Origin of the sequence: Photobacterium obscurum (genome assembly GCF_026191635.1) — a bacterium.
Classification (GTDB): Bacteria; Pseudomonadota; Gammaproteobacteria; order Enterobacterales; family Vibrionaceae; genus Photobacterium; species Photobacterium obscurum.
Genome location: NZ_JAKRRW010000006.1, coordinates 173015 through 230685 on the forward strand (window position 1 = coordinate 173015; position 57671 = coordinate 230685).

45 protein-coding genes (2 of these 45 running past the window's edge) are annotated in these 57671 nt (G+C 46.0%); 27 read left to right on the forward strand and 18 right to left on the reverse strand.

Annotated elements, in window-relative coordinates; all coding sequences use genetic code 11:
- Both nosR and MD588_RS10325 read right to left on the reverse strand, forming a co-directional pair.
- Positions 1-175: the start of a transcriptional regulator NosR gene (gene nosR, locus MD588_RS10320; RefSeq protein WP_265697108.1), read on the reverse strand. The gene continues 1958 nt to the left of window position 1, outside the view; 175 of the gene's 2133 nt are visible here — the first part of the coding sequence; it begins with the start codon at positions 173-175; its stop codon lies off the left edge, out of view.
- 330 nt (positions 176-505) lie between these two features.
- The gene (locus MD588_RS10325) at positions 506-1510 is read right to left on the reverse strand and encodes a hypothetical protein (RefSeq protein WP_265697109.1); all 1005 of its coding nucleotides are present in this window, start codon (positions 1508-1510) and stop codon (positions 506-508) included.
- A gap of 147 nt (positions 1511-1657) precedes the next feature.
- Between MD588_RS10325 and MD588_RS10330 the strand changes: the two genes are divergently transcribed.
- Both MD588_RS10330 and MD588_RS10335 read left to right on the forward strand, forming a co-directional pair.
- Complete coding sequence (locus MD588_RS10330; RefSeq protein ID WP_265697110.1) at positions 1658-2026, forward strand: DUF2784 domain-containing protein; 369 nt, start codon at positions 1658-1660, stop codon at positions 2024-2026.
- A gap of 24 nt (positions 2027-2050) precedes the next feature.
- Entirely contained in the window at positions 2051-2806 is a 756-nt protein-coding gene (locus MD588_RS10335) for an alpha/beta hydrolase (protein ID WP_265697111.1), read from the forward strand.
- 45 nt (positions 2807-2851) lie between these two features.
- Here the strand turns inward: MD588_RS10335 and MD588_RS10340 are convergent, their stop codons facing one another.
- The 3 genes from MD588_RS10340 to MD588_RS10350 all read right to left on the reverse strand — a co-directional run bounded on the left by MD588_RS10340 (position 2852) and on the right by MD588_RS10350 (position 7797).
- Positions 2852-4051 carry an iron-containing alcohol dehydrogenase gene (locus tag MD588_RS10340; protein ID WP_265697113.1) on the reverse strand — a complete coding sequence of 400 codons (1200 nt, stop codon included), beginning with the start codon at positions 4049-4051 and terminating at the stop codon, positions 2852-2854.
- An 87-nt stretch (positions 4052-4138) separates the two neighbouring features.
- On the reverse strand, positions 4139-5179 hold the full coding sequence (locus tag MD588_RS10345; protein ID WP_265697114.1) for a glycyl-radical enzyme activating protein: 1041 nt from the start codon (positions 5177-5179) through the stop codon (positions 4139-4141).
- 95 nt (positions 5180-5274) lie between these two features.
- The gene (locus MD588_RS10350) at positions 5275-7797 is read right to left on the reverse strand and encodes a glycyl radical protein (RefSeq protein WP_265697116.1); all 2523 of its coding nucleotides are present in this window, start codon (positions 7795-7797) and stop codon (positions 5275-5277) included.
- A 174-nt stretch (positions 7798-7971) separates the two neighbouring features.
- Here MD588_RS10350 and MD588_RS10355 point away from each other — a divergent pair, with 174 nt between their 5' ends.
- Complete coding sequence (locus MD588_RS10355; RefSeq protein ID WP_265697117.1) at positions 7972-8985, forward strand: AraC family transcriptional regulator; 1014 nt, start codon at positions 7972-7974, stop codon at positions 8983-8985.
- Between the two features lie 144 nt (positions 8986-9129).
- Here the strand turns inward: MD588_RS10355 and ptsP are convergent, their stop codons facing one another.
- Together ptsP and MD588_RS10365 are read right to left on the reverse strand one after the other, a co-directional pair.
- Positions 9130-11619 (reverse strand): phosphoenolpyruvate--protein phosphotransferase, encoded by a 2490-nt coding sequence (gene ptsP, locus MD588_RS10360; RefSeq protein WP_265697118.1) that lies wholly within the window; start codon positions 11617-11619, stop codon positions 9130-9132.
- 13 nt (positions 11620-11632) lie between these two features.
- Entirely contained in the window at positions 11633-11947 is a 315-nt protein-coding gene (locus MD588_RS10365; RefSeq protein WP_265697120.1) for a PTS fructose transporter subunit IIB, read from the reverse strand.
- A 272-nt stretch (positions 11948-12219) separates the two neighbouring features.
- Between MD588_RS10365 and ald the strand changes: the two genes are divergently transcribed.
- Positions 12220-13332, forward strand: a complete 1113-nt coding sequence (gene ald, locus MD588_RS10370; protein WP_265697122.1) for an alanine dehydrogenase — start codon at positions 12220-12222, stop codon at positions 13330-13332.
- Positions 13333-13468: 136 nt separating this feature from the next.
- On the opposite strand, the gene MD588_RS10375 is transcribed toward ald, so the two are convergent.
- Together MD588_RS10375 and MD588_RS10380 are read right to left on the reverse strand one after the other, a co-directional pair.
- Entirely contained in the window at positions 13469-14659 is a 1191-nt protein-coding gene (locus tag MD588_RS10375; protein WP_265697124.1) for an outer membrane protein transport protein, read from the reverse strand.
- A complete protein-coding gene (locus MD588_RS10380; protein ID WP_265697125.1) occupies positions 14656-16914 on the reverse strand; it encodes an alpha/beta fold hydrolase in 2259 nt (752 codons plus the stop codon). The genes MD588_RS10375 and MD588_RS10380 overlap by 4 nt, the downstream gene beginning before the upstream one ends.
- Positions 16915-17295: 381 nt before the next feature.
- On the opposite strand from MD588_RS10380, the gene MD588_RS10385 reads away from it, so the two are divergent.
- From MD588_RS10385 to MD588_RS10400, 4 genes are all read left to right on the forward strand, one after another.
- Positions 17296-17928 carry a winged helix-turn-helix domain-containing protein gene (locus MD588_RS10385; protein ID WP_265697126.1) on the forward strand — a complete coding sequence of 211 codons (633 nt, stop codon included), beginning with the start codon at positions 17296-17298 and terminating at the stop codon, positions 17926-17928.
- Positions 17921-18418 (forward strand): hypothetical protein, encoded by a 498-nt coding sequence (locus MD588_RS10390; RefSeq protein ID WP_265697127.1) that lies wholly within the window; start codon positions 17921-17923, stop codon positions 18416-18418. Before MD588_RS10385 ends, MD588_RS10390 begins: the two co-directional genes overlap by 8 nt.
- Positions 18419-18743: 325 nt before the next feature.
- Entirely contained in the window at positions 18744-21053 is a 2310-nt protein-coding gene (locus tag MD588_RS10395) for a GH92 family glycosyl hydrolase (protein WP_265697128.1), read from the forward strand.
- A 181-nt stretch (positions 21054-21234) separates the two neighbouring features.
- Positions 21235-23532 carry a GH92 family glycosyl hydrolase gene (locus MD588_RS10400; RefSeq protein ID WP_265697129.1) on the forward strand — a complete coding sequence of 766 codons (2298 nt, stop codon included), beginning with the start codon at positions 21235-21237 and terminating at the stop codon, positions 23530-23532.
- 93 nt (positions 23533-23625) lie between these two features.
- Here MD588_RS10400 and MD588_RS10405 read toward each other — a convergent pair whose 3' ends face one another.
- Positions 23626-24516, reverse strand: coding sequence for an AraC family transcriptional regulator (locus MD588_RS10405; protein ID WP_265697130.1), 891 nt, complete (start codon positions 24514-24516; stop codon positions 23626-23628).
- Between the two features lie 333 nt (positions 24517-24849).
- On the opposite strand from MD588_RS10405, the gene MD588_RS10410 reads away from it, so the two are divergent.
- Genes MD588_RS10410 through MD588_RS10420 form a run of 3 tightly spaced genes read left to right on the forward strand, consistent with a single transcriptional unit; the run spans position 24850 to position 29584 of the window.
- Positions 24850-26391 carry a PTS fructose transporter subunit IIC gene (locus MD588_RS10410; RefSeq protein WP_265697131.1) on the forward strand — a complete coding sequence of 514 codons (1542 nt, stop codon included), beginning with the start codon at positions 24850-24852 and terminating at the stop codon, positions 26389-26391.
- Between the two features lie 9 nt (positions 26392-26400).
- Positions 26401-26847: a PTS sugar transporter subunit IIA gene (locus MD588_RS10415; RefSeq protein ID WP_265697132.1), complete on the forward strand. Its 447-nt coding sequence runs from the start codon at positions 26401-26403 to the stop codon at positions 26845-26847.
- 28 nt (positions 26848-26875) lie between these two features.
- The gene (locus MD588_RS10420) at positions 26876-29584 is read left to right on the forward strand and encodes a glycoside hydrolase family 38 N-terminal domain-containing protein (RefSeq protein ID WP_265697133.1); all 2709 of its coding nucleotides are present in this window, start codon (positions 26876-26878) and stop codon (positions 29582-29584) included.
- Positions 29585-29967: 383 nt separating this feature from the next.
- Here MD588_RS10420 and MD588_RS10425 read toward each other — a convergent pair whose 3' ends face one another.
- Together MD588_RS10425 and MD588_RS10435 are read right to left on the reverse strand one after the other, a co-directional pair.
- Complete coding sequence (locus MD588_RS10425) at positions 29968-31983, reverse strand: DUF7151 family protein (protein ID WP_265697135.1); 2016 nt, start codon at positions 31981-31983, stop codon at positions 29968-29970.
- A 762-nt stretch (positions 31984-32745) separates the two neighbouring features.
- Complete coding sequence (locus MD588_RS10435) at positions 32746-35202, reverse strand: beta-mannosidase (RefSeq protein ID WP_265697138.1); 2457 nt, start codon at positions 35200-35202, stop codon at positions 32746-32748.
- Positions 35203-35726: 524 nt separating this feature from the next.
- On the opposite strand from MD588_RS10435, the gene MD588_RS10440 reads away from it, so the two are divergent.
- Both MD588_RS10440 and MD588_RS10445 read left to right on the forward strand, forming a co-directional pair.
- Positions 35727-36794, forward strand: a complete 1068-nt coding sequence (locus tag MD588_RS10440) for a porin (RefSeq protein ID WP_265697140.1) — start codon at positions 35727-35729, stop codon at positions 36792-36794.
- A gap of 251 nt (positions 36795-37045) precedes the next feature.
- Entirely contained in the window at positions 37046-37840 is a 795-nt protein-coding gene (locus tag MD588_RS10445) for a MurR/RpiR family transcriptional regulator (protein WP_265697141.1), read from the forward strand.
- A 128-nt stretch (positions 37841-37968) separates the two neighbouring features.
- Here the strand turns inward: MD588_RS10445 and MD588_RS10450 are convergent, their stop codons facing one another.
- The 3 genes from MD588_RS10450 to MD588_RS10460 all read right to left on the reverse strand — a co-directional run bounded on the left by MD588_RS10450 (position 37969) and on the right by MD588_RS10460 (position 40476).
- Positions 37969-38811, reverse strand: a complete 843-nt coding sequence (locus MD588_RS10450) for a helix-turn-helix transcriptional regulator (RefSeq protein ID WP_265697142.1) — start codon at positions 38809-38811, stop codon at positions 37969-37971.
- Between the two features lie 271 nt (positions 38812-39082).
- Entirely contained in the window at positions 39083-39397 is a 315-nt protein-coding gene (locus MD588_RS10455; RefSeq protein WP_265697143.1) for a PTS fructose-like transporter subunit IIB, read from the reverse strand.
- 23 nt (positions 39398-39420) lie between these two features.
- Positions 39421-40476, reverse strand: a complete 1056-nt coding sequence (locus MD588_RS10460) for a PTS fructose transporter subunit EIIC (protein ID WP_265697144.1) — start codon at positions 40474-40476, stop codon at positions 39421-39423.
- A gap of 395 nt (positions 40477-40871) precedes the next feature.
- Here MD588_RS10460 and MD588_RS10465 point away from each other — a divergent pair, with 395 nt between their 5' ends.
- From MD588_RS10465 to cspE, 5 genes are all read left to right on the forward strand, one after another.
- Entirely contained in the window at positions 40872-41588 is a 717-nt protein-coding gene (locus tag MD588_RS10465) for a SecDF P1 head subdomain-containing protein (protein WP_265697145.1), read from the forward strand.
- A gap of 285 nt (positions 41589-41873) precedes the next feature.
- On the forward strand, positions 41874-42404 hold the full coding sequence (locus tag MD588_RS26055) for a type II secretion system protein (protein WP_322784242.1): 531 nt from the start codon (positions 41874-41876) through the stop codon (positions 42402-42404).
- A gap of 203 nt (positions 42405-42607) precedes the next feature.
- A complete protein-coding gene (locus MD588_RS10475) occupies positions 42608-43273 on the forward strand; it encodes an SDR family NAD(P)-dependent oxidoreductase (protein ID WP_265697146.1) in 666 nt (221 codons plus the stop codon).
- A 58-nt stretch (positions 43274-43331) separates the two neighbouring features.
- Positions 43332-43874 carry an RNA polymerase sigma factor SigZ gene (sigZ, locus tag MD588_RS10480; RefSeq protein ID WP_265697147.1) on the forward strand — a complete coding sequence of 181 codons (543 nt, stop codon included), beginning with the start codon at positions 43332-43334 and terminating at the stop codon, positions 43872-43874.
- 400 nt (positions 43875-44274) lie between these two features.
- Complete coding sequence (gene cspE, locus MD588_RS10485; RefSeq protein WP_265697148.1) at positions 44275-44487, forward strand: transcription antiterminator/RNA stability regulator CspE; 213 nt, start codon at positions 44275-44277, stop codon at positions 44485-44487.
- 155 nt (positions 44488-44642) lie between these two features.
- Here cspE and MD588_RS10490 read toward each other — a convergent pair whose 3' ends face one another.
- A complete protein-coding gene (locus tag MD588_RS10490; RefSeq protein WP_265697149.1) occupies positions 44643-45503 on the reverse strand; it encodes a LysR family transcriptional regulator in 861 nt (286 codons plus the stop codon).
- 192 nt (positions 45504-45695) lie between these two features.
- Between MD588_RS10490 and MD588_RS10495 the strand changes: the two genes are divergently transcribed.
- From MD588_RS10495 to MD588_RS10505, 3 genes are read left to right on the forward strand one after another with little or no spacing between them, the layout of a single operon-like run.
- Positions 45696-46664, forward strand: coding sequence for a haloalkane dehalogenase (locus MD588_RS10495; RefSeq protein ID WP_265697150.1), 969 nt, complete (start codon positions 45696-45698; stop codon positions 46662-46664).
- Positions 46665-46679: 15 nt separating this feature from the next.
- Positions 46680-47306, forward strand: a complete 627-nt coding sequence (locus MD588_RS10500; RefSeq protein ID WP_265697151.1) for a short chain dehydrogenase — start codon at positions 46680-46682, stop codon at positions 47304-47306.
- The gene (locus MD588_RS10505; RefSeq protein WP_265697152.1) at positions 47293-47607 is read left to right on the forward strand and encodes a DUF1330 domain-containing protein; all 315 of its coding nucleotides are present in this window, start codon (positions 47293-47295) and stop codon (positions 47605-47607) included. Before MD588_RS10500 ends, MD588_RS10505 begins: the two co-directional genes overlap by 14 nt.
- Positions 47608-47711: 104 nt before the next feature.
- Here MD588_RS10505 and MD588_RS10510 read toward each other — a convergent pair whose 3' ends face one another.
- Entirely contained in the window at positions 47712-48899 is a 1188-nt protein-coding gene (locus tag MD588_RS10510; protein WP_265697153.1) for an MFS transporter, read from the reverse strand.
- A gap of 81 nt (positions 48900-48980) precedes the next feature.
- On the opposite strand from MD588_RS10510, the gene MD588_RS10515 reads away from it, so the two are divergent.
- The 3 genes from MD588_RS10515 to MD588_RS10525 all read left to right on the forward strand — a co-directional run bounded on the left by MD588_RS10515 (position 48981) and on the right by MD588_RS10525 (position 52664).
- On the forward strand, positions 48981-49790 hold the full coding sequence (locus MD588_RS10515; protein WP_265697154.1) for an AraC family transcriptional regulator: 810 nt from the start codon (positions 48981-48983) through the stop codon (positions 49788-49790).
- A 187-nt stretch (positions 49791-49977) separates the two neighbouring features.
- A complete protein-coding gene (locus MD588_RS10520) occupies positions 49978-51228 on the forward strand; it encodes a hypothetical protein (RefSeq protein WP_265697155.1) in 1251 nt (416 codons plus the stop codon).
- A 506-nt stretch (positions 51229-51734) separates the two neighbouring features.
- Positions 51735-52664 carry a carbamate kinase gene (locus tag MD588_RS10525; protein WP_265697156.1) on the forward strand — a complete coding sequence of 310 codons (930 nt, stop codon included), beginning with the start codon at positions 51735-51737 and terminating at the stop codon, positions 52662-52664.
- 119 nt (positions 52665-52783) lie between these two features.
- Here the strand turns inward: MD588_RS10525 and MD588_RS10530 are convergent, their stop codons facing one another.
- Complete coding sequence (locus MD588_RS10530; RefSeq protein ID WP_265697157.1) at positions 52784-53638, reverse strand: hypothetical protein; 855 nt, start codon at positions 53636-53638, stop codon at positions 52784-52786.
- A gap of 297 nt (positions 53639-53935) precedes the next feature.
- Here MD588_RS10530 and MD588_RS10535 point away from each other — a divergent pair, with 297 nt between their 5' ends.
- The 3 genes from MD588_RS10535 to MD588_RS10545 form a co-directional block, all read left to right on the forward strand.
- Positions 53936-54787, forward strand: coding sequence for a formate/nitrite transporter family protein (locus MD588_RS10535; RefSeq protein ID WP_265697158.1), 852 nt, complete (start codon positions 53936-53938; stop codon positions 54785-54787).
- Positions 54788-54987: 200 nt separating this feature from the next.
- The gene (fdhF, locus tag MD588_RS10540; protein ID WP_265697191.1) at positions 54988-57078 is read left to right on the forward strand and encodes a formate dehydrogenase subunit alpha; all 2091 of its coding nucleotides are present in this window, start codon (positions 54988-54990) and stop codon (positions 57076-57078) included.
- A gap of 1 nt (position 57079) precedes the next feature.
- Positions 57080-57671, forward strand: the 5' portion of a protein-coding gene (locus MD588_RS10545) for a 4Fe-4S dicluster domain-containing protein (protein ID WP_265697160.1). Its footprint extends 473 nt past the window's final position; only the first 592 of its 1065 coding nucleotides appear in the window; its start codon is at positions 57080-57082; its stop codon lies beyond the right edge, outside the window.

Sequence of the window (57671 nt, forward strand, 5' to 3'; positions counted from 1 at the left end):
CACCTTGTTTGTCGGCAATTTTAGTTGCGTCCGGGAAGGTTTCTCTGATCAGGGGGATAGGATCTTTGGGCGGACTGACAAACAAAGCACTTGCTGGTGCAACGCCTCCTACAAACAGCAAGGTAAATAGGATTACGCGAAACATCATTGTTTTGAGTAGGCTGAGAGTTTGCACCAATGAACTCCTAGGCAAGGCAATTACCTAATAACACATAATGAGGTATTTTAAATGCATCTTTATGGTTTTGAGCATGATTAAGATCAATTTATTTACATGTTGTAACATCTATCTTGTTGAAGTGAGACTTCAATAGTAGTTGAGTCATCACCTTTTAATAGAAATGCGTGAGCTAAATGAGTTGTGTATCAAATTATTGGCGTAGAAAGGGGGGATATTTAGAGGGAGCTTGGTAATTGGCTGATTGAATGGGAGAAATTAAGCCCGAAGCACATGCCGGGCTTAAGAATTACCTATATAGCTGCCCCAGTTGACAGCGATGCCATGTTAGCGGTTTTTCAGCCACTGATAGATAAGATCTTTGTAGTTAGACCTGAACTGATCATAGCTAGTGACTTCGCCTTGAGATTCGGCAGATTGGTTATCAAAATCTTCTTTAAACAGGGCGTAAGCTTGCTCCGGTGTGTTTGATAATACCATGTGGTCGTGGCCATCGGTATGTGGGGCGTCGTCCATGTGCCAGTGATCTTTTTTGATAAATTCCGTCATTGCACCATGGCCCCAACCTTGTTCGTCAAGATAGGTAGCAATAGTTGCAAACACATCATAATCGTCGAAGCTGCTGTCGCCACCATCTAGGATATTGTTGTTCATGCTACGGCTTTCCATTTCGGTAGCCTGCTTGTTCCATTCCTTTGCTGAAAGTGGGCGAGAGCCTACAGCGAACTCGGCTATCCCTTCGTTATACCAGCCTGGCAGTATACTAAGGTTGACTTGATTATTGTTATATTGGCTATTAACCAGATGCGTTATTTCATGTTTGATGAGATGGAAGAACTTGTCACTGCCATGATTGTGTTTTTTGACCGTCACAGACTCTGAACCATGCCCTGATGCCATGCTTCCCTTGGTGTTTCGAATACAGATCCCCAGCTTGTTCCGATAGGCATTGGTCAGTATTTCAGCTTTGGTCACGTTTAGTGCTTGGGCTATTTGTCCTAGGGCAACTTCATATAACTGAGTGACATAAAGCATTTCGTCATCACTCACACCTGACTCCCGGCTGACTTCGAACCATTCTGAGTCAAAAGCCGGTTGGCCGACACAATATGGTGTGCTCATATGGCCGCGTTTGTCGGTATACAGGCCGTTATCGACTTGCGGATTTTTTGCGACAAGTGTTGCGTATTGCTTCATATCGCGCTTCAAATCATCAGTGTCGTAACTGCCCCCCGTACCCCAGCCACTTATTGATTGTGCATCGTCTTCAGTTGCACCACACCCAGCCAAGGCAACAAGTACTGATAGTGCCGCGATAGATTTTAGCTTCATTGTAATTATCTCTATGATTATTAAAGCAAAGCTGGATTCTACATGGTGGTTTAGACTTAACTATTGATAATAATGTATGTTGTGACTCGCATCACTTATTCTAATGGTTTGGCATGGTTGTATAAATCTGAATGAGGAGTTAAGACGGTGGTTTACCGAGTTTTGGCTGACTCTGTCGTGATACTGCACTTGTTGTTTATCGTCTTTGCTTTGTTGGGCGGGCTGATGGTGTTATGGCGAAGCTATTGGGTTTTCATTCATTTACCTGCGGCTATTTGGAGCGCGTTGGTCAGCTTTAAAGGCTGGGTCTGCCCGTTGACGCCTTTGGAAGTTTATTTGAGGAAGAGGGCCGGTAGCGAGGGATATAGTGAAGGGTTTGTTGAGCACTATCTCATTCCGCTGATCTATCCGAATGGTTTGAGCTTCAATGTACAGGTTATTCTCGGTATCACTGCCGTGGTGATCAATCTCGCTATTTACTCTATCGTCTATTATTGGCGAAGAGGGCGGAAATAACAGGTGAGAAGGTGGGTGGTGGGGATGAAAAATATACTACTTGCGATATTGCTGTTTTACATGCTCTTCAGTCTGACCTTTTGTGCGTTACAGCGTAAATTATTGTATTTTCCGCAACCGGCGAGTGATATATACGGTGAGGCCAATATCCACTTTGATATTAATGGTGAGCTGCTGAATGGCTGGGTGTTGAACGAAGGTCAGGCGAAGGCACTTATCTATTACGGTGGAAATGCCGAAAATATTGAAGCTAACATTCCATTTTTTGAGGCGGTACTACCGGCTTACACCGTCTACTTAATTCCCTACCGAGGATATGGCGATAACGCCGGGGTACCTACCGAGCAGGCGCTTTATAGCGATGCCGTGCATATTTTTCAGCAGATAAAGGCTAGGCACGAGTCCATTTCTTTGATGGGGCGAAGCCTTGGTTCCGGCATCGCTACCTACGTTGCAGCCAATCGGAAAGTAGACAAACTGGTGCTGGTAACCCCTTTTGATAGTATTGAAAACGTAGCGAAAGATATTTATTGGATGCTTCCGGTTTCTCTGTTTATCAAAGACAAGTTTCGTTCTGCTGAACATGTGAAAGATATTACTGCGAAAACCTATATTTTTGTTGCAGAAAATGATCAGGTTATTCCTCGTGCGCGTACGGAACGACTCATTGCCCTGTTTAACGAACAGCTGGTAGAAGTGATTGTTGTTAGCGGAGCCGGTCATAATACGATTTCGCAATATTCAACGTATGTGGACGGGATCAGGCGGGCGTTGAATTAAGCCATCAGCAGGTGAAGCTCTCCACCTGCTGATGGCTGTAAAGTGTTAGGCCGCTGTGGCGTTGTCACTTTGTGGTGGCTCGACAAGGAATTGTCGCAACAAACTTTCACATTGCTTTTGATTCATATAGCCCGGTACTGGATAGGTGCCATGGGCCTCTGCTAATGCCCGCTTGGCTATCAGCGGAATATCGGCAGGCAGCAGTTCTGGGAAATTGGTTGGAATATTCAGCTGTCGGTTTAGCTCAATAACAGCATCAATAAATTCTTCACCGTCACGAAGGCCGAGAATTGCAGCCAGCTCATCCATACGTTTCATGCAGTAAGGTTGCAAGAAGCGTAAGACCATAGGAAGCAGAACTGCGTTCGCATGTCCATGCGGGATATGGTACATCCCCCCTAGCTGGTGAGCGATTGCATGGACATAACCCACGAATGCCCGGGTAAAGGCACAACCAGCCTCGTAGGAGGCGATGGACATTTGCTCGCGGGCTTCAAGATCCTGACCATCTTCGTAAGCCTTCGGCAGGTACTTGAATATTTTCTCTATGGCTTGTTTGGCATAACGATCGGTCAGTGGCGTGTTGAAAGTTCCGATATAGGCTTCAACGGCATGGGTTAAAGCATCCATGCCCGTTGCGGCTGTCATGGCTTTGGGCAGACCCGTCATCAGGCTGGGATCAATGATGGCAAAGTCAGGTAGCAGTACCGGATCCATAATGGCGAATTTTTGCCGAGCTGTTGGATCGGAAACCACGGCGGCAACGGTTGCTTCTGAGCCGGTACCTGCAGTGGTAGGGATAGCCATAAACGGGGGGAGTTTTTTGCGAATTTTAAGTTTACCGACAAGAGAGCGAACAGGGCGATCTTTAACCACCTTGGCTCCGATGATTTTGGCACAATCGATAGGCGAACCTCCGCCGAGCGCGACAATAGCATCACAATCGTGTTTTTTATAGAAATCAGCCCCTGTGGCGACAATAGCAACGGTCGGATCAGGTGTTACATGATCAAAGATAACGAATTCAATATTACTGGCGGTTAATGAGTCGCACAGTGAGTTGGTTAGCCCGAGCGAGTGCAACATCTTATCTGTCACAATAAGGACTTTCTTGGCGCCTGCCGACGACATCAGTGCGCCAGCCTCAGAAACGCTATTGATCCCTGTTTCTAACTGCGGGAAAGGGATCGTAATTAGTTTGTTGAGCTGCTTGTTAACGCTAATAATGGTTTTGTATAACAACATAGATAAATCCTTTTAAACAGACGTTTGAATTATAAACATTAAAAGACAATTTAGTATTAGACTTGGTTCATAGTTTTAAGGATGCTATCAAGGTATTGCACCTGGTTGCTGTTCGTTACTTATCTGGTTTCCGGTTCCTGCAACGGCCGGCACCCCCAGTTCACACATTTGTTGGGCAAAGTTACGGAGTGTTTGTTCCCATACTTTTCTGGCGGGTGGGGAGAAGCTGGCCATTGGGTAGGGGATCTGAAGCGCCTGATATTTATCTTCGCCAAGCTTACGGAACGGCAACAGCTGAACCTGCTTCACGCTTCCCTTCAGCTCCTGTTTGATAAATTGAGCGGTTTCCCTCAGGTTTTCTTTCGTCCCATTGTGTTCCGGCACGACAGGAATACGAATAACTATCGGGGTATCTGATTGTGCGATCCTCTTCAGGTTGTCTAATATCAGCTGGTTTGAAGCCCCAATGAACATTTTGTGTTTGTCGGCATGCATGTGTTTTAGGTCACAAAGCGCTAAGTCAATATAAGGCAGCGCCTTATCCAAGGTTGCCGTTGGGTAGTGCAAGGCTGTTTCGACACAGGTGTTGATCCCAAGCGAGTGCGCAGCTTTGAGTATGTCAGTCGCGAATTTATGTTGTAGAAGCGCTTCGCCGCCGGAGAGGGTAAGGCCGCCGCCAGATTCTTTGTAAAATTGCCGGTCTTTGAGCACTTCTTGGAGGACTTCACTGACGGTAACGATTTTCCCCCATACTTTGAGTGCATCGGACGGACAGGCGTTAGCCATCTCCAGCTGCTCGCCGAGCGGAATACCTTTGAGGCTGATCACTTTATGTTCACGGTTTGTTTTCAGCGTGCACCGGAGGCTGGCCTTGAGGCACGCATCGCATTTGTCAGTACCGATACAGCGGTTGGAATAAATCCCCACCTGTGGCCGTTTTTTTATGCTCTCAGGGTTGCTGCACCAGAGGCAGCGCAGGGAGCAGCCTTTTAGAAAAACTACGGTGCGGATCCCCGGGCCGTCATGGACGCTAAAACGCTGGATATTGATAATGACGCCTTTGGTTTCGGGAACGACTATGTTCAGGGGGCTCGCTGTGGCGTTATTTTTTAATTCTGGATATAGCATTAGTGGCTCCATCATGAAGTCATATCATGACGCTTTGTCGTGAAGTGGCCCTCAATCAGAGGGCCCTTCAGTATCAGTGATTAATAGAATCACCTTCAGTCAAAAGACATTTCGGTGCGGTTCATGATGTCCCGGCGCAGTTCATCGCTTAACTCAGACCACTGGGCGCTGTAACCAGCAACACGTACGGTCAAACCACGATATTTTTCTGGATGGTGGTAAGCATCTTCCAGCAGCTCTCGGCTCAGCACATTAAGCTGAAGGTGCATGCCTTGCTCAAAGTAGGTTTTGATAAGTGCAATCAGGTTAGAGACGCCACTGTCGCCAGATAGGCTTGATGGCGTAAACCTCAGATTCAGCAAGGTACCGTTGGACATTCTGACCTGATCGAGTTTTCCTGCCGAACGGATGACGGCGGTGGGACCTTTTCGGTCATGGGAGTTGATCTCGGTATGCACCGGCCCAATGCAGTCAGATAGCGGTTCGTGCGCTTTACGTCCGTCAGGCGTGGCGGCTTGGACCTGACCGAATGGTACGTTGGCTGAGACTGTATAAACACCGGGTTGGTAGACCCCGCCCCTTGGGTTAGGCCGGTTTTCTACGGCGGAACAGTAGACATTGGTAGCGTAGCGGGCAAGTTCATCGGCAAAGTCATTATCATTGCCGTATTGGTGAACCTTGTCGCTGTTAACCAGATGATAGAGCATCTCATAGCCATTCCAGTTGGCTTTGAGTGCGGCCAGTAACTGCGCGCCGCTGACTTTTTTCTCTTCGAATACCAGTTGCTTTATAACTGCCAGGCTGTCTGCAACCGTACCGACGCCGGTGGCCTGAGGCCCGGTGAAGTTATAGGGTGCCGCACCCTCGTTGATATCCATGCCTTTTTCGATACACCCTTCGACCAGTGATGATAGGTAGGGGAGTGGCTTCATGTCGCGGTGAGTGACATCCATAATATCGGTCCCCTGGGCATGTAGTTCCACCCAATATTCCATCTGAGCTTCATAGGCTTGTTGCAGCTCGGCAAACGACTTGAAATCCGCCAGGTTGCCTGTAGCGGGACCGAGTCGACCCAGGTGTTCCATGCCAAGCGGATAGCCATCATTGATTGCTAACTCAAAGACGCGTGCGATGCTGAAATAAGCTGAGTCATGCCAGCCATACTCTTTTCCGGGGACGCTGGGCTCGACACATCCGACAATTACGTAGTTCAGCGCATCGACAGGGTCTATCCCTCTGTTGATCATCGCCTTGGTGATCATGGTGTCGCTGAACATCTTGGGTTCACCGCTGCCCATACGCATCGCTTTGACCGCCTTCTGAAGGAACCAGTCTGGGCTCTGATCATGTACCCTGACTGCAATCCAGGGATTGACGAGACGAGTGTGGGCGACCATATCCAAAAACATTCCGGAAAGCTCGTTGGTGGCATCTTCCCCTTCACTGGTTTGTCCGCCCAGCGTAATGGTCGCCGTTCCCAGTCCCCGACCGCTATTTCCCTGGGTGGTTAGCCAGTCGCGCAATTTCATGAAGCTGCCATTTAGCGGGGCGTGACACTCGATAATTTCCTGAATGAACTCTCGGGAAGCGGTGCCGTTGGCGAGATCATTGTTGAAATAGGGCAACAGCAACTGATCCAGCCTTCCCAGTGATACCGAGTGGCCATTGGACTCAATCATAATGATGCTCCAGATAAAGTGGACAAGCTGGAAGGCCTGCCAGAAGGTACGTGGTGGATATTCTGCAATCCAGTCACAGTTTTCTGCCATTTGTAAGAGTTCATCGCGGCGTTGGCCAGATGCAGCCTCGGCTTTTTCTCGGGCGAGCGCCGCATAGCGCTTGATGTAATGGATAGAGGCGTCCAGAGTGATCAGCTGCGCGCGGTAAAAGTTCCTGCGCTCAGTAATGGCGGGATCCGCGTCGTTGCAACCGAGTAGGCTATCGAGTTGCTCTTGTACCTGTTGTTTTAGTCCTAGGTAACCTAAATCCAGTACACGCTGGTAATCAGGGACAAGGTGACCGATCCCGCCGACGTGATAGAGGCTGGTGGAGTAGAGCATGATGCCCATGAAGTCCCCTTTCATCTCGTCATCACTCATTTGCGACAGCATTTTGTCCGAAAGGGTATTTCCCTGCCAGTAATCCGCTAGCTCTAGCAGCGCTGCTTTGGTGTTGTCATCGTAGTCATAGCGGTTGTTCGGACGCTCGCGAATCGGTTGTTTTTCTAGTTCGTGAACTAGCCAGCTGTATGAGAATTCAGGGTAGATAGGGCATGACTTGGGGGGCGCTGCACAATCACCAACTAATAGCTGATTATCAACAAGGTGCAGGTCAACATTGTGGAGAATATTTGACAGGGCATGAGCCACCTTGATTGGCTGAGGCGCATCGGCATATTGCTGATAGGCTTTAGTGGCAAGTACCGCCCTCTGGGCATCAATTGTCCAGGGACTGTCGTCCAAGAACCAGTTTCGTAATTGGTTCACTCGAGAAAAGGGAGAGGGGGCGTCGACAACGCCTGAAACGCCGACTCCCCAGCTGTCTTCATCGTAGCCAATCTTTCCCAGAGAGGTAATTCTTTCGCGCGGCTTTTGTAGGTTTTGAGTTCCGTTTTGCATGATGCATTCCTTGTGATCAATGTTTGAATTTATAAGGTCGGGCTCTGATCAGGAAAGATTATAGGGAGGAGGTATACAGCACTGCTTGACATTTTACGCAATCAGTTTGATATTTTACGAAGTCATTATCAAAGTTTGCGAAGCCCGCGGGGTTGGTAACCAAGGAGTGGTGTAATGGTCAACTCGGTATCGTATAAAGTGCGCAGCAGCGCGTTAGCCGGTTTCTCGGATCTTTGCCGAAAACAAGCTGTTAATCCGCTCAAGATACTGGCCCAGGAAGATATGTCTGCCACGGTACTTCGAGCGCCGGATCTGCTTATTCCCTATGCCAGTTTTGCTCGTGTTTTGGCTCAGGCTGCAATCCAGTCAAACGATTCTCTTTTTGGCTTTCGATTGTCGCAATTTCAGGGACCCAAAACGTTTGGGCCGCTGGGGTTACTTGCGGCTCAATGCAATACCTGCGCTGAAAGCATGAACATGGTGCAGAAGTATTTGCATTTTCATGTGCAGGGTTTGCAAATGAGGCTGAAAAGCAATAGCCGCACATCGCAGCTGAGTTTGAATTGGGCACCGTCAATTGCGCATCAAGATGGGATTATTCAAGTCTCAGAGCTTAGTCTGGGCTTGGCCGTACAAGTTTTGCGGGAACTTGGCCTTGATAACAGAAGCCTGAAACGGGTGTCGTTAAAACATGCGCCAGAAGCTGCCGTGTCAGACTATAAAGCATTGCTGGATTACCCTGTGGTGTTTGAGCAGTCAGAGTATAGTGTGGAGTTTTCGTCACGATTTCTTGCACAGAAGCCTAAGGTGGCTTCTCAGGAAGTGAAGGATTATCTGGAAGCCTTTCTTGCAAGAGCGGGAGATGGTAGCCCTTTGCCGCTGAAGCAGCAGGTAATACAGCTTATTCGGGAGCTGATACCGACCGGTGAAGCGACGGTAGCAAATGTTGCCAGCCTACTGGGGAGATCGGTTCGTATGTTGCAGTATGAGCTTCAGCAAGCAGGTTTGGAGTTCCGCCAGCTACTGAATAAGGGGCGACTGGAGTTAGCCTGCGAGGCACTTGCCCAGCGGCACATTGTAATTACTGATCTGGCACTGATGCTCGGTTATTCTGAGGTGAGTGCGTTTTCCAGAGCCTTCAAACGCTGGACGGGATTTTCCCCTCAGCAGTGGCGGGAGCAGCAATAGGGTAAATTTGAGGTATAAATACTTAAGCAATTTCCCATGATATAAGACAGTAAAGCCGCTTCCAGATTTACTGATTAGTAAAACGGGAAAGCGGCTTTGTGCTTGGAAGTTGGGTTGTTGTTGTCGGTTACTCGAGATTAACGATTAGATCGCTAGCTCTTTCTCCAGCATGGCAATGATTTCCGCATCGTCTTTGCTGGCTCTGAGCTGATCGCGGAAGCTTTGATGGATCAGTTTGCGTGCCAGGGTTGAGAAGATCCGCATATGCTGATCGCCCTGAGCCTTGTTCAAGGTCAGCATGATGATAAAGTCGACGTCGCCCGAGTCTGACTGCCAGTCTATCGGCTGGTTTAGATGGGCAATACTGATGCTCGAATGACGAATGTTATCGGACTTGGTATGCGGAATGGCAAAGCCATGGCCAAGACCGGTTGAGAATACTTCCTCGCGTGCCCAGACATCCTCTTCCAGTTTGTAGGCATTGTCCGTGCGGCCAACCAAACCGAGATTGCCAACCATTGCCTGAATCACTTCTTCCTTGCTGGCAAAGTCAGCCGGTTTCATGACACATTCTGTGGCCAGCAGAGGTTTGTTTTCCTGAATGGCTGCAGCGTTTTCGAGTAGTGCCTGGACGTCGGCAATGGTCGGACACTGGCAGGCCTGCTCAAACAGCACCTTGCAGTCTTCGCTGTTGAGCTTGCACAGCGTTGCTTTGGTGGCAGCAATTTTGGGTGCGCTCATACTGATCTCGTCTAAACCGGCACCAATGAGTAGCGGCAATACCTTGGCATCGGCACCGAGTTCACCACATAAGCCGACCCAGCGGCCATGCTGGTGGGCGGTCTGGACAACCTGGTTCAGCATACGAAGGAATGCCGGCGCGAGACTGTTGTAGAGCTTGGCAACACTGGCATTGTCGCGATCAACGGCGAGCAGGTATTGGGTCATATCGTTAGAGCCGATGCTGAAGAAATCAACTTCCTGGCAGAACTGATCGACGATAAAGGCCACGGAAGGAATTTCAACCATGATCCCTAGCGGGACATCGGCGTTGAATGCCTGGCCTTCCTGAGTCAGCTGTTTTTTAACGATCTCAAGCTGCTCTTTCACCCAGCGGATCTCTTCAATGCTCTGGATCATCGGGATCATGATCTTGGCATTACCATGTACGGCAGCTCGCAAAATAGCACGCAGCTGGGCGTGGAACAGAGCGAGAAACTCTGGATAGATACGTACCGCGCGATAGCCAAGGAACGGGTTGTTCTCCTGTGGCAGGTTCAGATAATCAATCGGCTTGTCACCACCAATGTCCATGGTTCGGATGATCACTGACTTGTCGGTTGCCGCTTCCAGAACTTCACGGTAATAGCCAAGCTGTTCGTCTTCACCCGGTGCTTCGCTGCGATCCATAAACAGCATTTCGGTGCGGAATAAGCCAATACCTTCAGCCCCTTTTTCAAAGGCGGCTGGCGCCTCGATCGAACAGGCAATATTGGCGGCGATTTCTATGGTTTTACCGTCTGAGGTTTGCGCCTGCTGGCTGGCAAAAGCGTGCTGTTTCTCGCTCAGTTGCTTGCCTAAGGCGATAGCGCGGTCGAAATAACGGCAGACGCCTTCGTTGGGCTGGGTTGAGACAACGCCAAGGTTGACATCGAGATAGATCTGGCTATTGATGGCATCGGTACATTGCTTGGCTTCGATACCAGACAATGTCGGGATATTGAAGGCGCGAGCAAGGATCACCGTGTGCGAGGTACTACCGGCATGGGTGAGTATTAGGCCTTGGAGCAATTCTTTATCAAGGCCGAGAAACTGGCTTGGGGTTAAATCGTTAGCAATAACGATGCTTGGTTCGGTTAAGGTGAAGTCGGTATTAATATCAATACTTGGGTATGCTGCTGTCAGTAGTTGAATGGCGACATCACGGATATCCAATATGCGCTCGCGCAGATAGGCGCTGGACGACTGGCTAAGCTGGGTGGTGATTTGCTCTACCACGGCGAGAATGGCATTGGCAGTTGAATTGGACGCCAAGTTTTCCTTGATACCGTCGATAAAAGTGCGGTCATTAATTATAGAAATATGAGCCGTGATGATTTCTTTTTCATGTCCGCTAGCCTTACTGGCTGCCTGCTCAAGGGATGTACAGACCTGGAAGTGCGCTTGTTCAAAGCGGGTCACTTCGTCATTCTGAATATCGGTGACAAAGGTATTGAGATCGATATCGCGATAGCCAACCAATACCCCTTTGCCTATTCCCGGAGCCAGTCGCTTACCTTGCAGCAAGATTGGCTGATGACGCAGCAGAGACTGCGGTAAGGTGACAGATTCATCGTCAGCCTGTGTATCCAGGGCTTCGTCACAATGGGGAAACTCATTATTGATATAGTCGGTCAGCATCGCCATGGCCTGCTGGCTATCCTCGCCGTCAAAAGACAGGGTAAAGTCATCGTCCAGCAGGGTGTCAGTCCCGACAAGCGCCAGGACACTTTTTGCGTCGGCGGTGTTGCCGTTACGCAGATTGGTCAAGCTGATCTGGCACTGGAACTGGCCACATACTTTTTCTAGATGGCTGGCTGGTCGGGCATGGATGCCGTTAGGGAGAACACAGCGGAATTGAATCTGGTTTTTCATGGTTACTGCCTTATTACTGATGCGCTAACAGCTGCTTACATTGAGAAAAAATACGCTTGGGTTGTTGAAGGGCATCTTGGATATTCACCTTCAGGCATTTTTTGTTGTTGAAGCGATCGCTATGCTCGATATTGATATCGGTTGCCATTACCACCACATCGGCACGCTGGACGTCTTGTTCGGTCAGGCGATTTTCGATACCCATTGCACCTTGGGTTTCAACTTTGATCGTAATGCCAAGTTTCTTGGCGGTATCGGTGAGTTTGTCTGCTGCCATATAGGTATGGGCAATTCCGGTAGGGCAGGCGGTAATTGCGACGACTCTCATCAGTCTCTCCTTAACGGGGAAGTTTTATTTTCAATGATGACAATATAAGAAGTTGCCGTACTGTCCGGTAGAAGAGAAAGCAACCTTTTACTGGACATTTGTAACCGTCGGAAACAAGCGTGATGATGATCGCATTTACAATCTCAGTGTAGAAGACCAGCATTTTTGATACATCAATGCTGATTTTTGAATAAGCCGGTGAGTTCAGATATTGGCAGAGATAACCAGATAACCGATCTACACTCTAACTTTACATTGTGAGGAGTCGAGCCTTGGATATCGGTGTGATCAAGGAGATAAAAAATCGCGAGAACCGTGTATCTTTGACGCCTTCTGGAGCCAAGGATCTGGTGGCGAACGGACATTCTGTGAAGGTCGAAACTGGAGCTGGCAAGGGTTCAGGTTTTACCGATGAGGCATATCGTGACGTTGGCTGTCAGGTTGTTTCAGCTGATGTTGCCTGGAAGTCTGAATTGGTACTCAAAATAAAAGAGCCCTTGCCAAGCGAATACCCTTATCTTAAGCAACAGATCCTTTTTACCTATTTACACCTTGCCGGTGTCGATCCCGCCCTGACTGAAGCACTGCTAAAAGCAGGAACGACGGCGATTGGCTATGAAACGGTCGAGAATGAGCTGGGAAAGCTGCCTTTGCTCGCGCCAATGAGCGCCGTTGCGGGGAATATGGCAGTGACTGTCGGCAGTTATTATTTGGCTAAGTTTGCTGGCGGGAAAGGGATGCAGCTAGGCAGTGTTATGGGGAAGTGTTATGGCAAGGTTGTGGTATTGGGGGATGGTGTCGTTGGCCGTCATGCTGCAAGGGTAGCAGCCGGCATCGGAACCGAAGTGGTGATCTTTACCCGGCATGCTGACCGAGAATCGGAATTGAAACGCGAGATATCGGGCAACCTTCGTGTGGTATTGTCGTCACCGGAAGAGATAGCACAAGAGCTATTGGATGCTGACTTGGTGGTGGGTGCAGTGCTGCACCCCGGTGGCCGTGCGCCGCATTTGGTCTCAAATGCCATGGTTGCAACGATGCAATCTGGTAGCGTAGTTGTTGATGTCAGTATCGATCAGGGGGGATGTATCGAGACTTCACATCCAACCTCGCATTCCGATCCCGTTTATCAGAAGCAGGGCGTGACTCATTACTGTGTGACCAATATGCCCGGCGCCTATCCGAGAACTTCTACGATTGCCCTGACAAGCGCCACTTTGGGATATGTAACCCGTCTGGCATCGGGGGGATTATCAGTGTTAAGAGAAGATCCTGACTTTGCGAAGGGATTGAATACTTACCGTGGCTACCTGACTTACCGCCCAGTGGCGGAGAGTTTGCAGATGTTGTCAAGGTTCAGGGCATTTTCGGAATTAGCTGATTAGTGCTTCGATATGCCGGATAACGCAATATCAAAACTGCATTGTCCGGCATGAAGTGTTGCTTTTAGCTCAGGATAAATACAATTAAATTGAAACCTCATTTATCCTAATCGGGGAGCGTGAGGTTTCGTCTTTCCCGTCAAAAGCTGTAGTTTACTTGCAGGCCACCCAACCATGCGCTGTTGTTGGTTAAAGCGGCGATGTTGCTGGTACCGATAATCGTCATTGATTCGTCGATTTTCGTCTCTTCTCCGACCAAATATCCTAGTGCCAGATCAACGCTGAAATCTTTAGTGAAGTAATGTGTTGCCCCTACGGTAAACCAGTGCCGGTCTGAATCGGGGATCGAGAGCGAGTTAATCTCATCGACCGGGGACAGGTCATACATATATCCGGCTCTCAGCTCCGTATTTTCCGGTGCGTAATAGGTCATACCCACAGATAGATGTCCGGCATCCTTCCACTGGTATTCTTTGATCGGATCGTCAAAAGACGGTGATGAGAGTGAATCGAACTCTGACCAGGTAATGTACTGCAGGCTATAATGCACGGCAAAACGGTTATGGAGTTTGTGATAGCCTGAGAACTCAATGATATCTGGCAAGGGAACGTCCAAATCCGTTGCCTGGCCTGTTAACTGGTTAACCGTTCCGGATGCTTCAAGTGATGGAGCATAACGATAGGACAGACCGAATCGGTTATCCTCATTAATGATATAGGCCATACCGACATTGAAGCCGACAGTTGTTCCGTCAGCATCGATATCCAGCAAGTTAGGCCTGGATATTTCGCCTTTACCGTAAATGATGTCGATACCCAGCCCCAGTGACAGGGCATCAGTGGCCTCATAGGCAGCCGATAAGCCAAAGTTGACACTGGTCAGGCTGGTCGTTCCGCCAAATTCCGGGGCATCAAAGTTCTGCTCAAACTCGACATCCGTTCCGAAGTTGGAGTGAATTGTTGTTCCGAGTGTCCAGCGGGAATTTTCAATCGGATGCACGTAATGAAAATTCGGGACTATGGTCAGGTTGTCGAGCTCTGTATCGCCTAGCGGTTGAGTTGTGGATGACGACGACGTATAGAGGGTGTCGGTTAACTCAACCTGACTGTCGATGCCGATGACGCCGACGGATATAGTTGGGCTGTCGAGTAGGCTCATCGCAGCTGCATTTTTAGCTATCACTGCTGCGTTATCGGCGATAATGGCATCCCCAGAGAAAGCCCGGCCTAATCCTGCAACTGATTGGGAATTTAGCTGAAAGCCCGCGGACTGTGCCTGAAATGCGCTGAGGCAAGCCATCGCTAATAAAGAGACTGTAAACTTTTTCATTGTGCAGCGTCCTCGGTAACAACTTCAGATTCAATATTTTGCATGTCTTCTTCATCGAATGTGATTGATAATCCCTGGCTTTCGATCATTTGGTGGATTGCTTCCTGCTGGGTATTGGTGGAGCTGTATACATCCCCGAGGTTTTCCGTCGAAGGCATACCGGAGTCATCCATCGGGCCTTCATAAGGGAACAGGTAAGTCCCGTGCCCGCCGACGGTGGCCCGGATCACGCCTCGCAGAGGGACTCCATTGTCTATCGTGTCTTCGCGGATATCTTCCAGTTGCAGGGCACGGATCAGCGGTTCGGTTCCGGTGAGGCTGTTTTTCTCTGTCGCGTTGGGGATAACGACATCTGGCATATACTCACCCACTTCGCAAGTCTCACCACAGTTACCTTTTGCTTCAATCAGCAACGTTGGTTGGGCGTTTATAACCTGGCGGGAGGTTTTACTGGCCGGATCGGCGCTGTCTATCGTGCGCTGAACGCCTTTTTTCAGCAGCGGCAATATGGCCTGGTAAATCTCATTTTCGAGCATTGTCACCGATGCCTGGTTATCGGGATTCTCGACAAATACCTGTAATGCCTGAATACAGTCCTGGTTTGAGACGCCTTCGTAGCACTGATTCGGGATGACGGTTTCGGCAATTGCTCGTTGAATATCCGGTGAGCTCTTCACCGCAGTTTCCATTTCTATGCCAAGAGTCAGAGACTCCAGAGTGAGATTGACCAGGCCCTGTCCCGGGACAACATAGTTCGCTGTGTCCAGTGCCAATTCCTCTGTGTTTTGGGTCATTTCGGAGAACATCACAGAGACGATCCCTCCTAGAGAGTGCCCGACGAGGTGAACCTCTTGTTCCTCGATGAAATCATTTAAGGCATAGCGCAGGCTGATAAAGTCACTGATAGCCTGGTGCAGGTTTCCTCTTAAAGTCAGCGGGGAAGTAATATTGATGAAATAGGACTTGTCCTCTTTGGCACTGATTGGTTTACCTGTTTTATCGTGAATAATTCGTTCACCATGGTATGGCATGTCGATTGCCACAACGGCAAACTCACGCTTTAATCGTCGGTTTTTGACAAAGTCTTTCATCATCAGTGCGGCTGCACTTTTATCGGCGGTGACCCCGTGAATGAAAATAACGACAGGGAGTTCACCGTTTTGGAATTTTTCAAAACTTTGGCCTTCGTATTCTCCTTCCGGTAAATATAAGTCAACAGGAATATTCTCTGTGGTGAACTTTGGTGAAGTATGCTTTGGCGTCAGATGGGAACCGTCTTCATTGGTCATCCAACGATACATGTCCGGGCAATTTGCAACAGGATCATATTCATCCAATAAACAATTTTCTGAATCTTCTTTACTAAATGGCAAGTAATAATTGGACTCCAGTGAACCCCGATATAATTCGTATTTTACAAAAAGATCACCGATACCAGATTGATAATCACTGTTACCTTCTTCTCTCAAAGCAGTAACAGAGTAAGGTGATAGATCATCAAACGTTAATTTTGATTCAGAATTGTTTTCGACAATAGAATCAAGAATGGCGTAGCTATCCTGAGTCGTAAAGGTTGAGGCATATACTACGGTATCTGTATTACCCTCAATATCTGAAAAAGCAGTTAATGCGTTATCAATAGAATCTTTAACACGAAGCTCATTCTCATTAAGTGAGGAGGGCTCTGCTGACAGTAAATTCTTAAATTCAGAAGATGATTGCAGCGGTTCACCGAATTGTGTCTTTACCCCGGATGTTACAATAATATGATAAGTTTCTGAGCTCTCTAAAGCATTATTACATTCTATATAGATATTCGAGCCGTCATTACTTTTTTGTGTGGCAATAACTTCTGAAGTCTCAGAATTAATGATTAGAACGTTATTTTCTAAAGAGGCCTCATCGAGAGGATATTTTTGTCCTGAATTAATACTTTTAAGAGGAACTTCGATCGGTTCTACACACAGCCCCCATCCGTCAATGCCTGCGAAGCTGGTTTCGTAATTCTGGTAATAGGATACATCCCCACTTTTTGTCGAGAAAAAGGCGGGTTCATCAGGAAGCGAAATGGTTCCATCTTCATCATAGCCGTAGCCATCGTTAGGCATCGGTAATGATTGAACAGAGAAAGGGACTTCGACAGTCACCTGTTCTGCAGTTTCTTCATCAGATTGACAACCTGATAACAGTAATACAGCCATGGAATACGCAAGGTATTTGAGTGGGAATGGCTTATGATTACGTTCTATCTTCATGGTGTTGCAAGCTCCTTATCATATTGAGGCTGTTTATAGTGTTATCGCCTCATCGTGTTATTGGCTGTTAGCCGCTTGCTGTTATAAATCTTTTCAATCAGTTGCTTAAATAATTCAACCTAATTCATATTCAGTTAGCTTGGTTGATGTTTTTTTAGGTTTTAAGTGTTTGATTTTTAGAACGTTTGTGGGTGGTGTCTGCTTAGTGAACTGGCACTGTGACTAAGATGGTAAGGAATGTGATGCTATTCAACATTTAATGAAAAATAATGGTAGGCATCGGGTTCAGTAACAATCGAGGTTGGCTGGGGATAAAGCAATAGGATAAAGTGCTACGAATAATAATGACGATGCAAATGAAGACTTGCGGTGGGGATATTTATGAATGAGCAGTTTCTCATTAATAATAATTATGTTGTCAATTTCAGTGAGCAAGTTGTTCAAAGTCAGTCGACTGGTTTAAGTACGGTATTGGGAAGTAATGAAATTGCGCTGTTGCGTTATTTTTTTGATCATCCTGGAATCACACTCTCGCGTCATGAGCTGCTAGATAAGATATGGACATCGAAAGGTATGGTTGTCGAAGATAGCAGTTTAATGAATTCAGTATCAATATGCCGGAAAGCATTTGAAGATAAAAAAGGTGATGTAATACGGACCGAAAGAGGTGTTGGTTATCGTTTTGTGGCGCAGGTTAAAACCATAAAAGCTACGAATGAATCAATGTTAGAACGTAAGTATAGCTTTATATATCAATGGCTGCCTTATGTTTTTATTGCCGCTGTTTTTGCAGTAATCAGCTTTTTCAGCCTGCGTTATGAACCAATAAATGATGCGAGTGAATTTTTGGTGGGTTCTTATAACAAGTGTACGTTTACTCCGCCCGACACAAATGATCAAAGAGTGTATGTAAACGCCTCTGTCTATCAGGTGGAGGACGGGAGAATATTAATCACAGAACAAGGTCAGTCCTTGAGTTATCCGGCCACCTTAAAGGAGGTAGTCTGTGAATAAACTTACCAAAGCTGTTATGGCTATTTTAATCGGTTCCGCAATTGGTGTTTTTGGCCATGGCATAATTCCCCAGTCCTTTTCCGAACAGTTATATAGCAATACCTCTGTCTATATGCCGGTTGCAAAAGACAAAGGCTTCCTTATGGATTTGAATTTAGGTGTGGAGCTACGAGAAGACAGCGGTTTTTATATGTATGTTGCCTATCCTAAGCGGCAACTTGGTGTTTCAACATCCGGGTCTTATGAGTTCAGCGGTGGCAAGTTATCTTTGTACAGTGAAAAGCATGATCGAATTATGCCTGAGGGAAACGTGACCTTGTTTGATCACTTTTTTACCAATGGGGAGACCTTTGCAAAGAAAAACATGGAAATGCTGTCATTAAAAGATGGTGTGATTCTGTTTCTTGATCGGTCTGCACTTTACCTTGTTCATGACGAGGCTCATTTAGTTAATCACCAACAAGGTAGTTTGGGTATAAAGGTGGAATGATTTAAACGGTCGCTCAATGATACACCCAAGGGTAATAACCACCTGTTATGAATTCATAGCAGGTGCTTTTATATTGGAATATTAATTTACTATAACTATGAATGGTGATCACAAAGAATCGAAATAATAGAGGTTAATCACACCCTTTTCTCATGGTTACAAAAATATAGTTAATGCGTAAATATTACTATATCACCTAGATACCCAATTCCAGATAATATTGACCATATTAACTAATAACGTTAATAAGCATAAAAATTCAAATTAAATATTACGGATTTAAGTTTTCAATTTGTCTATTAGGAAACGCAATCAAGGTGGTTCTATGTTTCATAAAAAGTTTATCCCGATGGCAATAGCCATTGCCTTGGGTGTAGCAGGGTGTAACTCGGACAGTAATAGCCATACCGATACGGGTGATAAAGAGGGCGGCATTGTTGTCGATATGAATATCCTCAAGTATGTCGACCCCTTTATCGGTACTGCCGGCTCTGGGCATACTTTCCCTGGAGCCGTTGTGCCTCAAGGTATGGTGCAGTTAAGCCCAGATACCACCTTGGATGGTTGGCATTCTGCCAGTGGCTACCATGATGCCAGTGACTATGAGAAAGGCGACATTATTGATAACGATATTACTTTGTACGGTTTCAGCCATACTCATTTAAGTGGTACTGGAGTGACCGACTTGGGTGATATTCTAATCTTGCCTTATATCAATGATGAAAATGCCGAGCAGAATACCTTTGATAAAAAATCAGAGCAGGCATCTGCCGGTTATTACAAAGTTGTATTGAATGATTCTAATATTAAAGCAGAATTAACCGCATCAACGCGAGTTGGCTACCATAAATATACTTTCCCTAAAGGCAGTGATAGAAAAATAAAGCTGGATATTGGCCATACATTAAAAGCCAATGGCGGCGAAAGTCTTTTAAATAAAATTGAAGTGGTCGATGACTACACAATTCGCGGACGTCGTGTTAGTGGCTCATGGGTTAAAGACCACAATATTTTCTTCTACGCGAAGTTCTCGGCGCCGATTGCCAATGCTTTCATGCTTAACCAGGACGGAGCAGAACGCTCGCTGCCTCATGGTGCAGTCCGTTCTGATACTGATATTGCGGCTTACTTAGATTTTGGTGCAGAAAGCAGTGAGCCAATTGAGATCCGTGTGGGGATCTCACCGGTTGATTGGAAAGGTGCCGAAAAGAACCTAGAAGCCGAGGTCCCCGAGTTTAACTTTACCAAGGTACAGTCAGATGCCGAGTATGCGTGGGCAAAAGAGCTGTCGGTGATAGAACTTGATGGGGGATCGGAGGTAGAGAAAACAAACTTCTATACCGGGTTCTACCATAGCCAGATCGCCCCTATCGTATTCGAGGATGTCGATGGGCGTTACCGTGACTTGCTCGGCTTTATCCGGGAAGAAGACGGGTTAACCAACTACTCGATCTATTCCATGTGGGATACATTCCGTGCGGTTCATCCTCTGCAGACCATCATTTATCCGCAGCGTGCGGAAGATTTTGCTAATGATCTGATCCGCAAGCAACAAAATGCCGGCATCTTGCCGAAGTGGGAAGCCCATTCCAGCTATACCGGCACCATGATTGGCTACCCGGCAGTGGCAATTATTGCCGATGCGATTGTGAAGGGAATGGATGTTGATCCGAACGACGCATTGCTGGCATCAACGGAAAGCTCTACCTATCATCCCGAAGACTTCCCGCAGATCCCTGACGAGATTTTGGCCTCGGTAATGCCGGGTCAGTACAGCTACTATGAGACATACCAGTACCTGCACGTACCTAACTGGAACTCGGTTTCGTACGCACTGGAAATGTCCTACTACGACTGGACTATCGCCCAGATAGCGAAGGCTGCAGGTGATACCAAGACTTATGAACACTACATGGATCGCAGTACCTGGTCACAAAATCACTGGGATCCGGAAGAGAAGTTCTTTGTACCGGTAGATGAAACCGGCAAGAAGCTCGAAGAGTTCGATCCCTACAAAGTTGATCACTACTGGTTCACCGAGGGGAACGCGTGGCAGTGGCAGTGGACACTGATGCAGGATCTCGAACGCCTGACTGAACTGATGGGTGGCACGGACGGGCTGAACCAGAAACTGGACGAGCTGTTTACTGCCGAACCGGGTGAGGGTGAGTTGCAGGATATGACGGGTTATATCGGTCAGTATGTTCACGGCAACGAGCCATCGCACCATGTGATTTACCTGTATAACCGCACCAACCAGCCATGGAAAGCACAGGAATACCTGGATCAGGTGTACAAGGACTTCTACCACAATGGTCCTGATGGCCTAATTGGTAACGAAGATGTAGGGCAGATGTCGGCTTGGTACATTATGAGCTCGATGGGCTTCTACCAGATCACTCCGGGAGACCCGACATATACCATTGGCCGTCCCGTGTTCGACGAAGTAACCGTTCACCTGCCCGATGGCGAGTTCAAGGTGGTAGCTGAAAACAATGGCCCGAATAATCTGTATGTGAAAGAAGTAACGATTAACGGCAAGCCGCTTGATCAGTTCAACACTTTTGCTCACAACGAGATTTATGCCGGTGGCGAGCTGCGTTTTGTGATGACCGATCAGAAACCAGTGAACTAATAAGCTGAGCAAGAAGGTAAGGGAAGTTCTTTCTCTTACCTTCCTTATCCATTTTTAATCTGTGAGCTATTGGCTTACAGCGTTATATCAATCTCATTCAATTTACTTTTCTAGGTGCTGCTTTATCCAGTACTCATAGCCGCGCCTGTATCTCAGCTTAATAAGTGTTCACGGAGGTAACATGTTTAAACGTTCGGTAATCGCCGCTGCGGTGGCATTGTCTATTGGTCTGGTGGGCTGTAACTCCAGCAGCTCAAACAGTGATGATGGCAAGGAGTTGGAGCCTGAGTTGGATCTGGTTCAGTATGTCGATCCGATGATTGGTACCGGTGGATTGGCTAATACTTACCCGGGAGCCACTGTTCCCCATGGAATGGTGCAACTCAGTCCGAATAATGGCACGGGCGGTTGGGACTATATCAGTGGCTATAGCTACCATGACGATAGGCTAGTGGGCTTTAGCCATACCCAGCTTTCCGGCACGGGTGCAGGGGATCTGAATGACATTTTGCTGATGCCGTTTAACAGCCGCTCTGACGAAATGCGCGGCAGCCGGGAGGCATCCCATTTCAGCCATGACAACGAACAGGCGGGTGCAGGCTTCTATAAGGTAATGCTGGATGACTATGGCATTGAGGCCGAGTTGACCACTACCAACCGGGTTGGTTTCCATCGTTATACCTTCCCGAAAGATGATGAATCAAAAGTGGTGCTGAATTTAGGTTATGCCCTGAACTGGGACTCCCCGACAGATACCGTGATTAGGGTGGTGGATGAAACGACACTCGAAGGCTATCGCTATTCGACGGGGTGGGCGGCTGATCAGCGCGAGCACTTCGTGATTAAGTTCTCCCGTCCGATGACGGGTTTCGAACTTAGAGACGATGCCGCCGGGCAGGTGGTGAGTGGTGATGAGGTACAAAGCACCCATACTCGTGGTTATTTCAGCTTTGATACCAGCGAGCAGGAAAATGAGCTATTGGTAAAGGTGGCACTGTCTTCAGTTGATATTGCAGGAGCCTATAAGAACCTTGAGCAAGAGCTACCGGAATGGAATTTTAATCAGACCCAGCAGGCGGCAAGCCAGGCGTGGGAAGACGAGCTGGAGAAAGTGCGCGTAACCAGTGATGATGAAGCCAAGAAACGGATTTTCTATACCGCTATCTATCATTCCTATTTAGGTCCGACATTGCACTCGGATGTTGATGGTCGCTACAAAGGTGCCGATCATCAGATCCAGCAGACAGAAGGCTTTGACCGTTATGATACCTTCTCGTTGTGGGATACCTACCGTGCCACCCATCCCTTCCTGACGCTGGTGGAGCCGGACAGGGTCAATGATATGGTGAAATCCATGCTGGCCCATTATGAAGAAACCGGACTATTGCCGGTGTGGTCGATGAAAGGCAACGAAACCAACATGATGCTTGGTTATCATGCTGTTCCCGTGATTGCCGATGCGTGGCTAAAAGGAATCAACGGCTTTGATCCGCAGTTGGCACTAGAGGCAATGAAAGCGTCGGCGGCTTCGGACAAGAGTGAGATTGTCGCTTACCGTACCTATGGCTATGTGCCGTATTCCGAAGAGGAAGGCGGTGATGGCTGGGCGGCGTCACGGGCAATGGAATACTCCTATGATGACTGGGCGATTGCCCAGATGGCAAATTCGCTAGGTAAGGAATCTGACTTTCAGCACTTCATTAAGCAGGCTAAAAACTGGCAGAATCAATACGATGCCAGCCGGGACTGGTTTGTACCGAGATTGGCAAACGGCGAGTTTATTTCTGATTTTGATCCCGAGCGTTATGAAGCCGGCTTTGCGGAAAGTAACGCTTGGCAGTATTTCTGGCATGTTCAGCATGATGTCGCAGGCCTGGTTAAAATGATGGGGCAAGAAGCGTTTATTCAGCGTCTGGATGACTTGTTTGAAACCACGCCGGATCCCGAGCAGGAGCTACCGATCTTCAGTACCGGTATGGTTGGCCAATATGTGCAGGGTAACGAGCCGGATCACCATGCGCCATATTTGTTCAACTATGTTGGTCAGCCATGGAAAACTCAGAAGTGGCTAAAGGAAATCGTCGATGTTTGCTATTCAGACAAGCCGGAAGGTATATGCGGCAATGATGATTACGGCCAGATGTCGAGTTGGTATGTGTTTACCGCGATGGGCTTCTATCCGGTGAATCCGGCGGATCAGCGTTATGTGATTGGTATTCCAATGTTCCCAGAGGTGGTGCTTGATTTGCCAAATGGCAACACGTTTACTGTAATTGCAGAAAATGTGTCGGAACAAAATATCTATATCCAATCTGTTAGCTTGAACGGGGTAAGTCTGGAACGCTCATGGATCAGCCATAATGAGATCGTCAAAGGGGGAGAGCTGGCCTTTGTGATGGGCAACACGCCTAATCAGAGCTGGGCATCAACACCAGAGAGCTTCCCGCCGTCATGGACGGCTGAGGGGCTGATGAAGTAATTGTGTTGCTAGTGCCATTGGAAATTAAGCCTGTTTGACAATAAACAAGCAGGTTTCAACTCAAGCCCGGTGGTATCACGTTGAATAACGCGATTAAGCCGGGCTTGAACTTGCCCGGAACTGTGAAGGGGTAAGCCCAAGCTTTTGTTTGAATAAGCGGCAGAAATAATTGCTGTCGGCAAAACCGCACTGCTCGGAAATCTGCTTGATCCGGCTGTTTCCTTCCCGCAGTAATGTCTGGGCTTTTTCTAGGCGCTGCTCACAGACATACTCCTTGAAGCTGGTATTGCCTTGTTGTTGGAAAATATGAGACAGGTAGTTGGGGGAAATATAAAACTGTTCAGCCAGCATCTCTCGGGTGAGTGACTCCGAATAATGCTGGTCAATGAAGCGGACAATTTTGTGAAACAACTCTTCCTGTCGAGTCGGTAGGCACTCCGGGAGCTCGCTCATCGTCATAATATGGCTGAGCAAAGAGCGGATAACCAATGCCGAGGTGTGTTGGTCACTTTCTTGCTGGCTCAGCTCATTGAGCGCCTGCAACAATCCGTTGCCGATTTTCTGGTGTTGGCGGATCGTTGGTCTCTTGGCTATTTCATCAAAGCTTTGCCCATTCCATTTTTGCAGGCTAAAGCCAATCTTATGATTGCTGATCATTAGGCTCAGCAGGGTGACTTCTTGTTGCCAGACAGGTTGGCTCCACGCCGATGCAGGAATATATAGCACATCGCCACAATTTAGTTGCTGTTGAACATGGTGGCTGTCACTGACCGAATATTCGGTGACGATGCTACCGCTGAGTACGATATCAAAACGCGGAATGTCAATTTGCCATGCTAGATCAGGGGCCGAATGGCTTTTGGTGGCAATGTACACATTCTTAATCGTGTGGCTATGATTGACGAGTAGATCCAGCTGGTTTTGTATTTCGTCGTGGCACTCGCTAAGCGAAGAGGGGACGGCAAGTATGTTTGATGCGCTCATTTCTATCATCCAGTTCTATGTCGTGGTTATTTGTGTTCACAATTTTCTGAAAATATTTTCACTGTCTTCGCAGTGTTGGCTGTTTTTATATTGGTTATATGGTGGCCTAAAACCCTATGTCTTATATAAATAATGGCTATTACTGTTTTGAGCTCGTTTCTGCCTATATAAACTAACCAAATATTCCTTTTTAAAATGTTCCCCAGGTCAAAAAGATTGTAAATTTTTTCAGAAGATCTGTTTTTGTGTCTGCGATCCCATTCTTTTGGGGAAAAAATTTACACAATAAGCATCAGTTGGACGGACAAATATTTTTTACAGGAGTGTCATTAAATGAGTCACACCGTTGTTGCAATAACTGCCTGTGCGGCGGGCATTGCCCATACTTATATGGCCGCAGAAGCGTTTGAAGTGGCTGCCGAAGATCATGGTTTCAAAGTTAAAGTTGAAACCCAAGGCTCAATCGGTGCCGAGAACATTCTGACCGAGGAAGACATTGCTGCGGCACATGTGGTGATTATTGCTTCCGATATCGAAATTGATCTGGCGCGATTTGCGGGCAAGAAGGTGTATAAAACCCGTCCGAAAGTGGCGATTAAAGATGCGATGGCCTTGGTTGAGTTAGCAATCAAAGAAGGCACCGTTTTTGGCGCAAAGGGGACTGAAGTTGGTAATATTACCCTCGGCAAAACCAATGAAAATGGTTTTATTCAGCACATTATGAGCGGCATCTCCTATATGGTGCCGATGGTTATCTCGGCAGGTTTGCTGCTGGCCATCGCCAACATTTTTGCTTTCCAGAAAGATGACATGGGAAGGATGGTCGCATGGGGCTTTGACCAGTCGGATCCACTTGGTGACCTGATGTATCACCTGTTCCAGGTCGGTAAGGTCGGCTTTACCTTGATGATCCCGTTGTTTGCTGGTTTTGTGGCGAACTCAATTGCTTCTCGTCCGGCAATTGCCCCGGCAATGATTGGTGCCTATATCGCCAATGATGCCGGTTTTCTTGGAACGGAAACTGGTGGCGGCTTCCTATCGGCGATTCTGGTGGCATTTCTAGTCGGCTACTTCGTTCGTTACCTTAAGAAGATTCGCTGGCCGAAAATCCTTAAACCACTTGTTCCTATTATGATCCTTCCCCTGATTGCGACTTTCTTTATCACTATTGTGGTGAAGTACATGATTGGCGGGCCTATTGCTTCGGGGATGGGCGCACTATATGACTGGCTGACTTGGCTGACCACCAATTACTCTGCGTCGACATTTATTATTGGTGCCATTATTGGGGCGATGATTGGCTTCGACTTTGGTGGCCCGGTTAACAAAACGGCACTGATTTTCGGTACGGCAGTCTTTACCGATACCGTGGCGAAATACGGTATTGAAGGCGCGAACTTTGTACCGGGTACGGCTGCACAGGTGGCGATCTCTGTCGCTCCTCTGGGCATCTTTCTTGCCTCTCACCTGTTCAAGAACAAGTTCACCGCGACTGAGAAAATATCGGCAAACTCTGCTTTTGGTATGGGGATTGTCGGGGTTACCGAAGGGGCTATCCCATTTGCTGCTGCTCATCCTTTGCAGATGATCACTGCCAGTGTAGCCGGTTCGGCATTGGCGGGTGGTTTGGTTGGCTTCTTTGACGTGAAATTTTACGGTGGTATTGGTTCTCCGCTGGGTACGTTTGTCGGTTATATCGAGCAGCCAATCCCATTTGTTACCTGGATTTTATGTACCTTCGCGGGCATTACGCTGACCGCGGTCATTATCGGCCTGTGGCGCAAACCGATAGAAGTCGAGACTGGTACTGAAACGGCGCAGGTCACGGTAGAACAAGACACTGCAACTGAACAACAACCTGTACGAGCAAATTAAGGATTCATGATGAAAGCTGTATTTAAACCTGAACATATTTTGATTGACGCTGAATCCAAGACCAAAGAGCAAGCCTTTGCTTTTATTGCTGCGCAGGCACAGGCCTTAGGCTACGTGACGGATGCCAAAGCCTATGAAGAGGGTTTGGTTGCCCGAGAAAAGCAATCCAGTACTGGATTTACGGGAGGAGTGGCAATACCACATTGTAAGAACGAGGTGGCCGAGTATGCAGGGTTGTTTGTGGTTCGTTTTAGCCATTCAATCGAATGGGAAACCATGGACGAACAACCGGTGGACACAGCCGTTGCCCTGAGTATTCCCGCTGATGGGGATGAAAGTAATATCCGTATTCTGACCAAGCTGTCACGTTGCATGATGAGAAAGCCGTTCCGCGAGACGCTGCAGCAAGGTGATGCGAGTCAGGTTCAAGATGTGATTGCGACCGCTATTGCATGATAGCCAGCCGTTGAAGTGAGCAGTAGCTATGAAAAAAGCATTTCACGTCATCCCGCATACGCATTGGGATTTCGAGTGGTATTTCTCGACACATGAGTCGCTGATCCAGCTGATCTATCATATGGATGAAGTGATGAGTGGGTTGGAAAACGGTAAGAGCGATACGTACCTGCTAGATGGTCAGCTGAGTATTGTCGAAGACTATCTGGCACACTGTCCGGAGCAGACCGAACGGTTTATGCGTTTGGTTAAGCAGGGCAAGTTAAAGATTGGCCCTTGGTATACCCAAGCGGATCAGCTGATAGTCGGAGGCGAGTCAATTGTCCGAAATTTGGTAGCAGGTATCAGGCTTGGTGAGCAATATGGACCAGTGATGAAGATAGGGTATGTGCCCGATTCGTTTGGCCAGAGTATCGACATGCCGAAGATCTACCAGGGGGTAGGCATTGATAAAACCGTCTTTTGGCGCGGTTTGTCGACCGATATCTGCCAGAGCCGCGAGTTTAAATGGCAGTGCGAAGACGGCAGCGAGGTGTTGGCTTACAACATCAAGAATGGCTATTTCGTTGGCTCGTACTTGATTGATTTTGATGATCCGACGCCGCTATGCCATCAGGCCGAAGAAGGAGCAATCGCGAATAATATTGCAATCCCTCTGGGGGGGGATCAACGTTACATTGATTTGAATATTAAGCAGCGCATTGCGCTTAGCGATCAGGCGACTTCTGACTATAAGATTGTCGAGAGTTGTTATGAGCAGCTGTTTGATGCACTGGCCGAGGAAGATCTTGCTCTGCCTTGCATTCGCGGTGAGTTCATTGACGGTCAGGTTTCCAAGATCCATCGCTCGATCTATTCGTCGCGATATGATCATAAGTACCTTAACGACAAAATAGAGCGTCGTTTGAGCTACCAGCTTGAGCCTTTGATGGTGATGGCGGACGCCTTGGGCATTGCACCAAAGAATCAGCTTGTCGACAGCATCTGGAAAGTGATCATGCGCAATCATGCTCATGATAGTGCTGGTGGTTGTAATACCGACAAGACCAACAAGATCATTCTGTCTCGTTATGAGCAGGCGGATCAGATGTCAGGTTCTGCGGTGGATTATCTGGTACGGAAGCTAGCCGAATCACAACCAAGTGCCGAACAGGGCGGAATTGATGGCCGATTGACACTGTTCAACACCTTGCCCTATCCACGCAATCAAGTGATGCAGGTGACGATTTCAACTCAGAGCCCGGACTTTATCTTGTGTGATCTAAAAGGCAATCCCGTGTCGTTCGATATAACTCAGGTAGAGAAAACCTACCGCGGCAGTATCCAGCGGGATGAGGCTGATAATGATCCCGACTATTACTATTATCAGACGGATATCGAGTTGAGCTATCCGCTGCCGGCCTCCGGTTTTGTTAGCCTACAAGTTTGCGAGCAACAAGTTTGTGAACAAGATAAGTCTGAAGAGAATCCTAAACAGCCGCTATCAACAGCCGTCGAAAAAGGGCTGTTGGAACTGGAAATTGAAAATAGCCGCTATCAGTTGGTTTATCGCGATGGCCAGCTAAATTTGCTGGATAAACAGCAGCAACGCTGGTGGCATGACTGCATTCGCCTGATTGACATGGGTGATGATGGCGATACCTATGACTATTCTCCGCCGGAGAAAGATTGGCTGCTGACGCTCGACTGGTCGCAAGCGTTATTCTCGGTACAGAAAGGGGGGCATTCTCAAACCTTGTTTGTTGAGGGTACATGGGCGCTGCCTAAAGATTTGGATGCCCGTGCCAAGCGAGCCTGTAATGGCGGGGTTGGGTATCGACTGGCTTTCCGGTTAGAACAGGTACGCGACGGACAAGAGCATACTGGCTCTAACTGTCCGCTTAAGATTGAGGCGGAGTTAGATAATCAGGTTGGCGATCACCGGATGCAGCTTGTGGTCACGGGACCGTTTAGCACTCAAACATCCTGGTCTGATACGCCGTTTGGAGTGGTTGAGCGGGCAAATGTACCAGCGCACCTGAAAGATTGGCGCGAGGCGGACTGGAAAGAAGAGCCAAGTCCAATTTATCCGATGTTGCATTTTGCCAATATGCATGACGAGAGCACCAGCTTGACCTTGCTAGCTAAAGGTGTGAAGGAGTATGAGGTGTTGGCTGAGAACCAATTGGCTCTGACTTTATTCCGTTCGGTGGGCTGGTTGGGCAAGCCAAATTTACAGCGGCGACCGGGTATTGCATCGGGTCAACAGTTCAAGTACATCCCGACACCGGATAGCCAGTTGCTTGGCAAGCTGAACGTTGAGTGTGCATTGGTGATTGAGTCGAAGTTTGAACCTGCATCGGTGCAACGTACTTGGCAGCACTATGCCGTTGACGTACTGGACTATCAGAATCAGTCTCTGAATCAGTTCACCAATACTTTAAAGTACTTTGTAATGCACCCGCTGTCGCATTCCATTCCTGATAATTTCAGTGGCTATCACTTTGACTGTCCAGAGCTGGTGGTCAGTGCGATTAAACCTGCCGATGATGGCGATGGTTATGTGGTGCGTCTGTATAACCCGAATTCATTCGCGGTTGAACAGCCGGGATCAATTATTTTCCAGGCAGAGCTGAAGCACCTGATTGAAACAGATCTGCTTGAACAGGAATTAAAGCGTTATCCAGTTCATGGAGAGGAATTTAGTTTGGATGGTTTTGCCGCTAAACAAATTAGAACCTTTAAGTGGTTTAAGTAATTTGTGACCTCTCTAGTTCCACCTGTTTTTGCCGGCACCCAGTGCCGGCTTTTATATATAAGTTGCCTGGTAATGGTTATTTTGATGATATTTTTGACGGTTTTGTGGAAACTCTTAGAATCTGTATGAAGCCCAATTATATTATTTATTAGGAAGATAAAAATAAAGCAATTGAGAATTCAACTTCTTGCTATTGAGATAAAAAGTGCAGTGATTAAACATACTATATACATATCACTTGCACCATGAAGTAAAGGTCACTCTTGTTGAAAATGATTAGTGTTGATGAAAATCATTACCTTCCATTTCAGTTTTCGACAAACCAGTGAAGATGTTTAAAGCCCCAAGGCTTTTATCTCGGGGCTTTGGATGAAAAACAGTGCTTAATTGCTTACAAATACATATTGGTATGCGACGACAATGTCTGAACCTTGTGTCGGTATTTTACTGCCTGTGAATACTATTGACTGAGATAATGGATAGTATTGCCAGCCGTTACTTGAGTCACGTGGCGTGTTTACGCCATCCACTGATACTGAAATTGATGATGACAATATTTTGTTATTTTCCGCAAGAGATAACTTATAGCCTGCGCTTGTAGCACCTGCATTATTGGCAACCGTATCCATGAAGATCGTATATTCGGATTTTTCATTGATATTAAGAACGGTACCGAATGTAGCTGTGGCAAGATCATCATATTGGCTGCTTTGAGCCACGTTTGGTTCGACTATGCTGTATACTCGATATCCTCTGTCAACGAATAAATTATCATTAACATCAAACGTTGCACGGTTATTGCTGTACTGGCTATATTGACTTTCTTCGTCACTCATAATAATAACTGACAGGGAAGCTCCTGGTCTCGGGTAACCCGCAGCAGTGACAGTTCCGTCCTCGCTGTCACTAAGAGAAGCGCTTTGTAATGCTTTTTCAGACCAATAAATGCCTCGTTCTCTAGCACTACCACTGGTGCCAGGCTTTAAATCAGCTTCGATTTGAGCTACATCGTTGGTAAATCCATTTCCTCGTAATGTATCTGAATCGGTGGTAATGGTGCCAACCATGAAATCAATGCCAGCATTTGCCACTGTATCTTTAAAGCTCTGAGCTAGCTGGCTTATTTCATCTTGTTCGTCACCCATACTGCCGGAATTGTCAATCACGAATAAGAAGTCTGCCTGGTTAGCCGTTTGATCAACAGCAGTGAATGTATCATTCTGGATTTTAAGCTCTGAGTCGGTTGTTGCAATGACATTTTCCGATGTTGTCGAAGAGATGAGATCAGAATAGAGCGTATATTTATCTTTAGCAATGAGTGTGGAGGTCATTACCAAAGTGTCTTTGGTTGCATCATAACTAAGTACAACATCTAATTGGAACTCATTGACTGCGATTTCAGTAGATGCTGGTACCAGATCATCTAAGTTACCGCCAACTTTATTGACAGCCATCTGTTGAAGCAAAATTTCTAATAGCTCTGTGGCTTTCTTCTCTTCACCGCTGCGCAGTGTAATATTATAACTGGCAGAGACATCACCATTTTCAAGCACTGTTTTTGAGAATTGGGATACAGTTGAACCTGTTAATACGTTAGCAATGGAGTTAATAGAGTTAGCTAGAATCGCATCAGCGGTGTTACCTGAATTTAGCGAAGGTCGTTCAGCAACAAACCCTACCAATTCAACATGTTCTGGGGTCGGGATAGCTACTTTGGCTTTGAATTTCGCCACTGGCTGGGTAACAGGAGTTCCGTAAATTACAGTGCCAGTAATGTCACCATTCACGGGCTTGACACTATAGCCTTCGGGCAAAAACACTTGTTGTGTGCTTAATACTACAGCTTGGGTTTGAGTTGCTGATTGACCAACTGTAACGAATACCGATTTTGTTTGAACAGTTACATTATCTTCATTATCAGTCTGCTCCACATAAAGTACATACTCATCTTGTCCTGGTGTTGAACTGACTGATACTTCAATGATATGGGGTCGTGAAGGATCTTTAGGTTGAAGAACGTTCCCCTTAGCTGTTTTCCAAATTACTTTATCGGAAGGTGAAAGGTTAGAAATGGTTGCATTGAGTTCAACTGTTTCGCCTGGTAATACCATCGATGAAGAAGCTGAAATTGCATTAATAATGGGTTCTTTTGTTACTATTCCCCCATTACTGCAGATATAACTCGCCTGAGTTACCTCTACTGGATCTAATATGTTATTACGATTGATATCCAGCCCTGCAAGAATTTGTTGGCCGCCAATAGAGCAAGTATTGTCGCCCTGTGCAACTGAAACTATAGCAACTAAAGCGTTATACCCATTGGCACCGTCTTGGCCGTTGGCACCGTCTTGGCCGTTGGCACCGTCTTGGCCGTTACAAACATATTGAGGAGCAAGCATTTCATTCTCATCGAGAACATCATTATTGTTCTCGTCTAACCCGGAAATAACTTTAATTCCACCTGTTGGGCATTGAGCATTACCACTTGGTAATTTCTCGTAAGAATTAAAGGGGTGGAAGGTGTCTGATTGTCCGTTATAACTGTTTCTTTTTCAATTTTAGGTGTATCTGAAGATGAATCATTGCAACCGATAACGAGTGCCATACTGGCTGCTACGATCGAAAGGTTAAAAATTGGCTTTAATTTCATTTTATATTCCCTAGCACACTGTTAAAGCATATTGTATTTGTTTTATATAAATCGGGTGCATTTAACACTTATGCATACTGAATTTCAATGTATTTGCGCCAATTGATTGACGTCGCTCATGTATTTCCAAGCTTGCAGCATCACATTCTTGACTAAATGGTGAACCGAACAGCCGACTAGGAAAGGCTGGTTGATTCACAATTACCGAGCAAAATATTGAGGTGTTAGCTTCATTGAGGGTCTTGTCGCTCAATTATGCCGAACTACAAGCATACTGATTTTCAGACACAATTAGGCTGCAAGCGCGTAGAATTCATCCTATACAGATAAACCCTCAGGCTTGTCTTAATCATTGACCAAAGTTTTACGGTGGCTAATCTGGCCTTTGTACCTTTATATAGATGCTTAGAAACCAGTTTTTCCAGTAATCGCCCATAAAATGTAAGCAGCAGAAGGTGCAAATCGATCATGCTTGCCCTGCGAACCGATTGACAGGGCAAGCAACGATGATTTAATAAGTATCGCGCAGATGATATACCGTTAAGCCCTGGGCGAGTTCTTGTTTGCTGGCAGGGCCAGTGTAGCGAACGAGTTTAGTACCTCCAGAAAGAGAAGATGGCAATAGGGTAAAGCTTGAGTCATCGAATCTGCCTGAACCTTCATATTCAAGGTGGACGAACAATGCAGGGGCATCACAGTCTAGACTTACAAGCAGGCCTTGCTCGTCAGATTCAATCTGCCACTGGATATTAGCTTTCTGCAAGTCGGCATGCTTAAACAGGGCAGGGTAGTAGCTGTTTTCGATAACTTGCTCATCGGTATGCAATATGACGTGGAAGAAACTAATTTTAGCTTCGTTGTCATACTCTGTGCTGGCAAGCTGCCATGCTGGCATTGCCTGATCGGCTTCAATGGTCACGTTGATCGGCCACTGGTTGATCACTTCCCCCTCCCAGCTTATTTGCAATACTCGCCCTTCTAGCTGAATATCATGCTGGCTATCGCTAATTAGATGTAGAGTAAGTGCTTGCTCGTCTTTGATAAAGGTTGCCAACTGGGGAGCGAAGAAACGCTTGGTATGATAGTGAAGTTGCTTCCAGCGTCCGGTGTACTCAATACTCGACCAGGAGCTGACAGGCCAGCAATCATTCAATTGCCAATAGAGAATGCCGCGACAGTGTGCTTTATGTGCGCGCCAGTATTCGCTGGCGGTTTTAATGGCCAGGGCTTGCTGAACCTGGCTCAGATAAAGCATATTCTCGAAACTGTTAGGAAAGCGGAAATAGCGGGTAAACATTTCGGTGATGATGCTGTTACCACGGCTATTTTTCTGGTGCTGTTCAAAAGTGGGCGAAGTGACGTTCCAGTCGTCTCGTTCAGCATAAGTTGTTACGGTTGGTAGCGAGGGCCATGACTGGAAGCCAAACTCAGAACAGAACCGTGGTTTGACGCTATGGTAGGCATCGAAGGATTTTCCGGAATGCCAGACATCCCAGAAGTGCATGTCACCGCTGTTATCATCGTGCCAGGCATCGCCAAAGTCGAGTTCACCGTTGCATGGGGAGCTGGCCCAGAAACGTCGGGTTGGATCCTCCTGCTCAACTACAGTCGCAAGGGTTCGATTTAGGCGGTCATAGTTCACAACGTATTTTTCGCGGTTGTTTTTTGACTCTGGGTACCAGCCGATAGCACCGATGACTTCATTGTCACCACACCATAATGCCAACGACGGATGATCCCCAAGACGGTGAATTTGATCCCTGACTTCGGCTTCGACATCTTGCAAAAACTCAGGAGTGGATGGATAAAGCGCACAGGCAAACATCAAATCTTGCCACACCAACAGTCCCAGCTCATCGCAGAGTTCATAGAAGATATCATGTTCGTACATGCCGCCACCCCAGACACGGATCATATTCATGTTTGCCGCAACGGCATCTTCAAGCAGTTGGCGGTAGCGCTTGTCGGTATGCTCGGCGGGCAGCGCATCGAGCGGGATCCAGTTGGCACCTTTGGCCATAATTGCAACATCGTTTACTTTGAAAGTCATTGAAGTGCCGATGTCATCGTTGAGCGTTTCTAGCTCCAGCTTTCTAAGGCCAATCTTCTTGGCAATGGTGTGGTTGTTTAGCTTGACTTTTAGCGGGTAGAGGTGCTGACGGCCATAGCCTGCCGGCCACCAGTGTTTGGGTTGAGCGATGTGGATTTGGTATTGATGTTGGTGTTTGCCGATTGAGTCAGCAGGTAGGTGAATCTCATGGCTTTGCTGGTCAAATTCAACCTGAAGTGTTTGAGCTTGTCTGGGTGTAAGTACTTCATAGTGGGTGGTGATGGTGAGATCGCAACTGCCGTTGTCATGCCATTGCTGGGTGGTTCTGACATGCTGCAGTCGGGTTTGATGAACCGGGATCAGCGAAATAGACTGGTAGATCCCGCTGACTAACAGACAAATTCCCCAATCCCAGCCTGCATGGCACTGGGTTTTACGCAGGGTATTCATATGTGGAATTTGGTTATTGCCCACAGCCCATGGCACTGGGAACGGCAACCTTTCCGCCTGCTTGGCTGCTTCTTGGTCATTGCGGAATAGCTCGATTTCAATTTGGTTTTCACCCGACTTCAGAAAAGGGCGAATATCTTGGCGGTATTGACGGAACATATTGGTGCATTGAAGAACGTTTTTTCCGTTTATTCGAATTGCAGCCATGGTATCGACAAAGCCTAGGCAAAGGTCAACTGCTTGAGCGGAAAGGGTATCGTTATCTAAGTAAAGAGTACGTGTTAGTCGCCAGTCACTCTCGCCTACCCACTGGACCTCGGTTTCATTACAGCCGAGATAGGGATGGGGGAGCTTTTCGGCTCTCAGCAACGCAGAGTGAATATCGCCCGGTAATTGGCACGGGATAGAAATATGCGGGTGCTGGGGTGAAGAAAGTTGCCATTCACCATCAAGTAATAGAGTCGACATCAATAAATTCCTAATTAATTGTTCGGTGTTAATTTTTATTATATTTAAAACAACTTATATAGAGAGACGATAAAGGAACTAAATACTGGATAAATGTACCAGAACTGTATTTTTGTGTGTTTGTATTAACAGATACCACCTGTACATACTCTTAATAACTAAACGTAAAAGTATGCGTTTGATCATATTTCTATTTCTAGTGTTCATTTGTCCTGTATTTCAGATAAATGTCCAATATCAATTTAATCATCTGGTTTGTATATTGCTGCTAACAAAAATAATGACACTAAATGAACGAGTGTCAATTAAGTAGCTCTTAATATACTCAGAACTTTGAAGTTAATTGGGTATGTCAACGGTAATGATTGGCCATTGTACCGAAAAAGTATGATTCATACTGTTGATTTAAATCTAGCTGTTTAATCTTGAGAACTAGTAATTAGTTTTACAGTCAAGTTATCACATTTTATGAAATACCTTTTGCCTAGCAATGGCAGTTAAATAATGAACATATAGGAATTAACATGTTTAGAAAAAGTTTACTCGCCGCATCCGTTGTTGCTTCTCTTATAACGTTTCCTGCAATGGCCAATGATGCCATTGAGCTTTATGGTCAGGTCGCAATTTCTGCTTATAGCTTTGCTGAAGATGGCAAGGATACGGTAAACCGTATTGAGAACGAATCTCGAATTGGTTTTCGCGGCACAAAAGAGATGGCAAGGGCGCCTAAACTAGTCTGGCAAATAGAAGGTAATAACGTAGGCTGGAGTGATAACGAAGGAGATGGTCAGCTTGGTCTCCGTGATACATATGCTGGCTTTACCGATGACAGTTGGGGGTTAGTCAAATTTGGCCGTTTTGATACGCCACTATACCGCATTATTGACTGGCCTTACTCAAATCCTGGTTTAGGTAATGTTTTTGACTGGGGTTCTGATATTGATGGTGGTGCTAACTATAGTCGACAGTCGGATCAGATTAGCTGGGACAGCCCTAATTGGGCAGGGTTCACCATGACTCTGGCGGCAGGTCGAGGTAATAATCCGAATGACTCTGACAGTAACTTTTATGGCGCGGCGGCGCACTATAATACTGGGCCGTTAACCCTACATGCGGGTTATGAATACGGAACTGGCCGTTTAGTCGAACTGGAAGATAATGATACCGAGTCAACTCTGTCGGCGACTTCGGACTATATGACTTATCTGACCGGTTTTGAGCTGGCATTCGAAAATGGGATCGGTCTTTTTGGTGCGTATAAGGTGATGTCAGCAGATTATTCAAATTATGACAATGGTGATGCCGGGCAAGGGACCATTGAAACTCGGATCGGTGATAAGCAAGATCAAACTTCATATTCGGTGGGCGCGTTGTACAACATAGGCTATTGGCAGTTTAAGCTAGGTTATGCCGCCAATAGTGATCTTGAAATTGATAGTAACAAGGTGGATGGAACGGCTGATCATGTGATTTCTGGCCAGACGATTTACTTTATCGACAACAATGCCTTGGTGTATTTGCGCCTGAAAGCGATGGAAATCAACGAGTCTGATATTACTGAAGCGCGACTTGGACTTGAGTACTACTTCTAATTATTATACTTACTGCAATAACCTCTCTCTAGATACCCCTGGGAAGCACATTTTCTGTCCAACTAGTGTGCTTCCCTTCCTTTGTGTAAATTTTTTCAGTATTGCCCCGCGTTTTTTAATTTGTCGTGGTTGTGATGAAACTGTTTTCGTTATAAGTTACTTAAAGTGGCAGCGAGTTCTATCTCGAACCGGACTGCCTAATTCTAATAATTAAGTTTGAACTGGTTATATCCCTAGACACGGACGAGATGATGAACAAAGATTTCCAACTGCTTTTTGAATATGCTCGGATAAAATTCACTAGTACCGACAATAAAATTGCTGATTATTTTTTGGCGCGTAATCCGGTTAGAAATATCGAAGAACTGGCTGCTGAAATCGGGGTTTCGACGGCATCAATCACGCGGTTTTGTAAAAAAGTGGGCTTGAATAACTTCAAAGAGTTCTTGTTCATCTATCAGCAGCAGTTAGACGAAGAAAAACCGCAACAGAGTGTCGAACCAAGCAGCCTGCACCATGACTATGTGGATGTGTTACAGCAGTTTGACAAGCGGTTGGATATGGCTCAAACCACCCGGTTCAGCCAGGCGATCAACCAGCATGATGTTATCCATGTTTTTGGTTCGGGCTACAGTGCGTTGGCTGGGGCTGATTTTAAGTTTCGATTTACTCGCCTTGGAAAATATATAGAGGTCGTACAGGACAGCGACTCGATGCAGATGGTGAGCTCGATATTAAAGCCGGGTGCGTTGGTGATCCTTCTGACGCTCAAAGGCAAGAATGAGCGGATGATCAATTATGCTCAGCAGATGAAAAGTAAAGGCATTACGGTGCTGTGTATAACTGCCAATGAGAAGTCGAAGTTAGTGAATATTGCAGATGCAACCATGTTGACTGCATCGCTGCACGGTGAGGAGTCTACCGGCATGATCTCTGGACAGATGCCGATCTTGATGGCGATCGATCATATCTATTACCAATACGTATACGACTATCGGGACACCATACAGAACTGGGTTGTGACCGAGCAGCCTTTTGTGAGCTAAGGTTAGGGACATACCCTAGGGTGATATTAGAAAAAAAGCCCGCGTAGCTCGCGGGCAAGGTCCGGAGTAATTATAGTTTTTATAAGATGGAATTAGGTTCAGTAACCACACTGTAACCGAGCTTGCATTTAGTAGCTGCGATACTCGGTTGGGGTTTTACCGGTTTTTCGTTTGAATACCCGGCAGAAATAGTTGGAGTCGTGGAAGCCACAGCGTTGTGCCACTTCTTCAAGCCGGAAGTTGTAACGCTTAAGCATAAATTTTGCTCGTTCGAGTCTGACCCATGAAATGTAATCGGCAAAGCGCATGTGGCCTTCTTGGCGAAACAGGCGTGATAAGTGATTGGGAGAAATATTAAACCGCGCAGCGACCGTATTACGGTTAATGTTACGGTGGAAGTTCTCCTGCACGTAGATACAAATCCCCTTGAATAAATCTTCACTTCGTCGGCTGGTATCTTCAGATGGTTTTTCAATCATCTCTTTGCAGTAACTAAGCAGGGCTAGCAATAAAAATTTATCGACAGGCTGCTTTTGTTTCTCATGCGCCAAGGTGGTCAATGCAGTCAGGATGTGATCGATGGCGTGTCCAGTGCGTTGCGGCACACTGTATTTCACTACATCATAGAATCCTTCTTCATTTTCATGCTTACTAACCAAGCTCAGGCCGAGCTGACTTTTACCAAACAGTAAGCTGAGTACAGAACATTCATGATTCCAGCTAGGTTTGTTCCAGGCGTTGGCTGGAATGAATAAAGCATCACCATTTTCCAGAAAGATATTGTCGAGTTTCTGTTGATGGTTTTCGAGCTGGTTTTCATAACGCCCATTGAATACAAGCTCTAGGCGTGGAAAGTTAACTTGGTAACTGGCTTCTGGGGGCGGTGTTGTGTCGCCTGCAAACCAAATTTGGTTGAAGGAATCACTGTCAGAGATTGCATTGTCGAGTAGGTCAGAGAAGGTATTCTTCATTAGTGTCTTTTGTCTTTGATAAAGCCGTTTTAACGGCATTTTTTATTTCATGTTAGTTTTTTTGGCGTTCTCTTTTATCGGTAATTTAATCATTACTCTGCTTATTGTGAGTATCATCATTAGGGGCGCACCCTAGGCTTTGTATTATAGCGATATATTGTTCTGTAAAATGTTACATTAGTGCCATTTTACGAAATATGTATCAAGTTTCATATTAATCACGAGGCTGATATGTCAGCCTCGTAATGTTCATGATAACAATGCTTTAGGCTTAGGCCTGTGCAAGGTGTGCAGCAATTTTATCCATGATTTGAGGTGCTTTCTTGACAGCGTCAGCCACACCGACACGAACGATTTTCTTTCCTTTAAAACGCTCTTCGTTTTTGATCGCGATATCTTTGGTCAGAATAATGATGTCGGCGTTGGCGACTTCGTTTGTTGTAATTTCGTTTTCGATACCAATAGAGCCCTGAGTTTCAATTTTTACTTCCCAGCCTTTATCTTTTGCTGCGGTTTCCAGTGCTTCTGCTGCCATGTAGGTGTGTGCAACGCCAGATGGGCAAGATGTTACGCCTAGTACTTTCATGTGATGTCTCCCAACAAATTATATTAATCAAACTCTAACTCAAGGCTGTCTTCTTCAGCATCTTGGGTTTTCTCTTCGCGTTCAGTGATTGGTTTTTTAAGTGCGTTGACAACAAGGGCTGTAGTTAAGGCTCCTGCAACGGTTGCTAATAGGTAATACAGACGGCCATCAACGACAGGTAGCACAATCAAGCCACCCCAAGGGGCATGGTTGAGAACTCCCAGCATAAAGGCGGTAACGTTACCGACAATACCACCAAGCACAATGGATGGAATGACACGTAAAGGATCGGCAGCCGCGAAAGGAATTGCACCTTCTGTAATACCGATACAACCCATGATACCTGCTGCTTTACCTGCTTCGCGCTCTTCTGGTGAATAGCGTTTGGGTGATAATAGGGTAGCCAGGAACATGCCTAGAGGTGGAACGCAGATTGCGACACCGACACCGCCCATCAGCCATGGCTGAGTACCGACTTGGGTTTGAGCAAAGAGTGTGGCGACTTTGTTAACTGGGCCGCCCATATCAAAGGCTGTCATACCACCGAGAATGGCGCCCAGAAAGGCTTTCGATGCACCAGCCATACCTTGTAGCCAGAGGTTCAGGCTTTCCATTGCCATGGCGATAGGTGAGCCAATGACCCAGATAACCAAGCCTGAGACAATAAAGGTACCGCCGATAGGCAGGATGAAATAAGTCGAGATCGCTTTTAGTTTATTGGACAGCGGAATACGCTTCAGCTGCAGGACAACATAGCCAGCGATAAAGCCGACGATGATCGCGCCAAGGAATCCGGCATTGACCTGGTTGGCAAGGTAGGCACCAATCATACCCGGTGCCAGTGCTGGGCGGTCAGCAATGGAATACGCAATGTAGCCGCCTAATACTGGTACAAACAGAGTAAAGCCTGCGATACCCATGTCCCAGATACCGGTTAGGAAGGCACCTTCAGGTTGAGCGCCTTTACCGTTTAGCATGACTGATAAAGCAAGTAATACACCACCGGCGACGATAAACGGCAACATATGACTGGTACCAGTCAAGAGATGTCGTTTTAACTCCGAAATTTTGGTTTTCATCAGAATCACTCCATTTCCATTTATGGTTTATTTTTTCAGTTGGTGCGAGCACCAAACACATTAGGTTGAGGTAAGCATTGCGAATGTTCGCTGTTTTGTTAGCAGTAATTATGGTGCTGAACTGAGTGGGAATATATTGGAGAAATAGGGCATTAACTGGACATTTGTATCTAGCAATAGCAGATGTGATACAGCTCTCATGCTGAGTTTGAAGGGGATCACAGTGTGGTAGGCTGGATATAAATATCAGAATGATTTAGGGATTAAAAGTCCAGTTGGCGAAGAAAAATCCAGTTGTAAATTTTGGATTTTTACAGAGAGTCGCACATGCTAGAATGAAACAATGTTTTATTTATTGGGTGCTTTACTGAGCTCAGTTTTATCTATGGTGAATTATGAAAAACACAAATAAGAGTTTAAAACCTCTGCTTTATGCACTGTTAAGCACTGTGATTGTGGCGGCTGCGAGTTCTGCTTATGCGGGCAGCTATTATATTGATTCGACATTGAGCCAAGATGGAAAAACACTCGAAAGTCATTCATTCAATATGACAGAGCAATCATCTAAAACATTTTTCTTAAATGATAAAGAATCCGTCCGTTATAGCCTGCAAGAAGAGGACGAAGGAGCTGTGTATATAGATGTTACTCTGATCGAAACAATTGGTGAGGCCAAGTCGAGCTTCACGCTGCCTGGTATGCTAATAATGCCATCGGGTGAGAGCAATGGTGTCACATTTCAGGCTGATGAAAAGACGCCACTCTATGATTGGCAGGTCAGTGCTGAACCGAGTCTGGCTGTCTCGCTATACCAGCAAGCGAAACCCGGTGACGGTGGCTTAGTGTTCAATAACGACAATAGTCCGATTTATTTTGATAAAGCTCCGATTATTGATAGCAATGATTTTCTGTATATCCGTTATTGCGAAGGCGCTACTCGTTGCCTTGAAACCGAATTAACTGCGATTGGAGCTGAAAAGCTCAAACAACATACTAGAGGCAATGTGAACCAATGGCTCGCGATAGCTGTTGACGGGAGCATTGTTAATGCTGTGCAAATTCGGTCAGAAATCGGTTCGAAAATTCAGATTTCCTTGCCGGATCAGCCGTGAGTTGGAACCTTGAGAGAATTGCTTTGACGCTGGAGGTCGAAGTACTCCATTAAGCCGTTACTAAGCATCAAATATGTTTGAAGAAGTGGCTGAGATGGCGGTGACGGGTAAACGGCAGGCGCAGTTATATCGCGTTAAAGATGGTGCCGATGTCTATCACTTCCAGCGAAATTTAGAGGCCTGACTTTTTTGTATGAGTTGGTAATGACCCATTTTATGGCAGGGCGTTATACGGTATTATCCGCGCCAAAATGCAGTTGATTGAATATAAAATGGGTACTTGAAATGAAGAATAAGGGTTTTACGTTACTGGAACTTGTCATTGTCATTGTTATTCTCGGGATTCTCTCGGTCACGGCTGCACCAAGATTTTTAAATCTTCAAACAGATGCAAGAAACGCAACCTTGCAGGGAATGATGGGAACCTTAAACGGCGCGATTGGGATTGCTTATGGCAAGCTTGCAGTCGCCGGAATGGATAGTATTGCCCGTATTGGCGAAATTTCAGGTAGCGAAACTGTTGTTCCTGGCAAAGATATCCCTATCAGTGGTTGTGAGCGCTGTGTATTCTATTTTGGGGTGCCAGCTGCGGATTTAAATACGCTACCAGCACTTGTTGATGGCATTGGTGATCGCGACCAAGATGATTTTGCCGTGGTTTATGGCGATAATGGCAGCTTGAACATTACTCCGACAACCAATGTTAAACCTGGTGGTGTGAATGATTTTGTTCTGAAAACTGAGAGCTGCTATATCAATTACTTGCCGGACACCTCAAAGGGCACGTATACCCTCGAAATTACTGAATGTAGCTAAGTGGCACATAACTCTATCAGTGAATCTCTTGATTATTATTCGTAGTCAAGAGGTTTCCCTCTTCCTGTCAAGAACCTTCAATTTACCTTTGGGCTGCAACACGATTAATGTGATACACAGCTAATTGGTTGTCCCTCTCTCAGCATCAAATCTTTCTAAGCGGTATTATTAGTAGATTTAGTATCAACTTTTGAAGGCTTTTTATGATCTTAATTACCGGAGCAAGTAGCGGCTTAGGGGCTGCACTGGCGTATTTGTATGACGCTGACGGAAAACCATTGTTGCTCTCTGGACGAAGTAAACAACGTCTTGATAGCGTGGCCGAAAATCTGTCGGGAAACGTACAGGTTCAACCGGCTGATCTTTGTAAAGCGAATGATGTTTCGGGATTGCTGGACGCTTTGGATCAGGTGCCCGATACTGTGATCCACTGTGCAGGAAGTGGCTACTTTGGCCCTATCGAAGAACAAGATCCTGAGGCCATTAGCCAGCTGATCAACAATAACGTCACCTCGACAATCTTCCTATTGCGTGAGCTTGTTCAGCGTTATCGAGATCATAAGATCAATGTTGTGGTTGTGATGTCGACAGCGGCACAGGTTGCTAAAGCAGGGGAGTCTACCTATTGTGCGGCGAAATGGGCGGTACGTGGTTTGGTTGAGTCAGTACGTTTGGAGCTAAAGGGCAGCCCGATGAAGCTCATTGCCGTCTATCCTGGTGGCATGGCGACGGAGTTTTGGAAAACCAGCGGCAAAGACCTTGATACCTCGACCTTCATGACAGCAGACGAAGCCGCTGTAATGTTAAAGCAGGCGCTGATGGCGACAGAACACGGTTTTGTTTCTGACATTACGATTAACCGAAACTAACTAAGATAGCATTTTCATTGCTAAAATTTGGCGAAGCGTTAGTTGTATGGAGTTCCAAATGAAGATTGAGCAGGTTTGGCAAGATTACCAAACGGCGATCAAAGCTTTTTTACATTCCAAAATTTCCAATACTGCAGATGTCGATGATTTGCTCCAAGATATCCTGATTAAAACGTATAACAACCTGCATACGGTTAAGTCAGAGAGCAGTGTGAAGTCATGGTTATTTCAAATTGCTAATCATGCCATTATTGATTTCTATCGGGAGAAGGGCAGATCACGCGATCTGCAGGTGGATGAGCTGTGGTATGAAGATGTTGGCTTTAATTTAGAAGATGCCCTGTCACCCTGCATCGGGCCTTTTATTAGCGCTTTACCAAAAGAAAGCGCAGAACTACTGACTTCGATTGATATACATGGCCAGTCACAAAAAGAGTATGCGCAAGCATTGGGTATTAGCTACTCCACGCTTAAATCGAGGGTGCAGAAAAGCCGGGGGGAGTTACGGAGACTGTTCGAAGATTGTTGTCATCTCTCGCTTGATAAACATGGTAGGGTTATTGACTGTGATGCAAAATCAAAAGGTTGCGGAAAATGCTGATAAAAGGCCTTCGATGGTAAGTTTTGACTCTCTTAGCATGCTTAGCGAGAACTGCGCTTTAGCTAAAATAATTTAATCAAGTATTCTGACGTTATATGTGACTATTAATACGTTGATATTTAGGAGTTTGCGAGATATCTGAATACGAGAAGGCATGTCGCAAGGAGAATATAGCTTGAAAAATATACTGTACAAAAAATAACCAGCTGTTATTATCTTCCGCAGTTCTACAGAGAGTTATTGAATGCAACATCAAGTACAAGTTAAACCTTCAGCTGCTTATGTATTAGCATATGGCACTTATGTGTTTCCCTTATATTTATCGTAACATTAGATAATTCAATAGATTAGCAAGTCGCGCTATCGCGGTTTATTCATGAAATTTTATAAGGGGCATCATATGTCTAATTCAAATACTGGCACAGTAAAATGGTTTAACGAAGAGAAAGGTTTTGGTTTCATCACTCAAGATAACGGTGGTGCCGATGTGTTTGTTCACTTCCGAGCTATCGCTTCAGAAGGCTTTAAAACGCTAGCTGAAGGCCAGAAGGTTTCCTTCGAAGTTGAGCAAGGCCAGAAAGGCCTGCAAGCTGCAAATGTTGTAGCACTATAAGTCTGAACGTAAAGACAATAAAAAAGGTCGCCATTGGCGACCTTTTCTGTTTTGTAGTCATAAAAACTAATGAGTGCCAATTACAATCTTGCTATTGAGCATTGTTCTATATTTGGTTTCGCTGTCACACTGTATGTAGATGTATGTCGTGGCTTTCACACATAATCATCAAAGAAATTCCAGACCATCATGCCTACGGGGCCTAGGGCTTTGTTGCTAAGCTTGGCAACATAAACAGGGACTTCCATCGTCTTTTGATTATTTAGCTGGATCAGTTTCTTTTCCCTAATTTCCTGTTTAACTTCATGTATCGGCAATCGTCCCCAGCCTAGACCGCTGCAGATGAGTGATTTTTTTGTATTTTGATCAGATACATACCACTGAATGCCATCTTTCACGATACCAGAATCAGGACTTGTCTTGTAAGAAGATTTAACGACGACTTGCGGGTACGCTATCAGGTCGGCTTGGCTGAAATTGTTCTTGTCAGCCAAGGGAAAGCGATCAGAAATGAATACTGGTAGCTGACAGTGATCTATACAGCGATACTGCACTCTTGCATCCTGTTCAAAGCCACCATAAATACCAATATCAACCAACTCATCAAGCAACATACGTTCGCCAGATGCGGTTTCAATGTCCAAATGAATAATCGTTTTGGGAAACTCGTGTTTAAGTCTGTCCAGTAATTGCGTGACCTTGTCCATGGCAAATATTGCACTAATACTGATGCGCAGTTCGGCCTCAATTTCACTGTTCATCTGACGGGCGAACATATCAAAATCATTGGCTTCACTAAGCAAATGCTGAATTTTATTAATCAATATTTTGCCATTGCGCGTCAGTTCCGGCCGGTAGGTATCACGACTAAATATTTCAATCTGATAATACTCTTCAACCTGTTTTACTGAATATGATACGGCGGAACGAGCTTTAAATAGCCGTTCACTCGCCTTGCGAAAGCTGCCTTCCTGGTAGATCACGTTGATAACGTGTAAATGTTCTAGTGCAATCATGGCCTAATAATATGACCGTGTTAGTCAAAAAGCTATGCTTTTTTCGGCCGTTATTATTGAATACAGTTAGCTTCATCAATCGCACCCAGTATTAATTCCCGTGAACCAAGGGGCACTTATACCCAAACGACTTCAGGATGCTCGTTTGAGTATACAGGGTGGTCAAAATATTAGACCAATGAGGAAGTGGACATGAATCAGCAGATCCTTAGAACACCAGAGAGCGCGTTTGCAAACCTATTGGATTACCCGTTTTCAGCAAATTATATGGATGTTGATGGTATGCGAATGCATTACATCGATGAAGGCAAAGACAACGAAAAAACGATATTCCTGCTCCATGGCCAACCATCGTGGAGTTATTTGTACCGGCACATGGTGCCATTGCTTGTTGATGCCGGGTATCGGGTAATTGCGCCAGATTTAATCGGCTTTGGTAAATCTGACAAACCTGTTTCTAGCGACGCCCATTCTTACGGCAGCCATGTTCGCTGGATGACTAGTTTTGTTCGTCAGCTGGGGATCCAAAATGCCGCTGCTTTTATGCAGGACTGGGGTGGAATGATTGGTTTGAGAGTATTGGCTCAAGAGCCTGAGTGGTTAGAGCGCCTCGTAGTTTCCAACACTGCACTTGCTGAAATGACTGGTCTGGAAAAGTTTATGGTGCCCAAAGTACTTAAGCTGATGGCTGCAATGGCTGGTAAGCCAAGTGTCCAAAAACTTGCCGGTAATATCAATTACGGTAATTGGGCCGGGTATTTTCGGCATGCAGATCAGCTAGAGGTTGGTCAAATTCTTCAAACACTGACCACAAGGCAGCTAAGTACTGCTGAGATGCAGGCTTACGATGCTCCGTTCCCAACAGCAGAATACTATGCCGCACCAAGAAAGATGCCTGAAATTGTTGCATCCGAGTTGGATCAGGTTAATGCGGACTGGAAAAAGCTAAAACAGTGGCATAAACCCGTTCTTACCTTGTTTAGTGATAAGGACCCATTCTTAGCCGATCGAGGTTACGACAAGAAATTTCAGGCCAACTTTAGTGGTGCGCAAGGGCAGCCCCATATCACCGTTGAAAATGCATCGCATTTTTTACAAGAAGATCAATCTCAACAGCTGGCAGAAAAGGTCATCAATTGGTTAGAGCAAACTCAATATTAAGTAAGTGGAGGCAACATGAAAATTTTAGCAATTGGTGCAAACGGCGTTATTGGCAAGGCGGTCGTCAGCCGTTTACGACAAGACCATTCGGTAATTGCTGTCGGGCATAGCCAGGGTGATTATACGGTAGATATTGAGAGCAAGGAGTCTATTCAAGCCCTGTATGAAAAAGTAGGAAAAGTTGATGCCATTGTTAGCATGGCGGGCAATGGTGAAATGGGTAGCCTGGAAGATATGCCGGAATCCGGTTACCAAACAGTCTTAAATAATAAAGTGATGGGCCAAGTTAACTTGGTGCGTATCGGGCTGGATTATCTAAATGAGGGCGGCTCGATTACGCTTACCTCAGGACAGGCATCTAACCATCCAATGCCGGGCACGGCTGCCATCGCCATGGGCGTGGCTGCGGTGAATGCGTTTGTAGTCACGGCGGCTCTGGAGCTAAAGGACGGTAAACGAATTAACGCGGTTAGCCCAAGCATGGTGAAAGAAACCATGGAGCAGTGGGGTATCGATAGCAGCTCAGGCATTCCCGCCAGTGATGTCGCCACTTATTACCAGGCAAGTATTGATGGCCTGCAAAATGGCGAAGTATTTAATGCCGTAAAGGGGAAGGTAGAGGGGCAGTATGAATCAGCCTAAACCTGCTTACTTGGTCGCTTCTGCCATATTGCCCCATGGGCACGGCTCTTTAATGGATTACGCTCAAGCGGCGATGCCTATATTTAAGGCTTATGGTGCAGAGGTATTGGTAGCCGGTAATTCTGAGCAGAAGGTCGATTTACTGGAAGGGAGATGGCCAGGCTTGGATGCTAAATTATCTTTGGTTCGGTTTCCATCTATGCAGCATCTTAAGGATTGTCTGAATTCAAATGAGTATCTGGTGATAAAGCATTTAAGAACCGATATTATTGACAGCAATTTCTCGGTTGCCATTGATTAAGGTGCTGATCACCAAGTTGAGTTTTGAGCTAATGATGCAAACCGGATAAGTAAAGCCGCCTCTCTACATCAGGCGGCTTTTTCTTTGCGATTAATGATATTAGTTTAAGCCCACTTTAGCCTTCTTACTTCATTGCCTTGCTCTGGCTGACAGGGGATATTGCTGGCTAATATTAACGATACGCCTGCCATCAAGGCCCCGGCAAAAAAGACGCTTGCGGGTGAAACCAGCCATAGCAAACCGAAAGAAACCGGTATCACGACAGCCGCAATATGGTTAATGGTAAAGGCGACACCAGCGGTTGAGGCAATATCAGCCGGGTCGGCAATTTTCTGGAAATAGGTCTTAATGGCCAGGGCCAGAGCAAAGAACAGGTGATCGATAACGTATAAGCCTGCTGCCCATTCGGCTGAGTCAACAAACGCGTAGCCGACAAAGACCAGTATCAAGCCAAGATATTCGAAGATCAGCGCCTTGCGTTCACCTACTTTTCCAATAATCTGGCCGATTTTTTTGGCAAATAGCCAGTTGAACAGATAGTTGATTAAAAACAGTAGCGTGATATCGGCTGCGGAATAGCCAAACTTTTCAACCATTAAGAAACCGGCGAAAACAGTGAATATTTGCCTTCTGGCACCGCTCATAAAGGTGAGCGCGTAATAGAGCCAATACCGCTTGCGTAAAATAAGCTTCTTATGCTGAATGGTTTTGGCTTCGAAAGTGGGAAAGCCCAGCCAGATGAAGATTACCAGGCTTAACGATATAGCGCCGGCCGCCAGATATACCCATTTGAAGTCTAACGCAAACTGCTCTAGTAGAATCCAGAGGCAGCCGTAGGTGATGAGCGAGGCAAGGGCTCCGATAGATATCAGCCTACCGAGAACTTCAGGGGCTTGGTCTTTTGACAACCACTGTAACGACAGAGATTGCTTCAGGGTTTCGAAATAATGAAAGCCAACAGACATGAGTAATGTCGTGCAAAGAAGCCCTGAAAATGAAGGAAAGAAACCAGTGATTGCGACGCCAGTCGTCAACATGGCCAATGACAGGATGATGAACTTCTGTTCTTTGATAAACAAAAGCATAAAGACAGCTGTAAATGCCAGAAAACCAGGGATCTCTCTGACACTCTGTAAAACACCTATTTCCGCCCCGGTAAATGCCGCTTTCTCAATAACAAAGTTATTGAGTAAAGCTTGCCAGCTGGCAAAAGCGATAGGCACGACGATAGAGATAAGGATCAAGAAGGTTTGTGGTGTCTGCCAAGGTTTGTTTTGCACTGTTGTATCCATTGTTTTCCTAACCAAAAACGATTTGATGCTTATTAGGCTATCAGGTATTTTTGTGGCTTACTTTCGACAAAAGGCCAATTTATGCCGACAAAAAGACAGACTGAGATAAAAGCAGGCTTATCACAACGAGGCTCAAATGCGCAGATTGCTGATGCAGGAGAGCAGCGTGTTTTGGCCAGGCAAGTGGATATGCCTCCCGGTCATCAAGGGACATCTCATAGCCATACTTGGTATCAGCTGATGTATGCGTCGGAGGGGGTATTAAACGTTGAAGTTAGTGGGCAGACAATGGTTGTGCCTCCACAAAGGGCTGTTTGGTTACCTCCGGAGTGTGTGCATAGGACGTATACACCGCATGGGGCTAAATTCCGCAGTTTGTATTTTCGACCTGATCAAGCCGGAGATTTAGGGCATTCTTGCAAAGTATTCAGCATTACCAATTTGACCCGTGAATTGATACTGGCTGTGGTTGAACGCTGTGACATTGATACCCAATGGAGACAGCAAGATTTTAATCTGTTGACAGTACTGCTGGATCAACTAAGTGCCCAGCCTCAGGACCCGCTATCGTTGCTGATGCCGCAAGACCCCAGGCTCGATACATTGGTGGAAACGCTGCAGATCAGTCCGGAAAATGATCTCAGTATGCAGCAATGGGCCAGTAAGTTGGGGGTGTCTAGCCGAACCCTAACTCGTATCTTTTTATCAGAAACGGGGATGGGGTTTCGAGAGTGGCGGCAAAGGCTGAGATTACTGCATTCACTGACTTTGCTTGAGAAGGGCAAACCGGTGACCCAAGTAGCCTTAGATGTGGGTTACACATCGCCTTCTGCTTTTGCTCATGCTTTTCAACAGTGCTTCGACTGCTCACCCAGGGAGTATTTCCGATAAATGGTTAAATGAGAGAGGAGATTTGTTGTTTTGGGGAAAGGAAGATTAATTGAAAGAATATTCGTGAAATAGTAATGGCTTACGTCAGCTTACGTATCCTTGAAGATGGCATACATTTCAAAGAAGATACATACACAGCCTTACTCAATGTTGGAATATAACTGGCAAACTATATGTAAGTTTACCGATGGAGAGTAATAAAGTGAAAATAGGATGTCTTTCCCCTCTTGTAATGGCTTTAGCTATAATGAGCCTACCCGGCTGTAATTCAAACTCTGCTCAATCAGCAGGTCACTCCAATCAGACTGCGGTTAACAGTAACGGCCTATCTGCACAGACACTGGAATTAGGTATTACTAGTGTGCCGGAAAATCTTTCGGTTACTTTCAGTAGTAAGCTGAAATTTAACCGCTACACCAAGGTTATGGCATCGAATGGCAAAGCCATTCATATTGTTGCTCAAGATAAGCTCTCTGATAATCAGATCGTAAGGGCGCGCTCGATACTTGAGCACTATTTAGCACCGTATTCGGGCTCGGTGTATGGCGCTAATAAAACAGCCATCGCTAATAAGATGACAGAAAACAATGCTACTTTATTGTTATTGAATGGTAGTGATGATGGAACTAACCCTGCCGCAGAACTTGATGGCCAGCCCCTGTATCAGAACGAAATTCAGGTCGAAGGACATAGTTGGTATATCAATCAGAACTATGATCACCGTGATGCGGCTTTTGAAGAAATTCTGCATATGGTTCACGACTACGGGATAGGAGTCGATCAAAACGAGCGTTTTGTTGGCGCCCTGCCGGCCTACCAAGCTGAGATTCGCAGTGCGCAGGTGAGAGCATTAACTGACAACCTATGGGGAATTGGCTCAGGTAATAAGGCCTGGATCCAAGAGCTCACCGCAGAAAACAGTTTATCCCAGGAATATTTGGCTGCAGTTGTGGATTCTTTTTACGGCCTTTGGGGGGCGTGGTCAGGTAGTAATACAAATGGTATGTGGGGGCTATATATTGCCAAAACACGAGCAGAAATTTCATCTGAAGATATGCTCGGAGCACAGCTTATGGCCAACAAGTTCTTTCATCCTTACCTCACCTATAATGCGAGAATTGATGAAAGTTTTAAGGGGGATTTTAGCCTGAGGTTAGATCCGAAAAAGCCTTATACCCACCATTCACAGTACCTGAAAGATGTCACATTAACTGGAAGTAATGCATCTAATGTGATTGTCAATCAGTTTGATAACAAGATCACCGGAAACAGTGGCACAAATAAAGTGTTGTTCTCTGGTAATTCATCGCAATACATCATTGATAAACAGCAGGACGGCATCGTTGTGATTACCGATTTAGTCGATAGCAGGGATGGTGTTAATACTGTGAATGATATTGAAGAATTAGTGTTTAATGATGTGACGGTATTTCTGTAATTAATTGATTATTAAGGAGATAAATAAACTCTGGTGCATGCTTATAGCATTTGCCAGAGTATTTTAATAAAGAGAAGAGTTTAATGCTGTAATTTCGCACAGCTTTCATTTGACAGAACTTATTGTGATCAACTCATCATATTTGAAACAAAGTATGCGGATAGGGGATTTTATTGGCTGAGATAATATTCACTATTGACGAATTGTTCATAAAAAAACCACTCTATTAGCCAGATGAAACGCATATTCACGGATAATTAATCGCATAGTAATGATTTTTTGCAGGAGACATGCACTTCTAGTGAAATAGTAGTTTGATACCTATCACATTCCCATTAATTGTTTTCGCCTACTATAGCGCTACATTAATTAACTCACCTGAAGGGTTAATTAAGTTAAAATATTACTTCTAATATCTTTTATTCAATAATACTCGTTATTTAAATAGAGATATCCTATAAGAATAAAACTATAACTCCATTAATAAATATAGGAGATACGATCATATGCGCATAGTATTAGCATTAGGTGGCAATGCACTTTTAGCTCGTGGCCAAGCTTTAACTGCTGAAAACCAACGTGAGAATATCAAGAAGTCTGCAGCAAGTATTGCAGCTATCGCGAAGGAACATGAAATTGTGGTTGTACATGGAAATGGACCACAAGTGGGTTTATTAATGGAACAAAATGCGGCGTATCAAGAATATTCGCCAGAGACAACACCTTATCCGATGGATGTTTTGGGGTCACAAACCTGCGGTATGGTTGGCTATATGCTTCAACAGGAGTTGCGTAATATCGATATGTCACTTGATATTGCGACATTAGTTACCCAAACAGAAGTGAGTAAAGAAGACCCGGCATTTGCAAATCCGACTAAATTTGTCGGCCCAGTTTATACCCCGGAACGTGCCAAAGAGATCATGGCAGAAACATCAATGACCTTTAAAGCCGATGGTGACTACTATCGCCGTGTTGTACCGTCTCCGATGCCGAAGGATATTGTAGAACTTCCGCAGATTGAGGCCTTGCTGCAGGCGGGAAATTTGGTTATTGCCTGTGGCGGCGGCGGTGTACCTGTATGTATTGAAGATAATCAAAGCACAGGTGTTGAATGTGTTATTGATAAAGATCTGACTGCTGAGCTGTTGGCTGAAAAGATTAATGCGGACTTGTTTATTATCCTGACCGATGGCTCAATTTACCGTAATTATGGTAAAGAAGATCAGGCAGAAATGAAGCAGGCAACTCCAGCTGGTTTGTCTGAATTTAATTTCCCTGCGGGTTCGATGGGACCGAAAATTGAAGCGGTTTGTAAATTCGTAGAAACTGGTCGTGGTAGCTCCGCAATTGGTTCGCTATTTGACCTAGATAAGATTATTAATAATGAAGCTGGCACTTTGGTAACTCAAGGCGAGGGGATTGTTTACTATTAATCGCTGATATTATCGGATTAAATATCTAACCATTTATAAATGCCTTCGTATATTTTCATATGCGGAGGCTTTTAACGATTAGCCCTGCCAAATTGTATTATCAATAGTTAATAAACAAACTACCCGCATACAAACCATGAGTTTGCTGCTGCGGTAATGTAAGCCATAGAGTGCCATTCAAGTTGTTCCAGTGCCGGAGCAGTTCTAATATCCCCTTTATATTTCGCTTTAGTAGCTACTTTGACCAATCCATCTTTTACACTGTGGACAGTACCAATGTAGGTATATCCAATTGCAGAGTCTACGGGGCGGTTATATAAACAGACAGTAGAGCCGATATGGGAATAGATATATTGGCTTTCCTCATTCCATAGCTCAGTGGAAATGGGCTCTTTCGGTGATTGATATAGCTGTCCATGGTCTGAAGTGGGTATAACAAGCTGACGATGGACAGAATAAGGCTGGTAGCCCAGTACTTTCGCCGCTTCATACCATTTCTCTGGCCATGCTCTGGTATTTTCAATGAGTTTTATTGTTACGAATGGACCATCTAAGCAAAGATCGGCCCAGAGTTCAGTACTTGATATTTTGGCATAAAAAAGAGGGAACTCATCTACTGTATTGGCATTATAGACACACCAAGTGCCGGTATCCTGATGGATCAATTGGTTGGTATTGGCATCGCAAACTCGCTTGGCCAATTGTTGGAATTCTTGTATATCATTTTGAGCTTCTTGCGGGCTATTAGCACAATAACGGTAAGTAAAGGAAAAAGCACTTTTGGGGTAGAACAGCCCCTTATCGACGACAGCACCGCTACTTCGAGCCTCATTGAGGTTAATGAAACTCTTGGCTGAGTCAAAAAAGCGGTATTGATTGTAGAAAAAGATTGAATCTGGCGCGCTACTACAGCTAATAACAAATGGGGCAGCTATGGCTCCGGGAACTAACGATTTGAATTGACGAACATGCATAGGCAACGCTACCTGTATCTACTTATCAAATACTCTTAAGTATATAAGGTGTCTAGGAGTTGAGAGTAAAAATGAAACTAAGGCAAGGTACTACGATTAGTCGTTTGTCATTAATAAGGTGATGTTTGGTACAACTTTCGACCTAGAGTACTAGGCGGAAGCCGATATACAACTACACTGGCTTTATACCTAAGCAATTTAAGTATATCTAGCAGGAATAGAGTCTAGTGGTTTATACCCAGTAATTGGGTATAGAGGGCACACTCAAGTCATTCATCTTGATATCGAGGAATTAGTATGGCTGACATTTTTGGGTTTGATGCATTTTCGCCGAAGCAAATTGCCGATAAGGTCGATACTATTGGTGTGGCCAAGGCGCGTTTGCCGTTTTTGTCTATGTTGATGTTAGGGATGCTTGCTGGTGGTTTTATCGGTTTGGGCGGGCTTTATTATGCGTTGGTCAAATCAGATGCCAGTTTCAGTTTTGCCACTGCTCAGGTGCTTGGCGGATTGTGTTTTTCTCTGGGATTACTGTTGGTCATTGTCGCCGGGGCCGAATTGTTTACCGGTAACAACTTACTGGCAATGGCTTGGGCGGATGGAAAAATAACAACGACCGAGTTGCTGAACAACTGGGTCGTTGTTTGCTTTGCTAATTTTATCGGTGCTGCCGGGTTGGCACTTCTGGTATTTCTTTCCGGCCACACCGAGATGAATCAGGGGGCCATTGCAGAAACATACCTAAAAATAGCGGAAGCGAAATGTAGCCTGCCATTTTGGACCGCTTTTTTTCGGGGAGTACTGTGTAATATTCTGGTTTGTATGGCGGTATGGATGGCATTAGCAGGACGTAGTGTGATTGACAAGGCCGTTGCGATCATCTTTCCCATTTCGGCATTTGTAGCGGCAGGTTTCGAGCACAGTATCGCCAATATGTTCTTTATCCCGCTGGGGATGCTGCTAAAGGCGTTTACGGATACAGGTGTTGCGGCTGACTCGGTGACCTGGTTAGGTTTTCTGGGAAACTTAGTGCCAGTGATCCTTGGTAACCTTATTGGTGGCAGCGTGATGGTCGGATTGGTTTATCACGTTATCTATCAAAGAGCACCGACTCAAACTCAGCCCGAGAAGCCAAGCGATAAGCCATAACGTTAACTCCAATAATTACTAGCGGAGTAGGAGAGAGGAGAGGTATTTCTGTAAGCTGCAGAGGCTTTTAAAATCTGATGCTTCAATAATCTGAGATACCTAACCCTCTAGATTTTTAGACTATTCTCAGCCCTTGCTCAGTTGCTATTTATATTGGCTGCTATACTCAGCCCATCACAATAATTTGTTGCGCAATGACTATGACTTCCTCGATTGTAAAAACCGTTTGTCCTTTTTGCGGTGTGGGTTGCGGAATTTGCTTGAAAATAGACAAGCAGGGAAATCTGACGGGCGTTGAGCCGCAAGCCAATCATCCGATCAGCCACGGTAAGTTGTGTGAAAAGGGTTGGAGTACGGCCTATGCTATTCGTCCAGATAATCGAATTACCCAGCCACTAAAGCGTATCAAGGATCAGTTTGTTCCCATTAGCTGGGATGAGGCACTAACTACGATCAGCGAAACAGTCAGCGACATCCTTAATGAAACGGGTGCCAAAGCGGTTGGGGTGATCTCCAGTGCCCGGGCGACAAACGAAGATAATTATGCCGCCCAGAAATTTGCCCGAGCAGTACTTAAAACCAATAATATCGATCACTGTGCGCGGATCTGCCATAGCCCCACCGTTGCTGGTTTGAAGCAGGCGTTGGGATCCGGAGCGATGACCAACAGTACCAAGGATCTGTTTGAAACTGATGTGATCGTCGTGATTGGTGCCGATCCGACGGAAAATCACAGCGTGTTGGGCGGGCAGGTTTTTGAGGCACAACGTCGAGGTGCCAAGCTCATTGTTATCGATCCGCGAGTGACCAGACTGGCCAAAGTGGCGGATTGGCATTTACAGCTCAAACTGGGCACCAATATTGCCCTTATTAACGCCATGCTTCAGGTGATTATTGAGCATCAGTGGCATGATAAAGATTTTATCGAGCAACGCTGCGAAGGTTTTGACGAACTCGCGCGTAATGTCGCAACGGTGACTCCTGAATCTGTCGAAGAATGTACCGGCGTCAGTGCAGAGCTGATTCGGATAGTCGCTCAGCTCTATAGTCAGGCGAAAAGTGCCATGATTCTTTATGGCATGGGGATCACTCAGTTTGTCAGTGGTACCCAAAATGTTATAGCCCTTGCAGATCTTGCCTTGGTATGTGGCCATATCGGGCGGCCTGGCACCGGAATCAACCCATTGCGTGGTCAAAATAACGTGCAGGGAGCGTGCGATATGGGGTGTTTGCCTAACGTTTATCCCGGTTATCAGGCTGTTGACGATCCTGCTGTACGGCAAAAATTTTCGCAGGCTTGGGGAGAAAACGTTGCCGATCAACCGGGTTTAACATCGCTGGGAATGACCAAAGCAACATTGGCCGGTGACTTTCGTGCGCTGATTCTATTCGGTGAAGATCCGGTGGTAACTGACCCGGATCAGAACCATGTCAAAGAGGCGCTTAAGGCGTTGGATTTGCTGGTGGTGGCTGAACTGACGATGACCGAAACTGCCAAGCTAGCCGATATTGTCCTTCCTGCCGCTTCGTTTGCCGAGAAAGACGGCACATTTACCAATTGTGAGCGACGAGTTCAGCAGATTTCACAAGCTTTGGCTCCTTTTGGCTCGGCGATGGGCGACTGGCAGTGGCTAAGTGCCTTGGCGGCCAAGCTCGGCAGTCAGCAACTGAACTGGATGAGCAGCGAGCAGGTTTTTGAAGAAATGGCCTCGCTGACTCCGTCTTATCAGGGCATGTCCTATGACGAAATCAGTCGGTCACACGGTATACAGTGGCCATGCAATAACGATGCACCGCAGGGTACCCAGGTTTTGCACCGTGATACTTTCCCGATAGGGAAAGCTAAACTGACGCCTGTCCATTATGTTGAAATTGATGAGCCTGCCGATGAGCAGTTTCCGTTACTGTTGACCACTAACCGTCTTCATTTTCATTACGGTTGTGGCTCCATGACCCGCAAATCTCCGTTGCTGGAGCGTGAAACCCCGGCAGGGATTTTATTTATTAATCCTAAGGATGCACAGGCACTTAACATTCAACTGCATTCCCCTGTCGCGGTAAGGTCTCGTCGTGGTTATGTTGAGACACGGGCAATGCTCACCAATGACGTCCCTCCCGGCTTGGTGAGTATGCCTTATCACTTCAAAGAAGCTCCCTCGAATCAGCTTACGAATACGGCTCAGGATCCGATAACCAAGATGCCGGAGCTGAAAGCTTGTGCGGTTCAGGTATATCGTCTCCCTGAGGGGCAAGAGCCTCAAGATATTCAGCATTTATTGGAGGAAGAATAGGATGCAACAATATTTGCTCGAGTCGCTAGAGGAATTACAACTGCATTTGTCCCGCGCCCGCCAGTTCTATCAGGTTGTCGACAACGGTGATAGCAACGCGCACTGGCAGTATATTGATGTGGGAGAGATCCCTGCGTTAATCCACCAGAAACCAATGAGTTCGGCTAAGCGCTTTTTCTTTGCTGAGCAGGAACCTCTGTATGTGTTTGATGGACAGTTTTTCCGTGAAACAATCCCGGAGACAGAGCCATTTGTTCTGTTTGGCGTACAGAGTTGCGATTTGATGGCTATCCATTATCAGGATATCTTTTTTGAAGATGACCCTTATTATCAGGCGCGTCGTCAAAAAGGGTTATTGGTCGGTTTGGATTGCGTTCATCCTTGTGAGCAAGGATTTTGTCTCGCGGTTAATGCCGGCCCCGGTGTCAGAGATGAGACTGCCGATTTGATTTTGCACCCGCTACCAGATGGCCAGTGGCTGCTGGTGGTTATTACCGCGCTTGGCAAGGAGGCATTGGATGGATTGGCACTTAATTCCGCACCACCGCACGAGATGAGTCTGCGCTGGGAAAACCTGAGTCATTGCGAACAGG

Bases quoted from the DNA above. Each gene is read 5' to 3' on its own strand.
- MD588_RS10325 (WP_265697109.1), bottom strand. From the start codon at position 1,510: ATGAAGCTAAAATCTATCGCGGCACTATCAGTACTTGTTGCCTTGGCT.
- MD588_RS10335 (WP_265697111.1), top strand. From the start codon at position 2,051: ATGAAAAATATACTACTTGCGATATTGCTGTTTTACATGCTCTTCAGT.
- MD588_RS10340 (WP_265697113.1), bottom strand. From the start codon at position 4,051: ATGTTGTTATACAAAACCATTATTAGCGTTAACAAGCAGCTCAACAAA.
- MD588_RS10345 (WP_265697114.1), bottom strand. From the start codon at position 5,179: ATGCTATATCCAGAATTAAAAAATAACGCCACAGCGAGCCCCCTGAAC.
- MD588_RS10350 (WP_265697116.1), bottom strand. From the start codon at position 7,797: ATGCAAAACGGAACTCAAAACCTACAAAAGCCGCGCGAAAGAATTACC.
- MD588_RS10355 (WP_265697117.1), top strand. From the start codon at position 7,972: ATGGTCAACTCGGTATCGTATAAAGTGCGCAGCAGCGCGTTAGCCGGT.
- ptsP (WP_265697118.1), bottom strand. From the start codon at position 11,619: ATGAAAAACCAGATTCAATTCCGCTGTGTTCTCCCTAACGGCATCCAT.
- MD588_RS10365 (WP_265697120.1), bottom strand. From the start codon at position 11,947: ATGAGAGTCGTCGCAATTACCGCCTGCCCTACCGGAATTGCCCATACC.
- MD588_RS10375 (WP_265697124.1), bottom strand. From the start codon at position 14,659: ATGAAAAAGTTTACAGTCTCTTTATTAGCGATGGCTTGCCTCAGCGCA.
- MD588_RS10380 (WP_265697125.1), bottom strand. From the start codon at position 16,914: ATGAAGATAGAACGTAATCATAAGCCATTCCCACTCAAATACCTTGCG.
- MD588_RS10385 (WP_265697126.1), top strand. From the start codon at position 17,296: ATGAATGAGCAGTTTCTCATTAATAATAATTATGTTGTCAATTTCAGT.
- MD588_RS10395 (WP_265697128.1), top strand. From the start codon at position 18,744: ATGTTTCATAAAAAGTTTATCCCGATGGCAATAGCCATTGCCTTGGGT.
- MD588_RS10400 (WP_265697129.1), top strand. From the start codon at position 21,235: ATGTTTAAACGTTCGGTAATCGCCGCTGCGGTGGCATTGTCTATTGGT.
- MD588_RS10405 (WP_265697130.1), bottom strand. From the start codon at position 24,516: ATGAGCGCATCAAACATACTTGCCGTCCCCTCTTCGCTTAGCGAGTGC.
- MD588_RS10410 (WP_265697131.1), top strand. From the start codon at position 24,850: ATGAGTCACACCGTTGTTGCAATAACTGCCTGTGCGGCGGGCATTGCC.
- MD588_RS10415 (WP_265697132.1), top strand. From the start codon at position 26,401: ATGAAAGCTGTATTTAAACCTGAACATATTTTGATTGACGCTGAATCC.
- MD588_RS10420 (WP_265697133.1), top strand. From the start codon at position 26,876: ATGAAAAAAGCATTTCACGTCATCCCGCATACGCATTGGGATTTCGAG.
- MD588_RS10425 (WP_265697135.1), bottom strand. From the start codon at position 31,983: ATGCTTGCTCCTCAATATGTTTGTAACGGCCAAGACGGTGCCAACGGC.
- MD588_RS10435 (WP_265697138.1), bottom strand. From the start codon at position 35,202: ATGTCGACTCTATTACTTGATGGTGAATGGCAACTTTCTTCACCCCAG.
- MD588_RS10440 (WP_265697140.1), top strand. From the start codon at position 35,727: ATGTTTAGAAAAAGTTTACTCGCCGCATCCGTTGTTGCTTCTCTTATA.
- MD588_RS10445 (WP_265697141.1), top strand. From the start codon at position 37,046: ATGAACAAAGATTTCCAACTGCTTTTTGAATATGCTCGGATAAAATTC.
- MD588_RS10450 (WP_265697142.1), bottom strand. From the start codon at position 38,811: ATGAAGAATACCTTCTCTGACCTACTCGACAATGCAATCTCTGACAGT.
- MD588_RS10455 (WP_265697143.1), bottom strand. From the start codon at position 39,397: ATGAAAGTACTAGGCGTAACATCTTGCCCATCTGGCGTTGCACACACC.
- MD588_RS10460 (WP_265697144.1), bottom strand. From the start codon at position 40,476: ATGAAAACCAAAATTTCGGAGTTAAAACGACATCTCTTGACTGGTACC.
- MD588_RS10465 (WP_265697145.1), top strand. From the start codon at position 40,872: ATGAAAAACACAAATAAGAGTTTAAAACCTCTGCTTTATGCACTGTTA.
- MD588_RS26055 (WP_322784242.1), top strand. From the start codon at position 41,874: ATGAAGAATAAGGGTTTTACGTTACTGGAACTTGTCATTGTCATTGTT.
- MD588_RS10475 (WP_265697146.1), top strand. From the start codon at position 42,608: ATGATCTTAATTACCGGAGCAAGTAGCGGCTTAGGGGCTGCACTGGCG.
- sigZ (WP_265697147.1), top strand. From the start codon at position 43,332: ATGAAGATTGAGCAGGTTTGGCAAGATTACCAAACGGCGATCAAAGCT.
- cspE (WP_265697148.1), top strand. From the start codon at position 44,275: ATGTCTAATTCAAATACTGGCACAGTAAAATGGTTTAACGAAGAGAAA.
- MD588_RS10490 (WP_265697149.1), bottom strand. From the start codon at position 45,503: ATGATTGCACTAGAACATTTACACGTTATCAACGTGATCTACCAGGAA.
- MD588_RS10495 (WP_265697150.1), top strand. From the start codon at position 45,696: ATGAATCAGCAGATCCTTAGAACACCAGAGAGCGCGTTTGCAAACCTA.
- MD588_RS10500 (WP_265697151.1), top strand. From the start codon at position 46,680: ATGAAAATTTTAGCAATTGGTGCAAACGGCGTTATTGGCAAGGCGGTC.
- MD588_RS10505 (WP_265697152.1), top strand. From the start codon at position 47,293: ATGAATCAGCCTAAACCTGCTTACTTGGTCGCTTCTGCCATATTGCCC.
- MD588_RS10510 (WP_265697153.1), bottom strand. From the start codon at position 48,899: ATGGATACAACAGTGCAAAACAAACCTTGGCAGACACCACAAACCTTC.
- MD588_RS10515 (WP_265697154.1), top strand. From the start codon at position 48,981: ATGCCGACAAAAAGACAGACTGAGATAAAAGCAGGCTTATCACAACGA.
- MD588_RS10520 (WP_265697155.1), top strand. From the start codon at position 49,978: ATGGAGAGTAATAAAGTGAAAATAGGATGTCTTTCCCCTCTTGTAATG.
- MD588_RS10525 (WP_265697156.1), top strand. From the start codon at position 51,735: ATGCGCATAGTATTAGCATTAGGTGGCAATGCACTTTTAGCTCGTGGC.
- MD588_RS10530 (WP_265697157.1), bottom strand. From the start codon at position 53,638: ATGCATGTTCGTCAATTCAAATCGTTAGTTCCCGGAGCCATAGCTGCC.
- MD588_RS10535 (WP_265697158.1), top strand. From the start codon at position 53,936: ATGGCTGACATTTTTGGGTTTGATGCATTTTCGCCGAAGCAAATTGCC.
- fdhF (WP_265697191.1), top strand. From the start codon at position 54,988: ATGACTTCCTCGATTGTAAAAACCGTTTGTCCTTTTTGCGGTGTGGGT.